At 68.3% G+C, this 56109-nt stretch carries 53 protein-coding genes and 1 riboswitch (1 of these 54 only partly in view); of the genes, 25 read left to right on the top strand and 28 right to left on the bottom strand.

Features of this window, described 5'->3' with window-relative positions; translation table 11 throughout:
- Window positions 1-1221, top strand: the 3' portion of a protein-coding gene (locus tag J2X01_RS13650) for an MFS transporter (RefSeq protein ID WP_310058228.1). 186 nt of this gene lie to the left of the window's left edge; 1221 of the gene's 1407 nt are visible here — the last part of the coding sequence; its start codon lies beyond the left edge, outside the window; its stop codon occupies window positions 1219-1221.
- Window positions 1222-1265: 44 nt separating this feature from the next.
- Here the strand turns inward: J2X01_RS13650 and J2X01_RS13645 are convergent, their stop codons facing one another.
- Window positions 1266-1931, bottom strand: a complete 666-nt coding sequence (locus J2X01_RS13645; protein ID WP_310058225.1) for an SAM-dependent methyltransferase — start codon at window positions 1929-1931, stop codon at window positions 1266-1268.
- A 205-nt stretch (window positions 1932-2136) separates the two neighbouring features.
- Between J2X01_RS13645 and J2X01_RS13640 the strand changes: the two genes are divergently transcribed.
- Both J2X01_RS13640 and J2X01_RS13635 read left to right on the top strand, forming a co-directional pair.
- Window positions 2137-2520 (top strand): hypothetical protein, encoded by a 384-nt coding sequence (locus J2X01_RS13640; protein WP_310058222.1) that lies wholly within the window; start codon window positions 2137-2139, stop codon window positions 2518-2520.
- Between the two features lie 312 nt (window positions 2521-2832).
- Window positions 2833-4740, top strand: coding sequence for a DEAD/DEAH box helicase (locus J2X01_RS13635; protein ID WP_310058219.1), 1908 nt, complete (start codon window positions 2833-2835; stop codon window positions 4738-4740).
- Between the two features lie 88 nt (window positions 4741-4828).
- Here the strand turns inward: J2X01_RS13635 and J2X01_RS13630 are convergent, their stop codons facing one another.
- The 6 genes from J2X01_RS13630 to J2X01_RS13605 form a co-directional block, all read right to left on the bottom strand.
- Window positions 4829-5479 (bottom strand): MBL fold metallo-hydrolase, encoded by a 651-nt coding sequence (locus tag J2X01_RS13630; protein ID WP_310058217.1) that lies wholly within the window; start codon window positions 5477-5479, stop codon window positions 4829-4831.
- A gap of 10 nt (window positions 5480-5489) precedes the next feature.
- The gene (locus J2X01_RS13625) at window positions 5490-6512 is read right to left on the bottom strand and encodes an aldo/keto reductase (protein WP_310058215.1); all 1023 of its coding nucleotides are present in this window, start codon (window positions 6510-6512) and stop codon (window positions 5490-5492) included.
- Window positions 6513-6644: 132 nt separating this feature from the next.
- Window positions 6645-7049, bottom strand: a complete 405-nt coding sequence (locus J2X01_RS13620; protein WP_310058476.1) for a DMT family transporter — start codon at window positions 7047-7049, stop codon at window positions 6645-6647.
- Window positions 7050-7051: 2 nt separating this feature from the next.
- Window positions 7052-7375 carry a DMT family transporter gene (locus J2X01_RS13615; RefSeq protein WP_310058212.1) on the bottom strand — a complete coding sequence of 108 codons (324 nt, stop codon included), beginning with the start codon at window positions 7373-7375 and terminating at the stop codon, window positions 7052-7054.
- Between the two features lie 9 nt (window positions 7376-7384).
- A riboswitch (guanidine-III (ykkC-III) riboswitch) is annotated at window positions 7385-7449 on the bottom strand.
- A gap of 85 nt (window positions 7450-7534) precedes the next feature.
- Window positions 7535-8248: a cache domain-containing protein gene (locus J2X01_RS13610; protein WP_310058210.1), complete on the bottom strand. Its 714-nt coding sequence runs from the start codon at window positions 8246-8248 to the stop codon at window positions 7535-7537.
- A gap of 37 nt (window positions 8249-8285) precedes the next feature.
- Window positions 8286-9026 carry a FadR/GntR family transcriptional regulator gene (locus J2X01_RS13605; protein WP_310058208.1) on the bottom strand — a complete coding sequence of 247 codons (741 nt, stop codon included), beginning with the start codon at window positions 9024-9026 and terminating at the stop codon, window positions 8286-8288.
- Window positions 9027-9247: 221 nt separating this feature from the next.
- On the opposite strand from J2X01_RS13605, the gene J2X01_RS13600 reads away from it, so the two are divergent.
- Genes J2X01_RS13600 through J2X01_RS13585 form a run of 4 tightly spaced genes read left to right on the top strand, consistent with a single transcriptional unit; the run spans window position 9248 to window position 13337 of the window.
- Entirely contained in the window at window positions 9248-10321 is a 1074-nt protein-coding gene (locus J2X01_RS13600) for an ABC transporter ATP-binding protein (protein ID WP_310058205.1), read from the top strand.
- Between the two features lie 56 nt (window positions 10322-10377).
- Window positions 10378-11565: an ABC transporter substrate-binding protein gene (locus J2X01_RS13595; protein ID WP_310058204.1), complete on the top strand. Its 1188-nt coding sequence runs from the start codon at window positions 10378-10380 to the stop codon at window positions 11563-11565.
- 1 nt (window position 11566) lies between these two features.
- Entirely contained in the window at window positions 11567-12496 is a 930-nt protein-coding gene (locus J2X01_RS13590; RefSeq protein WP_310058201.1) for an ABC transporter permease, read from the top strand.
- Window positions 12497-12509: 13 nt separating this feature from the next.
- A complete protein-coding gene (locus tag J2X01_RS13585) occupies window positions 12510-13337 on the top strand; it encodes an ABC transporter permease (RefSeq protein WP_310058199.1) in 828 nt (275 codons plus the stop codon).
- Here the strand turns inward: J2X01_RS13585 and J2X01_RS13580 are convergent.
- Window positions 13334-13951 (bottom strand): HutD/Ves family protein, encoded by a 618-nt coding sequence (locus tag J2X01_RS13580; protein WP_310058196.1) that lies wholly within the window; start codon window positions 13949-13951, stop codon window positions 13334-13336. The genes J2X01_RS13585 and J2X01_RS13580 overlap by 4 nt on opposite strands.
- 142 nt (window positions 13952-14093) lie before the next feature.
- Here J2X01_RS13580 and J2X01_RS13575 point away from each other — a divergent pair, with 142 nt between their 5' ends.
- The 3 genes from J2X01_RS13575 to J2X01_RS13565 all read left to right on the top strand — a co-directional run bounded on the left by J2X01_RS13575 (window position 14094) and on the right by J2X01_RS13565 (window position 16473).
- The gene (locus J2X01_RS13575; protein WP_310058193.1) at window positions 14094-14705 is read left to right on the top strand and encodes a phosphoribosylanthranilate isomerase; all 612 of its coding nucleotides are present in this window, start codon (window positions 14094-14096) and stop codon (window positions 14703-14705) included.
- A gap of 46 nt (window positions 14706-14751) precedes the next feature.
- Entirely contained in the window at window positions 14752-15777 is a 1026-nt protein-coding gene (locus J2X01_RS13570; RefSeq protein ID WP_310058190.1) for an LLM class flavin-dependent oxidoreductase, read from the top strand.
- Between the two features lie 150 nt (window positions 15778-15927).
- Window positions 15928-16473, top strand: coding sequence for a YceI family protein (locus J2X01_RS13565; protein WP_310058186.1), 546 nt, complete (start codon window positions 15928-15930; stop codon window positions 16471-16473).
- A gap of 19 nt (window positions 16474-16492) precedes the next feature.
- Here the strand turns inward: J2X01_RS13565 and J2X01_RS13560 are convergent, their stop codons facing one another.
- Complete coding sequence (locus J2X01_RS13560) at window positions 16493-16888, bottom strand: hypothetical protein (RefSeq protein ID WP_310058183.1); 396 nt, start codon at window positions 16886-16888, stop codon at window positions 16493-16495.
- A gap of 220 nt (window positions 16889-17108) precedes the next feature.
- On the opposite strand from J2X01_RS13560, the gene J2X01_RS13555 reads away from it, so the two are divergent.
- On the top strand, window positions 17109-17522 hold the full coding sequence (locus J2X01_RS13555) for a YccF domain-containing protein (protein ID WP_310058180.1): 414 nt from the start codon (window positions 17109-17111) through the stop codon (window positions 17520-17522).
- Window positions 17523-17547: 25 nt separating this feature from the next.
- Window positions 17548-18060 carry an SRPBCC family protein gene (locus J2X01_RS13550; protein ID WP_310058178.1) on the top strand — a complete coding sequence of 171 codons (513 nt, stop codon included), beginning with the start codon at window positions 17548-17550 and terminating at the stop codon, window positions 18058-18060.
- Window positions 18061-18081: 21 nt separating this feature from the next.
- On the opposite strand, the gene J2X01_RS13545 is transcribed toward J2X01_RS13550, so the two are convergent.
- The 3 genes from J2X01_RS13545 to J2X01_RS13535 all read right to left on the bottom strand — a co-directional run bounded on the left by J2X01_RS13545 (window position 18082) and on the right by J2X01_RS13535 (window position 21616).
- Complete coding sequence (locus J2X01_RS13545) at window positions 18082-18951, bottom strand: DUF4031 domain-containing protein (protein WP_310058176.1); 870 nt, start codon at window positions 18949-18951, stop codon at window positions 18082-18084.
- 51 nt (window positions 18952-19002) lie between these two features.
- A complete protein-coding gene (locus tag J2X01_RS13540) occupies window positions 19003-20193 on the bottom strand; it encodes an AI-2E family transporter (RefSeq protein WP_310058173.1) in 1191 nt (396 codons plus the stop codon).
- An 88-nt stretch (window positions 20194-20281) separates the two neighbouring features.
- On the bottom strand, window positions 20282-21616 hold the full coding sequence (locus J2X01_RS13535; protein WP_310058169.1) for an FAD-binding oxidoreductase: 1335 nt from the start codon (window positions 21614-21616) through the stop codon (window positions 20282-20284).
- Window positions 21617-21798: 182 nt separating this feature from the next.
- Here J2X01_RS13535 and J2X01_RS13530 point away from each other — a divergent pair, with 182 nt between their 5' ends.
- From J2X01_RS13530 to J2X01_RS13515, 4 genes are read left to right on the top strand one after another with little or no spacing between them, the layout of a single operon-like run.
- On the top strand, window positions 21799-22209 hold the full coding sequence (locus J2X01_RS13530; RefSeq protein WP_310058166.1) for a TOBE domain-containing protein: 411 nt from the start codon (window positions 21799-21801) through the stop codon (window positions 22207-22209).
- Window positions 22206-23018 (top strand): molybdate ABC transporter substrate-binding protein, encoded by an 813-nt coding sequence (modA, locus tag J2X01_RS13525; RefSeq protein ID WP_310058162.1) that lies wholly within the window; start codon window positions 22206-22208, stop codon window positions 23016-23018. Before J2X01_RS13530 ends, modA begins: the two co-directional genes overlap by 4 nt.
- A gap of 6 nt (window positions 23019-23024) precedes the next feature.
- Window positions 23025-23870 carry an ABC transporter permease gene (locus tag J2X01_RS13520; RefSeq protein WP_310058159.1) on the top strand — a complete coding sequence of 282 codons (846 nt, stop codon included), beginning with the start codon at window positions 23025-23027 and terminating at the stop codon, window positions 23868-23870.
- Window positions 23870-24919 carry a sulfate/molybdate ABC transporter ATP-binding protein gene (locus J2X01_RS13515; RefSeq protein ID WP_310058155.1) on the top strand — a complete coding sequence of 350 codons (1050 nt, stop codon included), beginning with the start codon at window positions 23870-23872 and terminating at the stop codon, window positions 24917-24919. Before J2X01_RS13520 ends, J2X01_RS13515 begins: the two co-directional genes overlap by 1 nt.
- Before the next feature lie 19 nt (window positions 24920-24938).
- Here the strand turns inward: J2X01_RS13515 and J2X01_RS13510 are convergent, their stop codons facing one another.
- Window positions 24939-25430, bottom strand: coding sequence for a carboxymuconolactone decarboxylase family protein (locus J2X01_RS13510; protein WP_310058152.1), 492 nt, complete (start codon window positions 25428-25430; stop codon window positions 24939-24941).
- Window positions 25431-26254: 824 nt separating this feature from the next.
- On the opposite strand from J2X01_RS13510, the gene clpB reads away from it, so the two are divergent.
- Window positions 26255-28912 carry an ATP-dependent chaperone ClpB gene (gene clpB / locus J2X01_RS13505; RefSeq protein WP_310058149.1) on the top strand — a complete coding sequence of 886 codons (2658 nt, stop codon included), beginning with the start codon at window positions 26255-26257 and terminating at the stop codon, window positions 28910-28912.
- A gap of 97 nt (window positions 28913-29009) precedes the next feature.
- On the opposite strand, the gene J2X01_RS13500 is transcribed toward clpB, so the two are convergent.
- Window positions 29010-29870, bottom strand: coding sequence for a septum formation family protein (locus J2X01_RS13500; RefSeq protein WP_310058146.1), 861 nt, complete (start codon window positions 29868-29870; stop codon window positions 29010-29012).
- Window positions 29871-30159: 289 nt separating this feature from the next.
- Here J2X01_RS13500 and J2X01_RS13495 point away from each other — a divergent pair, with 289 nt between their 5' ends.
- Together J2X01_RS13495 and J2X01_RS13490 are read left to right on the top strand one after the other, a co-directional pair.
- Entirely contained in the window at window positions 30160-30393 is a 234-nt protein-coding gene (locus tag J2X01_RS13495) for a DUF3073 domain-containing protein (protein ID WP_310058473.1), read from the top strand.
- A 221-nt stretch (window positions 30394-30614) separates the two neighbouring features.
- Window positions 30615-31397, top strand: a complete 783-nt coding sequence (locus J2X01_RS13490; RefSeq protein WP_310058144.1) for a VOC family protein — start codon at window positions 30615-30617, stop codon at window positions 31395-31397.
- Window positions 31398-31479: 82 nt separating this feature from the next.
- Here the strand turns inward: J2X01_RS13490 and purM are convergent, their stop codons facing one another.
- The 3 genes from purM to J2X01_RS13475 all read right to left on the bottom strand — a co-directional run bounded on the left by purM (window position 31480) and on the right by J2X01_RS13475 (window position 34741).
- Entirely contained in the window at window positions 31480-32652 is a 1173-nt protein-coding gene (gene purM / locus J2X01_RS13485) for a phosphoribosylformylglycinamidine cyclo-ligase (protein ID WP_310058142.1), read from the bottom strand.
- The gene (gene purF, locus J2X01_RS13480; protein ID WP_310058140.1) at window positions 32649-34331 is read right to left on the bottom strand and encodes an amidophosphoribosyltransferase; all 1683 of its coding nucleotides are present in this window, start codon (window positions 34329-34331) and stop codon (window positions 32649-32651) included. Before purF ends, purM begins: the two co-directional genes overlap by 4 nt.
- Before the next feature lie 65 nt (window positions 34332-34396).
- Entirely contained in the window at window positions 34397-34741 is a 345-nt protein-coding gene (locus J2X01_RS13475) for a hypothetical protein (protein WP_310058138.1), read from the bottom strand.
- Between the two features lie 95 nt (window positions 34742-34836).
- Here J2X01_RS13475 and J2X01_RS13470 point away from each other — a divergent pair, with 95 nt between their 5' ends.
- The gene (locus J2X01_RS13470) at window positions 34837-35685 is read left to right on the top strand and encodes a class I SAM-dependent methyltransferase (protein WP_310058136.1); all 849 of its coding nucleotides are present in this window, start codon (window positions 34837-34839) and stop codon (window positions 35683-35685) included.
- Window positions 35686-35783: 98 nt separating this feature from the next.
- Here the strand turns inward: J2X01_RS13470 and bcp are convergent, their stop codons facing one another.
- From bcp to pucL, 8 genes are all read right to left on the bottom strand, one after another.
- Complete coding sequence (gene bcp, locus J2X01_RS13465) at window positions 35784-36263, bottom strand: thioredoxin-dependent thiol peroxidase (RefSeq protein WP_310058135.1); 480 nt, start codon at window positions 36261-36263, stop codon at window positions 35784-35786.
- A gap of 151 nt (window positions 36264-36414) precedes the next feature.
- The gene (gene allB, locus J2X01_RS13460) at window positions 36415-37758 is read right to left on the bottom strand and encodes an allantoinase AllB (protein ID WP_310058133.1); all 1344 of its coding nucleotides are present in this window, start codon (window positions 37756-37758) and stop codon (window positions 36415-36417) included.
- 53 nt (window positions 37759-37811) lie between these two features.
- Window positions 37812-38609 carry a hydroxypyruvate isomerase family protein gene (locus J2X01_RS13455; protein WP_310058130.1) on the bottom strand — a complete coding sequence of 266 codons (798 nt, stop codon included), beginning with the start codon at window positions 38607-38609 and terminating at the stop codon, window positions 37812-37814.
- A gap of 38 nt (window positions 38610-38647) precedes the next feature.
- A complete protein-coding gene (locus J2X01_RS13450) occupies window positions 38648-38809 on the bottom strand; it encodes a hypothetical protein (protein ID WP_310058127.1) in 162 nt (53 codons plus the stop codon).
- 49 nt (window positions 38810-38858) lie between these two features.
- Entirely contained in the window at window positions 38859-39674 is an 816-nt protein-coding gene (locus tag J2X01_RS13445) for a bifunctional allantoicase/(S)-ureidoglycine aminohydrolase (protein ID WP_310058124.1), read from the bottom strand.
- A gap of 23 nt (window positions 39675-39697) precedes the next feature.
- Complete coding sequence (locus J2X01_RS13440; protein ID WP_310058122.1) at window positions 39698-40984, bottom strand: DUF6986 family protein; 1287 nt, start codon at window positions 40982-40984, stop codon at window positions 39698-39700.
- Window positions 40985-40987: 3 nt separating this feature from the next.
- Window positions 40988-42586 carry a malate synthase A gene (aceB, locus tag J2X01_RS13435; RefSeq protein WP_310058119.1) on the bottom strand — a complete coding sequence of 533 codons (1599 nt, stop codon included), beginning with the start codon at window positions 42584-42586 and terminating at the stop codon, window positions 40988-40990.
- 186 nt (window positions 42587-42772) lie between these two features.
- Window positions 42773-43681, bottom strand: coding sequence for a factor-independent urate hydroxylase (pucL, locus tag J2X01_RS13430; protein WP_310058116.1), 909 nt, complete (start codon window positions 43679-43681; stop codon window positions 42773-42775).
- Window positions 43682-44144: 463 nt separating this feature from the next.
- Between pucL and J2X01_RS13425 the strand changes: the two genes are divergently transcribed.
- Both J2X01_RS13425 and J2X01_RS13420 read left to right on the top strand, forming a co-directional pair.
- The gene (locus tag J2X01_RS13425; RefSeq protein ID WP_310058471.1) at window positions 44145-45128 is read left to right on the top strand and encodes an FAD binding domain-containing protein; all 984 of its coding nucleotides are present in this window, start codon (window positions 44145-44147) and stop codon (window positions 45126-45128) included.
- A 2-nt stretch (window positions 45129-45130) separates the two neighbouring features.
- Complete coding sequence (locus tag J2X01_RS13420; protein ID WP_310058111.1) at window positions 45131-47989, top strand: molybdopterin-dependent oxidoreductase; 2859 nt, start codon at window positions 45131-45133, stop codon at window positions 47987-47989.
- Window positions 47990-48674: 685 nt separating this feature from the next.
- On the opposite strand, the gene J2X01_RS13415 is transcribed toward J2X01_RS13420, so the two are convergent.
- Window positions 48675-49502: an N-carbamoylsarcosine amidohydrolase gene (locus J2X01_RS13415; protein WP_310058108.1), complete on the bottom strand. Its 828-nt coding sequence runs from the start codon at window positions 49500-49502 to the stop codon at window positions 48675-48677.
- 380 nt (window positions 49503-49882) lie between these two features.
- Here J2X01_RS13415 and J2X01_RS13410 point away from each other — a divergent pair, with 380 nt between their 5' ends.
- The 3 genes from J2X01_RS13410 to J2X01_RS13400 all read left to right on the top strand — a co-directional run bounded on the left by J2X01_RS13410 (window position 49883) and on the right by J2X01_RS13400 (window position 53394).
- Entirely contained in the window at window positions 49883-51262 is a 1380-nt protein-coding gene (locus J2X01_RS13410) for an MFS transporter (RefSeq protein ID WP_310058105.1), read from the top strand.
- A gap of 256 nt (window positions 51263-51518) precedes the next feature.
- Window positions 51519-52487: an asparaginase gene (locus tag J2X01_RS13405; protein ID WP_310058103.1), complete on the top strand. Its 969-nt coding sequence runs from the start codon at window positions 51519-51521 to the stop codon at window positions 52485-52487.
- A gap of 28 nt (window positions 52488-52515) precedes the next feature.
- Window positions 52516-53394 carry a polysaccharide deacetylase family protein gene (locus J2X01_RS13400; RefSeq protein ID WP_310058098.1) on the top strand — a complete coding sequence of 293 codons (879 nt, stop codon included), beginning with the start codon at window positions 52516-52518 and terminating at the stop codon, window positions 53392-53394.
- A 119-nt stretch (window positions 53395-53513) separates the two neighbouring features.
- Here the strand turns inward: J2X01_RS13400 and J2X01_RS13395 are convergent, their stop codons facing one another.
- On the bottom strand, window positions 53514-55673 hold the full coding sequence (locus J2X01_RS13395; protein WP_310058095.1) for an amylo-alpha-1,6-glucosidase: 2160 nt from the start codon (window positions 55671-55673) through the stop codon (window positions 53514-53516).
- Window positions 55674-55917: 244 nt separating this feature from the next.
- Window positions 55918-56109 (bottom strand): formyltransferase family protein (locus J2X01_RS13390; RefSeq protein WP_374724974.1); only part of this gene is annotated, 192 nt, incomplete at its 5' end.

The following is a 56109-nucleotide window of genomic DNA, read 5'->3' as shown; positions in this document are numbered from 1 at the left end:
GCCGGCCCGCTCGCCACTGGCGTAATCGGGATGGTGGCCGCCGGCAACTGGTCCGACCGGCGCGGCCCGGTCGGGCCTCTTTACGCCTCCGTCGCCATGTTCGTGCTGGGCCTTCTGATCGCCGGGACGGCAGCGGTCATGCCTGCCCTCGTGGCCGGCCGGCTGGTCCAGGGCCTGGGCGGCGGCGCCATGACGGTGGCGCTGTATGTGGTGATTGCCAGGGTCTATCCGCCGGAGCTGCACCCGAAGATCTTCGCCGCTTTTTCCGCAGCCTGGGTGATCCCCTCGCTGGTCGGTCCCTTCGCCGCCGGCCTGGTCGCTCAGTGGCTCAGCTGGCACTGGGTGTTCCTCGGCGTGGTGGGGCTCGTGGTTCCGGCGCTGCTGATGATTGTGCCGGCACTGCGCGGGTTGCACGGCACCCAGGGCGGTGTCCCGGCCGGCGCGGCACCGGAGGGCATGTCCACTCCCGGTCCGCGGAAGTCCTCGGGCTCCGGCCGGCTGGCCTGGGCCGCCCTGGCGGCGCTCGCCGTGCTCGGCCTGAACCTCTCCGCCGGACTTCCGGTGGCCGGCGGGATCGTGGCCGTGGCAGCCGTCGTCGTCGCCCTCATCGCCGTCCGCCCGCTGGTGCCGCGGGGAACCCTGACCGCCCGCCGCGGACTCCCCAGCGTTATCCTCACCCGCGGCCTGGCATCTGCCGCGTTCTTCGGCGCCGAGGTGTACCTGCCGTACCTGCTGGTGGAGCGCTACGATTTCTCACCCACGCTCGCGGGCCTGACCTTGACCGGCGGGGCCGTCGCGTGGGCGGCAGGTTCCGCGGTCCAGGGCCGGCTCGGGCCGCGGCTGGATCACCGCCGCGCTGTCCGGATCGGGGCGGCCCTCGTGCTCGGCGCCGTCGTCCTGGTCCTGGTGACCACGGTCCTCAGCTGGCCGGCCGCCGTCGTGATCATCGCCTGGGTGTTCGCCGGAGCCGGCATGGGGCTGATGTATGCGCGTTTGAGCGTGATGACCCTGGCTCTGTCCAGCAGGGAAAATGAGGGTTTCAACAGTTCGGCAATGTCCATTTCCGACTCGCTCGGCGGGGCCCTTTCGCTCGCCACGACGGGCATCATTTTTGCCGCGTTCCCGACGTCGGCGGCGTCCTTCAGCGGGGTCTTCGCACTGACAGCGTTGATCGGCGTCGCCGCGGTGGCCGTCGCCCCGCGGGTCGCCGGGCGCCGGTAGGTCCTGCCACCCCGCCCCGAACCGCTACCGGCGAGGTCGGCGCATCAGTGGGCCGTGAGGCGGGTGGCGCGCAGCACGGCGTCGGTCAGGGCGGCAGCCTCGCCGTCGGGACCGGTGACACTGCGGTGCCGGGTGTCGACGACGTCGAGCCGCCACTCGGGTGCCTCGATCCCCAGCTCGCGGGTCAGCTGCTCGGCCGTGTAGAACTTCTCCGGCGCGTGATCGTGGTGTTGCCCCCACGGCGGCAGCCCGTCGGGGTGGTGGCCCACGATCAGCAGTGTTCCTCCGGTCCGCACCGCTGCGGCGGCCAGCTGCAGGGCCTGCTGCCAAGGCATCACGGTGGAATGCAGGAACTGCGCCGTGACCAGATCGAAGAGCTCGCCGGGCACCCAGGTGGCAAGATCCTGCCGCACCCAATTGATGTTCCCGCTTTGCCCGCGCTCCTGTGCATGCGCATTGGCCCGTTCCAGCGCGACCGCGGACACGTCGAGGGCGGTGACCGTCCAGCCGCGGCTGGCGAGCCAGATGGCATCCGCACCCTCGCCGCAGCCCAGGTCAAGGGCCGTTCCGGGATGAAGGGCCGCGGCCTCGGCGATCAGCTGGGGATTCGGCTCCCCGCTCCAGATCCTGGCCCGGCCGCGGTACTTCTCGTCCCAGACCTGGGCCGCGCTGACGCTGCTGTTGTGTTCGGTGTGCTCGTGCTCCGTCATCTTTGTCCTTGGGGTCGGAATGTCGTGGGGTATTCCACATCATGGCAGGGGACGGCCCTGGCCGCACCAGCGAATCGGGCCGGTCCCGAAAATCGACATGCGAAGATCACCGCACGGAAACGCTCCCGAAACCTCGGTAGTGAAGGCTGGTGCCGGGAACCGGAATGACACTGGGGTGAATCCGAATCTGAGAAGGGGGCAGGCCATGGCTGCGGAAGATGCGCTGCAGGTTCAATCGTGTGGGGAGCTGTCGGTGGGGGACGAGATTGAAGCGTGGCATAACGGACGACTTTTCCACCGGGGCGAAGTAATCCGGACAGTGCCGGCCACGGACCTGTTCTGGATCCTGGATGAGCGGACCGGCACCCGCCGACTGATCGACGCCGAAGCGCTGGTTATCCGGCGCGTCGCGGTGCCGGCGGGCAAGACCGGTCCGGTGGCTGCAGCGGGGCCGGCCGCCAGATACGGTTCGGTGGCAGGTTCGGTGGCCGGAGATGGGGCGTCTGGGCTGCCGGCGGAGGAGTCCCCAGTGCCTGGGCTACCGGCGTCGCACGTCCCGCTGTTCCAGGCGCCCAGCCTTGCGTCCTGAGCGCTGAAAACGGCACTGGCCTCGCCGGATGATAGACTGATGGAACTTGATGTGCAGTGATGCCCACTGATGTTCCGGTTCATCAACCGGTTCCCCTGATGGATTCCTTTCGGATTCCGCCCTCAGGGAGTGGGATTTTTTCATGTGAGAGGCACATCCTGCGTCGATGAACGCGTTCTATTTGGTCCTGGCCGCCGTCTTAACTTACGGCTGGCCGGTTGATCACCTGACTTTTCTTCGGCGAACCCCTGGGCCAACCGGCGCCGGGGGCCGATATCCGCATGGATACCGCCTGAAAGACCTTTGAAACATATGACTACTTTTGCTGCCCTCGGCACGCCCAAGGCCCTCGCCGACACGCTTACCGCCCAGGGGATCGTGGAACCGTTCCCCATCCAGGTCAAGACCCTGCCGGACACCCTGGCCGGCCGCGACGTCCTGGGCCGCGGCCGCACCGGCTCCGGCAAGACCATCGCCTTCGCCATCCCGCTTGTGGCACGACTCGCTGAGCGGGAAGCCAAGCACTTCCGCAAGCCCGGCCGCCCGATGGGCCTGGTCCTCGCGCCGACCCGTGAACTGGCCACCCAGCTGAACGCGACCATCGAGCCGATGGCCAAGGCCATGGGCCTGAACACGACCGTCATTTACGGCGGCATTTCCCAGGCCCGCCAGGAAAAGGCACTGCGCGCCGGCGTCGACATCGTCATCGCCTGCCCGGGCCGCCTGGAGGACCTGATCCGCCAGCGCGTCCTGACCCTCGAAGGGGTCGAGGTCACCGTACTGGACGAGGCCGACCACATGGCCGACCTCGGCTTCCTCCCCGTGGTCAAGAAGCTGATGGACATGACCCCCAGCCAGGGCCAGCGCATGCTGTTCTCCGCCACGCTGGACAACGGCGTGGACAAGATCGTCCAGCGTTACCTGTCGAACCCGCTGACCCACGCCGTGGATGAGTCACAGGCCGCGGTGACCACGATGGAACACCACGTGCTCGTCGTCAATGACCAGACCGTCAAGAAGCAGCTGATCGTCGAGCTCGCCTCGGGTGCCGGCCGCCGGGTGCTCTTCCTGCGCACCAAGCACCACGCCCGCAAGCTGGCGAAGACCCTGACCGACGCCGGCATCCCCGCCGTCGACCTGCACGGCAACCTCTCGCAGAACGCCCGTGACCGCAACCTGGCCGAGTTCGCCTCCGGTGAGGTCCGCGTCCTGGTCGCCACCGACGTCGCCGCCCGCGGCGTCCACGTCGACGACGTCGAGCTCGTCATCCACGTGGATCCGCCCACAGAGCACAAGGCCTACCTGCACCGCTCGGGCCGCACCGCCCGCGCCGGTTCCGACGGCACCGTGGTCACGCTGACCCTGCCGGAGCAGCAGTCCGACGTCAAGAAGCTCATGAAGGCTGCCGGCGTCGAGGTTAACTTCGAGCGCGTCACCGCCAACTCGCCGCTCGTGGCCGAACTGGTCGGCGAAATGGCCGACAAGATCGATCCGCGCACCCGTGCTGCACTGCTGGCGGCCAAGTCCAACCAGGGCGGCGGCAGCTCCACCGGCGCCAACGCCGAGCGCAAGCGGGCCCGCCGCACCACCCAGGCTGCACCCACCGCGGGTGGCCGTGGCGGTCGTGGCGGACGCGGACGCGTCGGGGCCGAGGCGCCCCGCACCGACCTGCCCCGCGCCGAGCGCCGTGCTGTGGCCTACGAAGGCCAGGCCGCTGCGCGCAACGCCGCAGAGCGCGTTATCGAACGGAACGAGGACCGGATGGATGCCGAACGCGCCGAGCGCCGCAGCGTCCGCAGCCGTTCAACCTCGTATGGCACGCACCGCAACGATGTTCCGGCTGCAGGTGGCCGCGCCGCGGCCGGCCGTGGTTCCGACGGCCGCGCAGCAGAAGGGCGCAGCGACGCCCGGGGCGCTTCGGCTCCCCGTAGCGGCGCACCCCGCAGTGGCGCACCCCGCACCGGCGGCGCACCCCGCACGGGTGGCGCAACCGGTGGCCAGCGCGGTGGACGCCCGGCAACGGGCCAGCGTGCAGCTGCCGGCGCCAAGACCGGAAACGCCGGTGGCAATGCGGCTGTTTGGTCCTCGAATACCGGCGGCACCTCGGGCGGCTCCTACGCAGGTGGCGGCAACGGCCGCTCCGGCGAAGGCCGTCCGGCACGCAGCGGCGGCCCCCGCCGCGCGTCCGCCCCGGCGTCGAACGAACGCCGCAGCCGCTAACCCCGCTTAACCACCATCGAGTGCTCCGTAACTGCCGTTTAGAGGGTTCATAGCGGCAGTTACGGAGCACTCGATGGTGTTTCCGGCCCTACCAGCCGCGGGCGCGCCACTCCGCCAGGTGCGGACGTTCCGCGCCCAGGGTGGTCGGGTTCCCGTGGCCCGGGTGCACTACGGTGTCATCCGGATACACAGCGAACAGCCGCTCGCTCACGTCGCTGATCAGCTGGGCAAACCGCGCCGGATCCTTCTGGGTGTTGCCCACGCCGCCGGGAAACAGCGAGTCGCCGGAGAAGATGTGCGCCGGGCCTTCCGGGTCCTGGTACACCAGCGCGATCGAGCCCGGGGTGTGGCCGCGCAGGTGCACGGCCGTCACGTCGAAGCCGTCGAAGTTGCCGACGTCGCCCTGGTTCAGCAGCACATCCACCGGCACCGGCAGCTCCGGGGCGTCATCTGTCCCGGCCGCCGTCTTCACTCCGGTGGCCGCCACCAGGCCCGGCAGCGCCCGGACATGGTCCCAGTGCTGGTGGGTGGTGGCAACCAGCGCCAGCTTCGGCGTCGCGGAGGTATCCGCGGTGGCGTCGGCCAGCAGCCCCTGGATGGCGGCCAGATCATCGGCCGCATCGATCAGGAGCTGCGCGCCGGAAGCCTTGGCCGTGAGCAGATACACGTTGTTGTCCATCTCGCTGACCGAAATCCGGCGGATGGTGATGTCACGTAACGAGTGAATAAGCGAGTCCATGGGCATCAGTCTACGGAGGCGATTGTTCGCGGCCCTCGGACACCCAGTTGGGGTCCGAGGAACGGGAGCCGACGACGGCGTCCGCGGAGGCGTCGAGTTTCTCGAGTTGCGCCGCGGTGAAGTCGAGCGTCAAGGCGCCCAGGTTCTCGTCGATCCGGTCTGCCCTGCGCGTGCCGGGGATGGGGACCACCGGCAGTCCCAGCTTGCGGGCCTGCGCGAGCAGCCAGGCGAGGGCGACCTGGGCAGGAGTTGCAGCCTGCCCGGAAGCGGCAAGTTCAGCCGCGACTGCCTGCACCGCGGCCACCACACCCTGGTTGGCGTCCATCGCCGCCTCGGCGAAGCGGGGGATGTTGCGGCGGAAGTCGCTGCTGCCCAGCGTCGAAGCGTCCACGGTGCCGGTGAGGAATCCCCGGCCCAGCGGTGAGTAGGGCACAAAACCTACCCCAAGCTCGGCTGCCGCAGGAACGATGTTGCGTTCCACATCGCGGCTCCAGATGGACCACTCACTCTGGACCGCGGCGATCGGGTGGATGCTGCTGGCTTCCCGCAACTCCCCGGCCGTCACCTCAGACAGGCCGAGATGCCGCACTTTGCCGGCCTGCACGAGCCCCGCCATGGCCTCCACGGTTTCCACTATCGGAACGCGGAGGTCACGGCGGTGCATGTAGTACAGGTCGATGGAGTCGGTGCCGAGGCGCTGCAGGCTGCGGTCCACGGCCTGCCGGACATAGGCGGCGTCGCCCCGGATGTCGGAGTAGCCGGTGGCCGGCGTGCCCACCAGACCAAACTTGGTGGCCAGTTGCACCTCGCCGCGGCGGTCCTTGAGGAGCTTGGCGATCAGCTCCTCGTTGCTGCCCCCGCCGTAGATGTCCGCCGTGTCGATGAAGCTGACGCCGGCATCCACGGCGTGGTGCAGGGTGCGCAGGGCATCGGCCGGATCCACCTCCCCGTACACCGGGGTCAGGGCCATGCCGCCGAACCCCAGGGGGCTGACGGTCAGACCGTCGCCGAGCCGGACTTTCGCTGCCTTCATGGGGCCTCCCTTAGTTGTTTCTACCGCCAACCCCGGTCCGCGCCGGTGTATTCCGACGCTCCCGCCCGGTTGCTTCCGGCGAACGGGCCGCAGCCACGGCGTGTCGCCGCGGACAACCCCGCCGGGCGCGGACTAACTGGGCGGGAGCGCCGGGGAAACCTCAGACTTCGGAACCGGCAGCAGCTTCAGACCGGCCGCGCAGCCGACGATCCCCGCGATGAACAGCAATTTGAGCGGGCTGGCGGGCTCGACGCCGGTCGCCATCGCCCAGCCGACGGTCAGCGCGGCGCCGATCCCCACCCAGACGGCGTAGGCCGTGCCGAGCGGGATGCTTTTCACGGCCACGCCGAGCCCCGCCATGCTCAGGGTCGCGGTCAGCGCGAACACGAGGGTGGGCAGCGGGCGGGTGAAGCCGTCGGACAGCCCCAGGGCCGTGGCCCAGACCGCCTCCAGCACGGCGGAGGCGAGCAGGATGAGCCATGCGAGGGTTGCCGTGCGCGTTCTGCCGACTGACTTCGGTGTGCGGTTCGAGGCCATGGTCACGCCACCAGCTTCAGGCCGGCCACGCAGGCGACGATTCCGCCGAGCAGCAGGATCCGTGCAGCGGTCGCCGGTTCAACCCTGGTGCTCATGGCGTAGGCGGAGGTCAGCACGACGCCGACGCCGACCCAGACGGCGTAGGCGGTTCCGGTCGGGATGGACTGCATGGCGACCGCGAGGCCTCCGGTGCTGGCCAGCACGGAGATGAGGAAGACGGTGGCCGGCGCAATCCGGCGGCGGCCGGTGGCCTGCGCGGTCCGGTGCAGGGCGGCAGCCCAGACGGCCTCCAGGGACCCGGAAAGGATAAGAATTAACCACGACATGACAGCTCCTGTGGCCAGTCTTGTCGCGTGCCGGGTACTGAACCGTCGTCCGGAGGCCCCTGAGGAGGCGGCCTTCATTCCAAGCCTAGCAACGCCCCGGCGGAGAGGCGAACTCCCGGCTCGCTGGCCCGGTCCAGCACTCGATGGGACGGCGCCGGGTCAGAGCGCCGTGGCGCCGCTCCAGATCCGGAACTTCCGGCCCACGGGGTAGACCCGGCAGCCCTCCTCGGCGGCGGCGAGGTCTCCCGCGGCGATGTCCGGGGCGGCCGAGACAATGGCGCGGCCGTCCGCGTTCACCAGCGTGGCCCGTTCGCCGATCCGGCGGAGGCCGGGCAGGGCCCCGCGCTCCAGACGCTGCACGGTGACGTCCATCCCCACAATGCCGGCCACGGGGCCGTCCGGCCGGCAGAAGACCGGGTGCGTGAAGGTCAAAACGTATTCGTCGGTGCACAGGAAATCCACGTACGGGCCGGTCACATGGGCATGTCCGGTTTCCACCGGGACGCGGAACCACTCGGACCTGACGTAGCGGCTGATGGAGTTGGGGCTGAAGTTGGCGAGGGCATCCACATGCTCCAGCTCCTCGCCCTGCCACCACGCGATGTAGCTGCGTTCCGGCCCCAGCAGCCCGGCGTTGGCCAGGAATCCGGCGCCGGCAACATAGCCATCGGGCGTCCGGACCAGTTCTTCGACCACCGGCCGGATGAGCTTGTCCACGGTGCTGCCCGTGACCTTGACGGAGAGGGCCGCGAGGGCGGCGCCCGTCGATGCCGCCCACGCAGCGAGCCTGTCCTCGATGCCGGTGATGACGGCGTCGAGTTCCGCGGCGGCGTGCAGGGTGAGCGTGTCCGCGGCGTCGGTGGTTTCAGACATCGGAATTTCTGCCTTAGCTGGATGGAACCGGGAACGGTCAATAACGTTTGGACTGCTCGGTCAGCAGCCAGTCCGTGGTGGCGGCCACCAGGGCCTTCACTGCGGCCTCCGCGGCGGCCGGCTGGTGGGCCTCGACGGCGGCCGCAACCTCCTCGAGGAGGCCGATGGTCGTCCTGCGGTAGCCGGAATCGGCGCACGGCAGCAGGGTGAGCGTGCCGAGGTCGGCCTGCAGCCGGATCAGCTCCCGGGCGAGCCGGGCCGAACGGGCGATGGCGGCCACCTCGAGCAGGAACTCGGAGAGGGCCAGCCGCCAGTGCAGCGGATCCTCCTCGGCCGCGGGGATGAAGGAACGCAGGGTGGCCACGTCCGCGGCGTCGGACCTCCGGGCCGCGACGCTGGCGCACGCGGCCGCTATGGCCTGGTAGTGAAGTCCCAGGTCACTGATCTGGAGCCGGGTCAGTTCCCGCAACTGGTCCAGGGCGCGTTCCCGGGAGGGAAGCACGCCGTCGGCGATGAAGCTCCCGCCGCTGCGGCCCCGGGCCGTGCGGATGATGCCCGAGGTCCGGAGCTGCGACAGCGCCTCGCGGGCAGTCACCGCGGAGACGCCCAGGGCTGCGGCCAATTCCGTTTCATTGGGCAGCCGTTGTCCACTGGTGAGCAACCCGGTTTCCACCGCCTGCTCGATCCGGCCGCACACCTCGTCCACCAGGCCCCGGGACCTAATCGGGGTGAACACGGCCGCCAGGCTCCGGGACGCGCCCTGCGGTGTCAGCAGCATCCGGGCCTCCCTGTCTGTTTCTGGCTTCGATTCGCTGGCATCCGGGAGTGCGCAGCGGCTGCCTGCGGAGGAGTTGATGCCATCCTAAACCGGGCTTTCGCGGGGGTCTATACACAAAACCTATGGAGTAATAGTATTTGGCCCAGCAGCCCGATGTGGCTTGGGTCACATCCAGTTGCGCCGCAGCTACGACGAACCGGCAACGGAGTTAGGCGCACCCCATGACCGAAACGCTCGCCGCCGGCCGGCAGGCCGGAACGGACGCGGTTCCGGCGATCCGCCTGCGGAAACTCACCAAGGTCTTCGGGGACACCGTCGCCGTCAACGCCGTGGACCTGGACATCCGCCAAGGCGAATTCTTCTCCATGCTCGGCCCGTCCGGATCCGGCAAGACCACGGTCCTGCGCCTGATCGCGGGCTTCGAACTGCCCACCTCGGGCCGTGTCGAACTCGAGGGCAGGGACGTCACCGGGCTGGCCCCTTTTGAACGTGACCTCAACACCGTCTTCCAGGACTACGCCCTGTTCCCGCACATGTCCCTCGTGGACAATGTCGCCTACGGCCTGCGCGTGCGGGGAATGCCCCGGAAGGAGCGGCAGGAAAGGGCCCGCGAAGCGCTGGAACGGGTGCAGCTGGGGAAGTTTCTCGGCCGGAAGCCCGCCCAGCTCTCCGGCGGCCAGCGCCAGCGGGTGGCCCTGGCCCGGGCCCTGGTGGTGCGGCCGAAAGTCCTGCTGCTGGATGAACCACTCGGCGCCCTGGACCTGAAGCTCCGGCAGCAGATGCAGGTTGAACTCAAGGAGCTGCAACGCTCGCTCGGGATCACCTTCATCTTCGTCACCCATGACCAGGAGGAGGCCCTGACCATGAGTGACCGGATCGGTGTCTTCAACAACGGCAGCCTGGAACAGATCGGCACGGCGCACGAGATCTACGAATGTCCCGGTGGCGCGTTCGTGGCGAACTTCGTCGGCACCTCCAATATTTTCGACGCCGCCCACGCCCAGCAGCTCTACGGCCGCGCGGAGCAGGTCTGCATCCGGCCGGAACGGCTGCGCCTGTCCTGGACGGCGGCACCGGAAGCGCGCCCCGGCGTCACCTCCCGGCCCGGCACCGTCACCGCCCTGGTCTACGTGGGGCACGCCACCCAGGTGGGGGTGCAGCTCGACGACGGACCCGCCGTCGTCGTGCTGGCCCCGGAGACGCTGCCCGGCGGCGACGCGGAACTGCTGGACCGGCGCGTCACCGTGAGCTGGGACGACGCCGCCGCCGTCTGGCTGCCGTCGCACGGATCCTGAAACCCCTGCGGTCCAGAGCGGTGTCCGATTCACCCCCGCAACGAAAGGTAAGGATCATGGCATCAAGGAATAGGGCCGCCCTCGTAGTCGGGATGGCCGCGGCAGCAGCGCTCGCCTTGGCGGGATGCGGCACCACCGGCGGGGGATCCGCCACCCCGTCCGCGCAGCCGGTCAAGACTGAGATCGGCCCCGGCGAAGGGCAGCTCTCCATCCTCGGTTGGCCGGGTTACGTCGAGGACGGCAGCAACGACCCCGCCGTCGACTGGGTGACGCCCTTCGAGGCTGAAACCGGGTGCAAGGTGAGCTTCAAGCCCTTCGGCACCTCGGACGAAGCCGTGACCCTGATGCGAACTGGCCAGTACGACGTCGTCTCGGCCTCCGGTGACGCTTCCCTGCGGCTGATTGCCGGCAACAACGTGGAGCCCGTCAACACCGGCCTGTTGAAGAACTACCCCGACGTGTACCCGTTCCTGAAAGACAAGGCCTGGAACACGGTGGACGGCAAGAACTACGGGATGCCGCATGGCTGGGGCGCCAACCTGCTGATGTACTCCGTGGATACCGTCACCCCGGCACCCACCTCCTGGCGCGCAGTGTTCGACGACGCCGCCCGGCACAGCGGAAAGGTCACGGCCTACGACTCGCCGATCTACATCGCGGACGCCGCCGTGTACCTGATGGCCCACAAGCCGGAGCTCGGCATCAAGAACCCCTACGCGCTGGACAAGGACCAGCTCGCCGCCGCGGTGGACCTGCTGAAGCAGCAGCGCCAGCACATCGGCGAGTACTGGAGCGACGTCGTTAAAGAGGTCCAGGCCTTCGCCAGCGGCAGCACCGTGGTCGGCACCACATGGCAGGTCGGCGCCAACATCGCCGCTGCGAACGGGACCAATGTGCAGACCCTGCTCCCCGAAGAGGGCGCCACCGGCTGGTCGGACACCTGGATGATCGGTTCGGAGTCCAAGAACAAGAACTGCGCCTATTTGTGGCTCGACTACATCGCCAGTCCCAAGGCCAACGCGGCGGTGGCGGAGTACTTCGGTGAATCGCCGGCCAACCCCAAGGCCTGCGACCTGACCACGGACAAGGCGCACTGCGAGACCTACCACTCCGGTGACGAGGCCTACGCGGAGCGGATCTGGTACTGGACCACCCCGGTGGCAAAATGCCTGGACGGCCGCACGGACGTCAAGTGCACGGATTACTCGGAGTGGACGAAGGCCTGGACGGAGATCAAGGGCTAACATGACGCTCCAGACGCAGCACCCGGTCCCCGGGGCCCCGCCGGCAGCTTCTTCGGTGCCACCGCCCAGGGCCAACAAGGTCTCGGCGCTGCTGCACCGCTCGCCGAACCTTCGGTTGGCGGGGCTGGTGACCGCCCCCGCCGGCTGGCTGGTGCTCGTCTACATCGCCGCCCTGGCGGCGCTGCTGATCACCGCGTTCTGGACCGTGGACACCTTCACCGGGAAGGTCTCCACGGACTGGACCACCGAAAACGTGGTGACGGTCCTGACCGATCCGGTCTACCAGCGGATCACCCTGCGGACGCTGTGGATCGCCATCGCCGTGACCCTGATCGACCTCGTCCTTGCGCTGCCCATGGCGTTCTTCATCGCCAAGGTGGCCAGCCCCCGCTGGCAGAAGCTGCTGGTGGTGGCCGTCCTGATGCCGCTGTGGGCGAGCTATCTGGTCAAGGCGTACGCGTGGCGGAACGTGCTCGCCGACGGCGGGCTGCTGGAATGGCTGGGCGCGCCGGTCGGGCTCGAGTCCCCGGGGTACGGCGAAACGGCCGTGATCCTGACGCTGTCTTACATCTGGCTGCCGTTCATGATCCTGCCGGTCTACGCCGGTTTCGACCGGGTGCCCGATTCACTGCTGGAGGCCTCGGCGGACCTGGGCGCGAAACCGCTGACCACCGTCCGCCTGGTCATGTTCCCGCTGCTGGTCCCCTCCATCATTGCCGGGACGATCCTCACGTTCTCGCTCTCGCTGGGGGACTACATCACGGCCCAGATTGTCGGCGGGACCACCCAGATGCTGGGCACAGTGGTCTACGCGAATGTCGGTGCCGCGAACAACCTGCCGTTCGCTGCGGCGGTCTCGCTGGTCCCGATCGCGATCATCACGCTCTATCTCTTCATAGTCCGGCGCTCCGGCGCCCTCAACAGCCTGTGAAACCCGGAACGCCATGAGACTCTCCCGAAGCGCCAAAGTCCTCCTCGGCATCGTTACCACCCTGGTTTTCCTGTTCATCTACACGCCGCTGCTGCTGGTTGTGGTGAACTCCTTCAACGCTGACCGGACCTTTGGCTGGCCGCCGCGGGGACTGACCCTGGAGTGGTGGGGGCGCGCCCTCGATTCCGCCGGAGTCCGCGAAGCCTTGGTCTCCTCGCTCTGGGTGGCGGCTGCCTCCACCGTCATTTCGCTGGTGCTGGGGACGCTCCTGGCGCTGGCCCTGCTGCGCTACAAATTCTTCGGCCGGGACGTCATCAGCCTGCTCGTGATCCTGCCGATCGCGCTGCCCGGAATCGTCACCGGCATCGCCTTGAACAACATGTTCACCACGATCCTTGGTGTCTCGCTGAGCCTGTGGACCGTCGTGATCGCGCACGCCACGTTCTGTATGGTGACCGTGTTCAACAACGTGATTGCACGGCTGCGCCGGATGAGCGGCGGACTGGAGGAGGCGTCCGCAGATCTGGGCGCCGGTGTGTTCACAACGTTCCGGCTGGTCACGTTCCCGCAGCTCCGCTCCGCCCTGCTGGCCGGCGGGCTGCTGGCCTTCGCGCTGAGCTTCGACGAGATCATCGTGACCACGTTCACCATCGGTGCCGGCGATACCACCCTGCCGATCTGGATCCTGCAGAACCTCTTCCGGCCCAACCAGGCGCCGGTGGTCAACGTCGTGGCCGTCGTCCTGATTGTCGTCTCGATCGTGCCGATCTGGCTCGCGCAGCGGCTCTCGGAGGATTCGGTGGGCATCGGCGCCACCCGCGTGAAGGCTACGAAGGGCTAATCCGCGACCCGGTCGATCGATACGACCGCGAGGAAACCGCGGCCCAGGATTTCCGGGGTGTCGGTGTCGGAACCAATGACGGCGTCATAGCGGCCGAGCGTCGTCGGCGCGGCGGCCGCCGTCTCGGACGTGCCGGCCGCGGTGCCGGGAGCGGCGGTCGCCTGGCCCTGCAGCAGGATCCCCAGCTGGCCGCCGAACACAGGGTGCGCCCGCTTCTTCGAGAGTTCGATGATGGAGGTGTAGCCCTTGAAGGCGCCGCTGCGGGTGATGACGTTCAGGTCGCGGATGTCGCCCGTCGGCAGCGCCCCGGCCGCCGCGGCGTCGCCGGAGAACCGGAACGGACGGTACTTCTCGAGCGGGCGCTCCGCCCCGTCGACGCTCAGCAGCAGCAGTTCGCCCTCGACCACCGTGAGCACGCGGTCCATGCCGGGGAAGGCCGAGAAGTCGCCGGCCTTGGAGATTTCGGCGATGCTCACCCGCCAGTCCCAGCCGGATGCCTGCCCCGAGCCGTCCGGCGCGGGAACAGCAGTGGGCTGGCTGGCCAGTTCGCGGGTCACCCCGCCGCCGTTGCGCCAGGGTTGGGCTTTCAGCTCGGCATAGCGGATGATCTGCATCCCTCCACCCTATCCGCCGGGACCGCCGGCGGATTCGGGACCGCACGGCGCCGGCGGGGACCGTAACCTCGGGGCACGGCGCGCCACCGGGCCACTGTCCTTGCTAACGTCAGGAACAGACAAAAACTGCAGAAGGAGCCGGATGTTCGTCAAGGTATGCGGGCTCAGCACCCCGGAGTCGGTCCGGACCGCGGCGGAGGCCGGGGCGGACGCCGTCGGCTTCGTCCTGACCCGGAGCCCCCGCGAAGTGACCCCCGCGCAGGCCCGGGACCTCCTGGCCCACGTCCCGGCGGGCATCCCCGCCGTCGGCGTTTTCCGGCACGAAGCCGCGGGGGACGCCGTCGCCCTGGCCCGCGAAGCGGGGCTGAAGTGGATCCAGCTCCACGGCGACCGCACGCCGGCAGATGTGCGCACCGTGCACGACGCCGGGCTCAAACTCATCCGGGCCGTCACCATGTCCGGCGCGCCCGAAGCGTTCGCGGACTGGGGTGAGGACCTGCTCCTGATCGACGCCGCCGTCCCCGGCTCCGGCGAGGCCTGGGACTACGCCTCGGTCCGCGCCAAGGGGCTGGCCGGGCGCCATTGGCTGCTGGCCGGCGGGCTGGCCCCCGCCAACGTCGCCGGCGCCGCCTCGCAGGCGGGCGCCTGGGGTGTGGACGTCTCCTCCGGCGTCGAGTCCTCCCGAGGGGTCAAGGATCTGGCCAAAATCCGGGACTTCGTGGCGGCGGCCAAGTCCCCGGCCGCAAAGCCCTGAACGCGGCGGCAGGAATGCCGCCGGACCGCGCCGCGTTGGGCCTGACATGAAGCGCATCGGATTTTTGTCCTTCGGGCATTGGGGCCCCGGCGAGGGCTCCCGCACCCGGACGGCCCGCGACGCCCTGCTGCAGGGCATCGAACTGGCCGTCGCCGCCGAGGAACTGGGCGTCGACGGTGCGTACTTCCGTGTGCACCATTTCGCCCGGCAGCAGGCCTCCCCGTTCCCCCTGCTGGCCGCCGTCGCCGCCCGGACCAGCCGGATCGAAATGGGAACCGGCGTGATCGACATGCGCTACGAGAACCCCCTGTACATGGCCGAGGAGGCCGCCGCGACCGACCTGATCAGCGGCGGACGGCTGCAGCTCGGGATCAGCCGCGGCTCACCCGAACCTGCCCGCGACGGGGCCGCCGCCTTCGGCCATGTGCCGGCCGACGGCGAGACCGCCGCGGACATGGCCCGGCGGCACACCGCAGTGTTCCGCCGCGCCATCTCGGGGGCCGGCATGGCGGAGGCAGAGCCGCGTTACGCGGGCGGCGGATCCGGGCTGCTGCCCGTGCAGCCGCATTCGGCGGGCCTCGGCCAACGGATCTGGTGGGGCGCAGGCTCGCGGGCCAGCGCCGTCTGGACGGCGGAACAGGGCATGAATCTGATGAGCTCCACGCTGCTCACCGAGGACACCGGGGTGCCCTTCGACCAGCTGCAGGCCGAGCAGATCGCCAGGTACCGCCAGGCCTGGGCCGGCGCCGGCCATCAACACGAGCCCCGTGTCTCGGTCAGCCGCAGCGTCCTGCCGATCGTCGACGACGAGGACCAGCGGTACTTCGGCCTCAGCGCCCTGCGGGAAAAACGCGACCAGGTCGGCGTGATCGACGGGCTCGTGGCCCGTTTCGGCCGGAGCTACGTCGGCGCACCCGACGCCATAGCCGCAGAGCTGGCCGCCGACGCCGCCGTGCTGACCGCAGACACGCTGCTGCTGACCGTCCCCAACCAGCTCGGCGTTGATTTCAACGCCAAGCTGCTGGGCACCGTGGTCCGGCACATCGCTCCGGCGATCGGCTGGGCACCCTAAGCACCGGCCGTAACCGGGCGTAAGGGGCACTGCCGGTGCGGCGGCGCGGAAGGCTAGCCGCGCCGCCGCACCGTGGCTAGCATGGCTTGTTGGGGGAGTACCCCGATGACCCGGCGGGCGCGGCCCGCCACCCGTGCGAAGGAGACCGTTGTGACTCTGCCCGAAGGTTTGACCCCCGGCGTCTGGACGCTGGACATGTCCCACACCGAAGTCGGCTTCAGCGTCCGCCATGCCGGCATCAGCAAGGTCCGCGGCCGCTTTAACGAGGCAGCGGCGGAGGCCCGGGTCGGTGACTCCCTCGCGGACTCCAGCCTGCACGCCAGCGTCAAGACCGCCAGCTTCGACTCGGGCGATGCGAACCGCGACGCCCACGTCCGCGGCGCCGACTTCTTCGATGTTGAAAAGTACCCGGACATGACCTTCCGTGCCACCGGAATCAGGGGCGACGGCGAGGATTACGTGCTGACCGGAGACCTCACCATCCGCGATATCACCAAGCCGGTGGATCTGGAAGTCGAGTTCACCGGCGTCGCTGTGGACCCGTTCGGCGCCACCCGCGCCGGGTTCAGTGCGGAGACGGACATCAGCCGTAAGGAATTCGGCCTGACCTGGAACGCCGCCCTCGAAGCCGGCGGCCTGCTGGTCAGCGACAAGGTCAAGATCAATGTCGAGGCCGCCCTGGTGAAACAGGCCTAGCAAGCGGGCCTGCCGGCGCTTAGAAGAGCAACAGGGCAAAGCCGCCGACCGTGGACAGGATCCCCACCCCGGTGAGGATCCAGCCCAGGGTCCAGGCCGCGTTGTCATGCCGCGGCGGTTTGAGCCCCCAGCGGGAGGGGTGGCAAACATCGTAGAAGAGGTCTACGTCGGACCCGACCACCAGGCCGTGCGACTCGGCTGCCGGCAGCAGCGAGCGGTGGTCCTCGTCGTGGTGGTCCGTCCAGCGGTATCCCATGAAGCCGCCGGCGCTGATCACCGTGCCGGTGGTCCCAGTCCACGTGCACCGGTGCCGCCGGGCATTCCCGCCCCACACGAGCAGCGGCAGGCCCAGGACAAAACCCACCCACGTCATGACTTCGAGAATGGGGCCCAGAAGATCCCCGATGGTTGTCATCTGCGCGTTCCGGGCGGCGGTGTCAGCGTGTGACGCGTGAGCAACGGGCGAGGGCAACGATCGGGGCAAGCTTCAGGAGTCCAGGCATGATCCCAGTATTATGCCCTTCCGGGCGTTCGCAAAGCTGCCCGCCCTCCGGCCGCGTCACCGGACGCATTTCAGGAAATGTTCAGGGTGAACCCCTAGGCCGGATGGTCGTCCGTCGGGGGAGAATAGAGCCATGAAGACCTTGCTCAACATTATCTGGCTGCTCTTTGGCGGGCTCTGGCTCGCCCTCGGTTACTTCGCGGCCGGGATCATCTGCTGCCTGCTGGTCGTCACCATTCCGTGGGGCCTCGCCTCGTTCCGGATCGCGAACTACGCGCTCTGGCCGTTCGGGCGCACCGTCGTGGACCGCCCGGGAGGCACGGGGGTGTTTTCCCTGCTCGGCAACGTCATCTGGCTGCTGGTCGCCGGCATCTGGATCGCGATCGGCCACGTGGTCACCGCCTTCGCCATGGCCATCACCATCATCGGAATCCCGCTGGCGATCGCCAACCTCAAGCTCATTCCGGTCTCGCTCATGCCGCTGGGCAAACAGATCGTCCCGAGCGACAGGCCCTTTGTGACGACCTACAGCAAGGGCTACCACTAGCCCGTTTTTGATGAGGAGTACCGCAATGTCCGAACATGTCACCGCTGTTCCGGCAACCTCCGGCCAAGGCGAAGCCCCCGCTGCCGGCGAAGACCTCGTGCTGGTCATCACGCGCGAATTCCCGGCGCCCATCGCCCGCGTCTGGGCCGCCCTGACCGACGCGGAGCAGGCCCCGGAGTGGTGGGGGCCGCGCGGTTTCCACACTCCCCGCGAGAGCATCGATGCCGACCTGGAGATCGGCGGGCTCTACCGGGCCTGCATGGTCCGGGACAGTACCGGCGAGGAGCACTGGTGGAGCGGCGTCCACACGGACGTCGAGCCGCCCAATCTCCTGGTCTTCACCCACGCCTGGGACAAGCCCGACGGAACCCGCGGCTTTGAGACAGAGGTGACCTTCCAGCTGGAGGAGATCGACGGCGGCACCCGGATGACGTTTTTCCAGGGCCCATTCGACACCATCGACAACCGCGACGGCCACGGCGTCGGCTGGCGCGAGTCCTTCGACCGCCTCGCCGAACACCTCCGCCGCACCCCCTGACCCCGCGTTGCGGTCAACCGCCTACCCGAGCTCGTCCCTGAGGTTCCGCTGCGCCGCCTCCAGCCACAGGGCCCGGCCCCGCGCCGTGTGGAAGAGCGGATCCAGCTGCAACAGCTGGCGGACGACGGCGGCGCGTCCGGCGGCGAAGTCGTCGTCGCCGATGTGCGCGAAGTCCTGCCGGACGGCGGCCAGATACCGGGCATAGGCTGCCGGCTCGCCTCCCAGTACGGAGAGATCGGCGTCGCTGAGCAGGGCGGCGGCGTCGTCGCCGGCCTCCGGCTGGTGATCGGCCGTCATCCGCACCAGGCGCGCCACCTCATCCACCTCGGACAAGGGAAGGCCGGCTTGGGCCAGCCGGTCCTCAGCGAGGCGGGCCGACTCCTCCTCGTCCTGGCCCGCGATGCCGCGGTAGACGGCGTCGTGGAACCATGCGGCCAGCAGCACGGTGCGGGGCGGAGCGGCGGGCTCGGTCAGGAGGTCCAGGGCCTCCAGGACCGCGAGGAGGTGGGTGCGGCCGTGGTACTTCCGGTGCTCCTCGCCCCAGCGGTCCAGCAGGTCCAGGAACAGGGCATCATGGCCCGGGAGAACCTCGTTCCAGCGCGTCAGCAGCGGGAGCTTAAGTGAGCTGCTCCGCCGTCGGGCAGGGATCCGCAGGCCGCTGGCGATCAGTTTGCGGACCAGGATCCGCCCCTCCACCGGAACGGCCCCGGCCGCCACGAGGGCGCGGTACCGGTCTTGGGCGACGTCGTAATGGTCGCCGTCGAACGCCCGGTCCGGGATGCCGGCCGCCGCCGCGAAGGTGTGCAGCTCCTCCAGCGAGGTGTCCGAGATCAGGTGCGAGAAGTGCGTTCCATGCGCCGGCCAGAGCGGGGGATCGAGGTAGATGGCCATGGGGGAAGTCTAATCCGGCCGCGGGGCGCGGGCCGCAGCGGGCGCGGGGGCTCAGCCCTGGCTGGCGTCAGTGGCCGCGGTGTCGGACTGTTCCTCCGCCTGCGTCCGCGCAGGCTTCGGCTTGGAGCGTACCCCTTCGCCCTTTTCATTTTGCCGGGTCTCATGCTCGGCCTCCGCGATGGCCTGGGGAGTGACGTCCGCTGAATTCCAGGCCTTGATGGCGGCCCAGCCCACGGCAACGAGGGGCACGGCAAGGATCGCGCCGATGATGCCGGCGAGGATGGTGCCGGCCGTGAGGGCCAGCAGGATAACGAGGGCGTGGACGTTGAGCGCCTGGCCCATGACAACGGGCTGCAGGAAGTTTCCCTCGAGCTGGTTCACCACGATCACCACGATGACGACGATCAGGGCCGCGAGCGGACCGTTGGCGACCAGTGCGACGAGCGCAGCGAGGACTCCTGCCAAAGTGGCGCCGATCAGCGGGATGAACGCTCCGATGAAGGTCAGCGCGGCCAGCGGCAGGGCGAGCGGCACGCCCATGATCACCAGTGCCAGGCCGATGAAGAACGCGTCCACGAGGGCCACAATCGAGGTTCCGCGTACATAGCCGCCGAGTACGGTGAGGCTCCGTTCCCCCGCCCGGCGCGCCCTGACCAGGTTCCCGCCCTTGAACGCCCGCAGCATGAAGGCCCAGATGCTCTCGCCGTCCTTCAGGAAGAAGAACAGGATCACCGCCATAAGCAAGGCGCCGGTGATGAAATTGCCGGCCGCGCTGAGCCCGGAGATGGCACCCGCGCCGACGGTGCTGCTGGTGGCGAAGTCGATGACGGCGTCGCGAGCCTGCTGGATCTGCTGGTCATCGACCGGGATGGGGCCCGTGCGGATGAAGGCGTAGACCCGGTCGAAGCCCTCGGTGGCCTTGCTGGCCAGTTCATCGGCCTGGCTCATCACGGCAAAGACGATGCCGGTGATCACGGCGCCGAACGCGAGCAGGAGCACCACAAACGACAGGCTGGTGGCGGCCGTGCTGGGCCAGCCGCGGCGGCGCAGCCAGTGCACGAACGGTGCGATCGCGGCAGCGAGGATCAGGGCCAGCAGGCCGGGAATCACCAGGAGCTTCACTTGGATCAGGCCGTAGACCACCACCACGGACAGGACCAGTAGCAGGAGGACCTGCGCGGTCCTGATGCTGGCGCGGCCCAGGCTGTCGCTCCAGGGTGTTGACTGTTCCGGACTGCCCATGCTGGTTTGTCTCCCACTGTCGGGTGGTCACATTACTTACCAACCGTCTCACAGCCGGGGGATGCAAGCACGGGGACAGGCCCGCGGATCAGGACTCGGCGGGCCGGATGTTCTGGTTGCCCCGGAAAGTGTTCTCCGGGTCGAACTCCCGTTTCACCTGGCTCAGCCGCGCGTAGTTTTCGTCCCCGAAGGCCGCACGGACCCGGTCCTGGCCCTCGTCGCCGATAAAGTTCAGCCACACCCCGCCATTGGCGTAGGGCGCGATGTCCTGGCGGAACCTCTTGACCCAGGCCTTGGCATCCTGGCCGCCTTGCGGTGAATCACCCAGGCCGAAGGGGTGGGTCACCCAGCTGGCGTTCCTGTTCAGCAGCGGTGTTGCCGTCGCGGCCGGGCCGCCCACCGCCCCGCCCCAGTGGGCAATCAGCTGCTGGGAACTCGGCCCCGGCAGGTTGCGTGCGGAATCGATGATGATGTCCAGGGCGGCATCGGAGAGTTCATCGTGGTAATCCGCGCTCCAGTAGTTGTACTTGCCCGGCGGGTCGTCGAGCGAGCACTGGAAGTCGGCGTAGCCGATGTCCTCCACGAGGTCCACAGTCGGGCCCAGTTCCCGGTAGGGCTTGGCGTGTGCTGCGCCTTCCGCAGCGTCCCCGGCGTAAGCGTAGACGACGCCAACCGCCATCTTGTTGACCATCTCCGGAGGCATCAAGGGTTCGGGCGGGACCGTCAGATAGAGGATGGTCGCGCATTCCTCGTTGGGCGCCGCGAGTGCCAGCTCGCGGTAACCCCGGCTGATCTCGGGAGCCGCGTCACCCGGCCACAGCAACAGTCCCGCATGAACCTTCGGCCCGAGCCGGTGCAGCCCGAACGTGAAGGATGTGGCGACGCCGAAGTTCCCGCCGCCGCCGTGCAGGGCCCAGAACAGCTCGGGGTTCTCCGCCGCGCTCGCGGTTATTTGTTCCCCGGCGGCGGTCACCAAGTCCACGGAGATGAGGTCGTCGCAGGCGAAGCCGAAGGCCCGCTCGAGCCAGCCGGAGCCGCCGCCGAGCGTGAAGCCGGCCAGGCCCGTGGTGGAGACGCGGCCGCCGGTGAGGGCGAGGCCATATTCCTGGGTGGCCCGGTCAAACTCCCCGCACGTCAGACCGGCCCCGGCGGTGACGGTGCGGGCGTCCGGGTCCACACTGACTGACTTCATCGGCCGCACATCGACTACCAGGCCGCCGTCGTTCATTGACATGCCGGCCACCGAGTGACCGCCGGCGCGGACGGCGACGGCCAGGCTGCGGTCCCTGGCGTACTGCAGGGCCTCGGCGACTTCCGCCGGGGTGCTGCAGGGTGCGATCACCGCAGGTCGGCGGTCGATCATGGCGTTGAACAGAGTTCTGGACTCGTCGTAGCCGGGGTCAACAGGTGTAATCCACTTCACGGCGGTGCTCCTAGGCGACCGCGGCTCCACCCCCCCGCGGAAATCTTAAGTCCGACGGCCGCACCCCGGCTAGAGGACCCGGGTGCAGGAACGCCGGCAACCACACCCCCGGGGATTCCAGGCTTCCGGATCTACGGATGCAATACCCTCTCAACTCCGCAAATGCGGGCTAGTGTTGCCATATGCCTAATATTCGCGTTTCCGAGGCGGCCCGTCTCCTGGGGGTCAGCGATGACACCATCCGGCGCTGGACCGAGAACGGAAGCCTGAGCCCGCTGAGGGACGACGCCGGCCGGCTCGCCGTCGACGGGCTGGAACTCGCCCGGCTCGCCCGGGAACAGTCCCAGCTTCCCGATGACCCGGCCAAGGCGGGCAGCTCCGCCCGCAACCGCTTCGTCGGCCTCGTCACCGCCATTACCGCCGACACCGTCATGGCCCAGGTGGAACTGCAGTGCGGGCCGTTCCGCGTGGTGTCCCTGATGAGCAGCGAGGCCGTGCGGGAGCTCGGGCTGGAGCTCGGCTCGGTCGCGACCGCCGTCGTCAAGGCGACCACGGTGATCATCGAAACCCCCAAAGGCAAGGGCGTCATATGAGAATCCCAGGCCGGCGCATCCCGGCGTTCCTCCTGGCAGGCGTGGTGGCCGCCGGCCTCACCGGCTGCGCCCCGGGCGCTCCCGGCTCGCCGGGCAGCTCAAGTTCCCCCGCTGCCGGCGCCGCGGAGCAACTTTCGGGGACCATTACGGTCTTCGCCGCTGCTTCGCTCAAGGCCAGCTTCACCAAGCTGGCCGAGCAGTTCGAGGCCCGGAACCCGGGTGCCAGGATCATGTTCAGCTTCGCCGGGTCCTCCGACCTCGCCACCCAGATCAGCCAGGGCGCACCGGCCGACGTGTTTGCCTCTGCCGACACGAAGAACATGGCCAAGGTCGCCGACGACTCGCTCGTGGAAGGTTCGCCCCAAAACTTCGCCAGCAACGTGCTGACCATCGCAGTGCCCCCGGCGAACCCCGCATCCATCGCAGCCTTCGCGGATCTCGCCAGGCCGGGAGTGAAGGTTGTCATTTGCGCGCCTCAGGTTCCCTGCGGCGCGGCCACGAAGACGGTCGAAAAGGAAACCGGCATCGCACTGCAGCCGGTGAGTGAGGAATCATCCGTGACCGATGTCCTGGGCAAGGTCGTCGCGGGCGAGGCTGACGCCGGGCTGGTCTACGTCACGGACGTCAGGACTGCCGGCGGCAAGGTGACGGAAGTTCCGTTCGCCGAGTCCTCGAAGGCCGTGAACATTTACCCCATCGCCACGCTGCGGACCAGCAGGAACAAGGACCTCGCGGCCGCCTTTATGGCAGAGGTCCTCGGTCCCGAGGGCCGGAAAATCCTCGGCGACGCCGGCTTCGGCACCACCTAGGACCGCATGACACACCGAAGACACAGTGCCTATCACGGGATTCCGCGTTGGGTCACAGGCATGGCGGCGGTCGGGGCGCTGTTGGTGCTGCTGCCGATCGTGGCCATGGTGGGCAGGGTCAACTGGCCGCAGTTCATCCCGCTGGTCACCTCAGAATCGTCCCTCACCGCCCTGGGGCTGAGCCTCCGCACCGCCGCCGCGAGCACGCTGCTGTGTGTGCTGTTCGGAGTGCCGCTGGCACTGGTGCTGGCCCGCGGCGACTTCCCCGGCCAGCGGCTGCTGCGTTCCTTCGTCCTGTTGCCGCTGGTGCTGCCCCCGGTCGTGGGCGGCATCGCACTGCTCTATGCCTTCGGCCGGCAGGGCCTGCTGGGCCGGACCCTCGAAGTCGCCGGCATCCAGATCGCGTTCTCGACGACGGCGGTGGTGCTCGCCCAGACCTTCGTGGCCCTGCCGTTCCTCGTGGTCAGCCTCGAAGGCGCCCTGCGGTCGGCCGGCAGCCGGTACGAGGCGATAGCCGCAACCCTCGGCGCGCGGCCCGGTACGGTGCTGCGCCGGGTCACCCTTCCGCTGGTCCTGCCCGGGCTCGCCGCCGGAGCCGTGCTCTCCTTCGCCAGGAGCCTGGGCGAATTCGGCGCCACCCTCACCTTCGCCGGGAGCCTGCAGGGAGTCACCCGCACGCTGCCGCTGGAAATCTACCTGCAGCGCGAGACCGACGCCGATGCCGCCGTCGCGCTGTCCCTGCTGCTGGTTGTGGTGGCGGTCATCGTCGTCGGACTCGCCTACCGGGGTCCCGCGCCGGCGGGCAGCGCCACCAGGACGTCCGACAGTGGCACGCCCGAGCGGGTGGCGTAATGACGTTCACGTTCGACGCCGCCCTCGCCGACCGCCGCTTCGACGTGTCGCTAAGCCTGGCGCCCGGCGAGACGGTCGCCGTGCTCGGCCCGAACGGGGCCGGAAAGTCCACCCTGCTCGCCGTGATCTCCGGGCTGCTCCGGCCGGACAGCGGCCGCTCCGAAGTGAACGGCCGGATCCTGTTCGAGCTCGCCGCCGGCGTGCATACCTGGACCGCGCCGCACCGCCGCGGAACCGCCCTGCTGGCCCAGGACCCGCTGCTGTTTCCACACCTGAGCGCGCTCGAAAACGTCGCCTTCGGACCCCGGAGCGTGGGGGTGCCCAAACGCCAGGCCCGTGAGACCGCCCGGCACTGGCTGGCCGAGGTCGACGCCGCCGGCCTCGCCGACCGGCGGCCGGGGGAGCTCTCCGGCGGGCAGGCGCAGCGCGTGGCGGCCGCGCGTGCCCTGGCCGTGAATCCGGAGGTCCTGTTGCTGGACGAGCCCCTGTCCGCCCTGGACATCCATGCGGCTCCGCTGCTGCGGCGGCTGCTCAAGCGCGTCCTGGCCGGGCGGAGTGCCATCATCGTCACGCACGACGTGCTGGACGCCTACATGCTCGCGGACCGGGTGATCGTGATGGAGGAGGGCCGGATCACCGAGGCCGGACCGACCCGTGACGTCCTCCGGCGGCCCCGCAGCCGGTTCGCCGCCGGGCTGGCCGGGCTGAACCTGGTCTCGGGGACGGCGACGTCGGCCGGGATCCGCTCCGCCGAGGGGCTCGAGTTCGCCGGCCAGCACGACGCGCCGCTTGTCGCCGGACAGGCCGGTGTGGCCGCCTTCGCGCCGGCGGCGGTGTCAGTGTTCCTGAGCGAGGCGCACGGCAGTCCGCGGAACTCGTTCCGCGTCACGGTCACGGACCTGGAACCGCACGGGGACCAGATCCGGGTTCGTGCCGGCGACCTGTCCGCGGACGTAACCCCGGCTGCCTCCGCCGATCTTGGCCTGGCTCCCGGCCTCGAGGTCTACTTCGTGGTCAAGGCGGCTGCGGTGTCGATCTACCCGGCGTGACGCGTGGGGACCAGTCCGGCTAGCCGCGGTCCTTGCGGACCGGGTGCTGGCTGACGATCGAAACCCGGTTGAAAGCGTTCATGGTGATGACGAGCCAGCTGATGGCGGAGAACTCCGCGTCCGTGAGGTGCCTCCTGGCCGCCGCGCCCTCGTGCTCGCGGGCGCCGGCGTCCGAGATGTTGGTGATGGCCTCGGCCAAGGTCAGGGCGGCGCGCTCCTTTTCGGTGAAGAGGTCGGTGTCCCGCCAGGCCGGGAGGACGGCCAGGCGCTGGGCGGATTCACCGTTCTTCACGGCGTCGCCCACGTGCAGGTCGAGGCAATAGGCGCAGCCGTTGATCTGCGAGATCCGGACATTCAGCAGCTCGATCAAGGTCCGGTCCAGGCCGGCATCTTCCGCGGCCTCCTTGGATTTCAGGCCCAGCCCGTTGAGGGCCCGCCAGGCGGCCGGGTGCTCCTTGTCCAGGAAAACGGATCGGGTCGTGGGGTGCTGCGCTGCCGCTGTCTCGTTCATGTTCAAAGACTACCCACGGGAAACATCCCAAAAGGAACGTGACAGATTTGTCATATGTGTGACATAGTGCATGAACAGCGCAATTCCTGCAGGAGCGGTTCCCCGACCCGCTCTCCGGAGCCTGTCCGCCGACATCGGACCGGCCCCATCATTCGACGGTCGGTTCCTTGGGGGGACCGACCGTCGAATGGGTTTAACGGGACATGTCCAGCCTTGGGCCGCGCTCTGTGGGGACATGTCCAGCCTTGGGCCGCGCTCTGTGGGGACATGTCCAGCCTTGGGCCGCGCTCCATGGGGACATGTCCAGCCCTGGGCTTGGGCAGTGGACATATGGGGACTATGTCCAGCGGTACCCATGCGCGGAGGGCATTTCCCGCGGGATGCACCATAGCCCCCGGGGGGGCATGTTCGGTCCTGGACTTGGGCGGTGGACATATGGGGACTATGTCCAGGGGTGCGCACAAGCGGAGGGCATGTCCCGTCCCGCCTGCCCCGTGTCCACGGCCAGGAGGTCTGCTGCGGGACGTGCCAGGCGCACCGGGGACATGTCCAGTGCTGCGGTCCGCGTCTTGAGGGCGTGTCCCGTCCTGGTCTTGGGCAGCGGACATATGGGGACTATGTCCAGGGGTGCCCGCACGCGGAGGGCATGTCCCGCTCCGCAGGCCCCGCCCGCAGGTCCCCGCGGGATGCCCCGGGTGTCCGGGGGACTCCGGCCCTAGACAGCCGTTTCGCTGTCGGCAAACATGGAGCCAAAGGGACCCGATGCAAAGTTGAGCGGAGTACACTCAACTTTAATACCAGCATGTTCCCGAAAGGAGCTCCCTTTGGACGCCAAATTCACCACTAAGAGCCAGGAGGCTCTTGCCGCAGCCGCCATGAACGCCTCTACGGCGGGCAACCCCCAGCTCGAGCCGGCCCACCTGCTCAAGGCGCTCATGGACCAGCGCGAGGGTGTCGCCGTCGCGCTTCTGCGCGCCACCGGGGCGGACCCGGATTCCGTCAGCGTCCAGGCCAGCACCGCCATCAAGGCCCTTCCGGCCACCTCCGGCACGTCGGTGCAGCAGCCACAGCTGTCCCGTACCGCCCTGCAGTCGATCAAGAACGCCCAGAACGAGGCTGAGCGGCTCGGCGACAGCTTCGTCTCCACCGAACACCTGCTGCTGGGGCTCGCGTCCGGCAGCGACGCCGTCGGGAAGCTGATGCGCGATTCCGGCGCCTCCCATGAGGCCCTGCTCGCAGCCCTCCCGGGCGTCCGTGGTGACCGCAAGGTGGACAATGCGGATCCGGAGAACTCCTTCCAGGCGCTGGAGAAGTACGGCACCGACCTCACCGCGATTGCCCGCTCCGGCAAGCTGGACCCGGTGATTGGCCGCGATGCCGAGATCCGCCGCATCATCCAGGTGCTGAGCCGCCGGACCAAGAACAATCCCGTCATCATCGGCGAACCCGGCGTCGGCAAGACCGCCGTCGTCGAAGGACTTGCCCAGCGGATCGTCGCCAATGACGTACCCGAAAGCCTGCGCGGCAAGACCCTGATCGCCCTGGACCTTGCCTCCATGGTGGCCGGCGCCAAATACCGCGGCGAATTCGAGGAGCGGCTTAAAGCGGTCCTGGCGGAAATCAAGAGCTCCGAAGGCCAGATTGTGACGTTCATCGACGAACTCCACACCGTGGTCGGGGCCGGCGCGACCGGAGACAGCTCCATGGACGCCGGCAATATGCTCAAGCCCATGCTGGCCCGCGGCGAGCTGCGGCTGATCGGTGCGACCACGCTGGATGAGTACCGCGAAAACATCGAAAAGGACCCGGCCCTGGAACGCCGGTTCCAGCAGGTCTTTGTCGGGGAGCCGAGCGTGGAAGACACCATCGGCATTCTGCGCGGCCTGAAGGAACGCTACGAGGCGCACCACAAGGTCTCCATCTCCGACTCCGCCCTGGTCGCCGCCGCCACGCTCTCCAACCGCTACATCTCCGGCAGGCAACTGCCGGACAAAGCGATCGACCTCGTGGACGAGGCCGCGTCCCGGCTGCGGATGGAAATCGATTCCGCTCCCGAGGAGATCGACCAGCTGCGCCGCCAGGTGGATCGCCTGACCATGGAGGAGCTGGCCCTGGTTGGCGAGACCGATCCGGCGTCGGTGGAACGCCTGGCGGCCCTGCGCGCGGACATGGCGGATAAGAAGGAGGAGCTCGCGGGGCTCAACGCCCGCTGGGAGGCCGAGAAGGCGGGCCTGAACCGGGCGGGTGACCTCCGGGCCAAGCTGGATGAGCTGCGTTCCAAGGAGGAAAAGGCCGAACGGGAAGGCGATCTGGAAACGGCCTCCCGGTTGCTCTACGGCGAAATCCCCGCCCTGGAGCGGGAACTGAACGCCGCCGCCGAGGCAGAAGCGGCCGTGCCGGACAAATCCAGGCAGATGGTGGCCGACCAGGTCACCGCCGATGACATCGCCGAGGTCATCTCCGCCTGGACCGGCATCCCCGCTGGCCGGATGCTGCAGGGCGAGAGCCAGAAGCTGCTGGAGATGGAGCACGTGCTGGGTGAGCGGCTGATCGGCCAGACCAAGGCTGTCACCGCGGTCTCCGACGCGGTCCGCCGCGCCAGGGCCGGAATCAGCGACCCCAACCGGCCCACCGGCTCCTTCCTGTTCCTGGGCCCCACCGGCGTTGGCAAGACCGAGCTTGCGAAGTCCCTGGCCGACTTCCTCTTCGACGACGAACGCGCCATGGTGCGGATCGATATGTCCGAATATTCGGAGAAGCACTCGGTGGCCCGCCTCGTCGGCGCCCCTCCCGGCTACGTGGGCTATGAGGAGGGCGGGCAGCTCACCGAGGCCGTCCGCCGCCGCCCGTACTCCGTGCTGCTGCTCGACGAGGTCGAGAAGGCCCATCCCGAGGTGTTTGACATCCTCCTGCAGGTGCTCGACGACGGCCGCCTCACCGACGGCCAGGGCCGCACCGTGGACTTCCGCAACGTGATCCTGGTGCTGACCTCCAACCTGGGCAGCCAGTTCCTGGTCGACCCGATCCTGGACGCCAACGCCAAGCGTGAAGCCGTGATGGCCACCGTGCACGCCTCCTTCAAGCCCGAATTTCTGAACCGGCTCGATGAAGTGGTTTTGTTCGACCCGCTGAGCGTCGAGGAGCTGTCGCGGATCGTCGAGCTGCAGGTCAAGGAACTGGGCGAACGCCTGAAGGGCCGCCGGCTCAACCTCGAAGTGACCGAGGGTGCCCGCGCCTGGCTCGCGGTGACCGGCTTCGACCCGGCCTACGGCGCCCGGCCGCTGCGCCGGCTCGTGCAGCGCGAAATCGGCGACCGGCTGGCCAAGGCCATCCTGGCCGGCGAAATCATCGACGGCGACACCGTGCTCGTGGACACCGCCCCGGACTTCACGGAGCTCACCATGGGCGGCGCCACGGCGTCGGACCGGCCCGACGGCGGCGCCTCCACCGGCAGCGGGCTGTCCGTCAGCCGCAAGGGCTAAGGTACGCCGGCCCCAAACAGCAACTGCCGGCCGGACAAGTGTCCGGCCGGCAGTTGCGTGCGGGGCCGAAACCTGGCGTGGACCCGCGGTCGGTCTTCTACGGAACCAGCGATTCCATGATGACGTTCCCGGTGTCCGCGGTGACGTAGCAGTCCACGCGGCGGTCGCCGTTGTTCCAGCTCGCGGGGCTCGGGTAGGCGTTGCGCTGCTTCAGCTCGTAGCTGGAGGCGGAGGCGGCCAGCTTCGCGTTGCGACAGGTCTCGCGGCCTTTGTCCTTCAGCGCGGTCAGGCCGGGATAGGAGGCCGATTCCTGATAATGGTGGACGGCGATCAGCTGCGCGGAGTGCCCTGCAGCGCAGGCCACGATCGTGGACTGCGGCGCCTCCGGGTCGAAATCCTGGAAGCAGTCGCCGAGCTGGAACTCCAGCGGGCCGACGCCTTCCAGCGGCAGCGTGCTCCGGCTCGGGGGCGCTGCCGGTGTCGTGGCGGCAGCGGGGGAGGCCTCCGCGACGGCCTTGTTGGTGCCGCCGCCCAACGAGGTCAACCACCAGATCAGCAGACCCATAACGACGACGGCGACGACCGCGGCGCCGATCCGTGCGGGAGCCTGGCGGCGTACGAGGCCGCCCAGCTGCGAGGCCTTTCCGGAAGCGGCCTTGGTGGCCCGCGCCAAAACGGCACCTGCGGCGCCCGTGGCCTGGGCGCCTCGGGGCTCGCGCGGGCCGGGCTGCCCGGCGAGGGGCCGGCCCGCCGGCGAGCCGGACGGCCGGACGGGCGGTGTGATCGGGGTCGCGGAGGGGACAACCGGAGTCGCCGACGTCGGCGGCGTCGAAGGTTTCGGGGGCACGGCAGACGGCTCAGCCGGCGGGACTGCCGGGGCGGACTGGTCGCCGGGCCCGCCGGCCGGGGGAATCCCGGACCCGCTGATTCCGCCGGGCGTCGCGTTCTCTTCGGTCACTGAGACTTCACCACTTCCGTGCATTTTTCCGCGGCTGGGCGCCCGACGGAGGGACCCGTTTCCGGAAGTCCACTACGGAACTCTATCTAAGTTGCCGGGTGGGCCGCACGCCGATTGGGCGCAGTCCGGAGCAGGGGCACATGCGACACTGCCCACAGCGGCCGTCGCGGGGAGCAGTTACCGCTGAAAGCATGTAATCTAGGTGTACGACAAATTGACCAAACATTCCGGGGCCTCACTAACGCCAATGGTGACCACCTCCGGTCCGAGTACAAAAGGGGGTCACGCCATGGGGCGCGGCCGTCAAAAGGCAAAAGCTACCAAGCAGGCTCGGGATATTAAGTACTACTCCCCGAACACTGACTATTCTGCGCTTCAGCGTGAGCTCAAGAGCTCTGAGGTTCGTGCACCGAGCCGTTTCACGGGCGAGCCGGTTGAGCCAGACTATTCGGCTTATGTGGATAAGTACGCGGACGATGTGGAAGAGGACGACGACGAGGTTGATTCCCGTCGGATAGGTTAGTCGACACTTCTTCCCGGCATGCTCTTCCGCTAGCGGATTGCCGACCACATGAATTCAGGCCCGCCGGCCACTCCCAGTACGGGGGTGGACGGCGGGTTTTCTGCTGCCTGCGGATCCCCGGGCGGCAAACCGTCCGCAGTTGTCCCAGCAGGGCCCTCAGGCTAGGTTGAACCTGCCGGCACCACCGGCCCCGCACCACTTTTTGTTCCGGAGGGATTGCCATGACCATGCACACGGGGTTCACCGAAGGAGAGGTCTGCTGGACGGACCTTCAGACCAGTGACGTCGAAGCGGCCAAGGCCTTCTACGCCGCCATTTTCGGCTGGCGCTACGAGAACCTGCCCACCCCGGACGGACGCAGCTACGCGCAGGCATTCCTCGGCGAGGACCTGGTCACCGTGATCGCGCCGCAGAACCCGCAGCAGGCGGCCGCCGGGGCGCCCGGGCAGTGGAACGCGTACTTCGCCACCGCCGACGCCGGACGGCTCGCTGACAGCATGGTCGACGCCGGCGGCACGCTGGAATTCGGCCCCGAGGACGTGGGCGGCACAGGAGTGATGGTCTTCTTCGCCCCGCCCGGAGGGGGCACCACCGGCGCTTGGCAGGCCGGAAGCCACTTCGGTACTGCCCGCAGCGGGGAACCCGGCTCCCTGGCGTGGGCCGAACTGCTGACGCCCGAGCCGCAGCCCGCCGTCGGATTCTTCCAGCAGCTTTTCGGTCACAGCGTGACCGAATACCCGCAGGACGACGGCGGCAAGTACACCACGCTGATGGTAAACGACGCGGAAGTGGCCGGGATCGCTGCGGTCCCCGCGGAGGCCGAGGGCACGCTCAAGCCGGGATGGCAGGTGTACTTCGGGGTGTCCAGCGTCGCCGACGCGGTCGCGGCGGCGGTGGCCGCCGGCGGCACGGTGCTGATTGAACCGGACGAGGCCGAGGAAGCCGGCACCATCGCCACTCTTGAGGATCCGCAGGGCGGCGTGTTCAGCGTCCTGGAGGTTTAAACACAGATCGAGTGCTCCGTAACCGCCGTTTTGAGGGGGCTAAACGGCAGTTACGGAGCACTCGATGAGGGTCAGGTGGGGGTCAGGCGTAGGCGTTGACCAGCCGGACGGCGCCGCCGTCGACACCCTTGGCGCCCTGGACGTAGTCCGGGCCGGTCTTCACGATCGAGTCCGAGTTTTCCTCCACAGTGCCCATCACCCACGCCGGCAGCCCGCGCTCGTTGAGGCGGTTCACTGCGGCGTCCGCAGCCTTGGGGGAGACGATCGCAACCATGCCCACACCAAGGTTCAGGGTGCGCTCCAGGTCGGCCAGCGGGACGTTGCCCAGCTCGGCGACGAGCCGGAAGATGGCCGGGAGCTGCCAGGTGGCACGGTCCACGGTGGCCAGCAGGCCCTGCGGCAGGACGCGGGCCAGGTTGGCGGCGAGCCCGCCGCCCGTTACGTGGCTGAAGCCGTGCACCGCCTGGCCGGCGGCGGAGCCGTTCACCGGGAAGGTGCGGGCCAGGTCCAGGCAGTCGGCGGCGTAGACGCGGGTGGGCTCCAGGAGCTCCTCGCCCAGTGTGCGGCTGAATTCCGAGACGTGGCGGTCCAGGGCCCAGCCGGCGTGGTTGATGACGCGGCGGACCAGGGAGTAGCCGTTGGAATGCAGCCCGGAGGAGGCCATGCCGATCACCACGTCGCCGGCGCGGACGCGGTCCGGGCCCAGCAGGTCGGCGGCTTCGACAACACCGGTGGCGGCACCGGCGACGTCGTACTCGTGCTCGCCCAGCAGGCCGGGGTGCTCGGCCGTTTCGCCGCCCACCAGGGCTGTGCCGGCCACCGAGCAGGCGGCCGCGATGCCCCGGACGATGTCTGCGATCCGCTCCGGGACCACCTTGCCGCAGGCGATGTAGTCGGTCATGTACAGCGGCTCGGCGCCCACCACCACGATGTCATCGACCACCATGCCGACCAGGTCGAAACCGATGGTGTCGTGGATGTCCATGGCCTGCGCGATGGCGACCTTGGTGCCGACGCCGTCGGTGGAGGTGGCGAGCAGCGGGCGCTTGTAGGTCAGCAGCTTCGAGACGTCATACAGGCCGGCGAAGCCGCCGACGCCGCCAATTACCGAGGCGTTGTGGGTGGCCTTGACGGCGTCCTTCATCAGTTCGACGGCGCGGTCGCCCGCTTCGACGTCGACGCCGGCGGAAGCGTAGGTGATGCCGACGGTGTTCTGGGCGGCGTTCATGTCAGCGGCCGGGGAGGCGGAAGTCATACGGGCTCTTTCTTGTCGGCAGCAATGGTGCGATCAATGCGATCGGCATCGGTGAGCAGTTCTTCGAATTCGGCGTCCGGGCCCGGGTCGCAGCCGGTGGCTCCGGCCTTCTCGGCCGGGTCATCATCCCGGGTGGTGCCGGGATCGACGTCGGAGGCGGCCGGGACGGCTGCCGGCGGGGCGGGGGAGCTGACAGCTGTGGGGAGACCGCCAAGATCGGTGCGTTCGAGCAGGTTCTTGCCGAGCTTGTCCGCGGCGGGAAGCTCGATCGGGTACTTGCCGGTGAAGCAGGCGGTGCACAGGCGTTCGCGCGGCTGCCGGGTGGCGTCGATCATGCCGTCTTCGGAGATGTAGGCGAGCGAGTCGGCGCCGATGGCCTGGGTGATTTCGTCGATCGTGGCGCCGTTGGCGATCAGCTCGGCCCGGGAGGCGAAGTCGATGCCGTAGAAGCACGGCCACTTGACCGGCGGGGAGGAAATCTTGATGTGGACGCTTGCGGCGCCCGCTTCCCGGAGCATCCGCACGATGGCGCGCTGGGTGTTGCCGCGGACGATCGAGTCGTCAACGACCACCACACGCTTGCCGCGGATGACGGATTCGAGGGCGTTGAGCTTGAGCCGGATGCCGAGCTGGCGCAGCGTCTGCGAGGGCTGGATGAACGTCCGGCCCACGTAGGAGTTCTTGACGAAACCGTGGGCGAACGGGATGCCGGATTCCTCCGCGTAGCCCACCGCCGCGGGGGTGCCGGATTCCGGGACCGGGATGACGATGTCCGCTTCCTGGGTGTTTTCGCGGGCCAGCTGGCGGCCCATTTCCACCCGGGACTCGTACACGGAGCGGCCGGCGATGGAGGCGTCCGGGCGGGCGAGGTAGACGTACTCGAAGACGCAGCCTGCGGGCGTCGCCTCGGCGAAGCGCTGTGAGCGGACGCCGTCCTCGTCGATCGCGATGAACTCGCCGGGCTCGATTTCGCGGATGAAGCTCGCGCCGACGGTGGCGAGGGCGGACTGCTCGGAGGCAACGACCCAGCCGCGCTCCAGCCGGCCGAGGCAGAGCGGGCGGATTCCGTACGTGTCGCGGGCCGCGTAGAGGGTGCCTTCATCCATAAAGACAAAGCAGAAGCCGCCCTTGATCTTGGGCAGCAGTTCCATGGCCGTCTCTTCGAGCGACTTGCCCTCTTCGCCCTCCAGCAGGGCGGTGACGAGGGCGGTGTCGGAGGTGTTGCCCTGCTTCATTTCGCCGCTGAGCTGGCCGCCGTTGCGGTCCTCGATCATGGCTTTGAGCTCGGCGGTGTTGGTGAGGTTGCCGTTGTGGGCGAGCGCCACGGTGCCGGTCGCAGTCGCGCCCAGGGTGGGCTGCGCGTTGGCCCAGTGGCTGGCGCCAGTGGTCGAGTAACGGCAGTGGCCGACGGCCAGGTGCCCGGTCAGGGTGTTGAGCGTTGTCTCGTCGAAGACCTGGGATACGAGCCCCATGTCCTTGTAGACGTTGATCCGCTTGCCGTCGCTGGTGGCTATACCAGCAGACTCCTGACCGCGGTGCTGCAGTGCATACAGCCCGTAATAGGTGAGTTTTGCAACCTCTTCGCCGGGAGCCCAGACCCCAAAGACGCCACATGCGTCCTGAGGGCCTTTTTCGCCAGAGAGAAGGTCATGAGAAAGTTTTCCATCGCCGCGTGCCACTGGTCGATTATCTCACGTTGTGCGCTAGGACTTTCCCGGCGGCCGGTTTGTGACCTGCGGCCGGCTCAGGCGCCCTGCTCATCCTCGGGGTCAAGAGCGGAATCCGGGACGGATTCGACGACGGCGCGCTTGGCCCGGCGCACGCTGAGACGGTCCAGGATGAGCGCCGCGAGGCCACCCAGAATGACGCCGCCCGCACCGCACAGGATCATAAAGAAGCCGAACACGGCGCTGGCATCGTAGCTTTCGTCACCCGGGAGGCCGTAGGCGAGGAAGGCAGCCACGCCGAAGCCCAGGAGCCCGCCCAGGACGAGGAACGGCACGTACTTCGGCGCCCGGCGCACACTGACCTGGCGCCGTTCGGGGACGTGCTGCTCGCCTGCGGTGCCGGAGTTTTCGGGGGTAGACATGCCGTTAAGCCTACTGCCCCGGCAACCATTGCTACCGCCGCGTCGGCGGGGGCACACTAGGGGGTGGGGAGGGCACGGAACGGCCTAGGAGCGCCATGTCAGCCTCAGCAGAGTGGATCAGGGACCAGCAGCGCAGCACCTGGGATGAGTTCTCCACAGGCTGGCGGAAATGGGACGCGGAAGTGCTCGGCTGGCATGCCCCCTTTGGCGATGCAGTGATCGAGGAGGCGAGGCTCCGCCCGGATGCCGCAGTCCTCGACGTCGCCGCCGGAACCGGCGAACCTGGTCTCACCGCGGCCGCCCTCGTCCCGCACGGCAGCGTCGCCCTGCTGGATATTTCTGAGGGGATGTTGCGTGTGGCGTCCGAGAAGGCGGCGGCCCGCGGGCTGGCGAATGTGCACACCGCCGTCGGCGATGCCGCCAAGCTGCCCTTCGGCGACAGTACCTTCGACGCGGTCTTGTGTCGCTTCGGATTCATGTACTTCCCCAGGGTGTCGCCCGCAGTGGAGGAAATGGCGCGCGTGGCCAAGCCGGGCGCGCGGATCAGCGCCGCTGTCTGGGGCCGGGCCGCCGAGAACCCGTGGGCCACCCTGATCCTCGGGACGATTGCGCGCCATACCGAGCTGCCGGTGCCCAGGACGGGCGCACCCGGGCTGTTCCGCTGCGCCGCGCAGGGGTTCATGGCCCGGGTCTTCAAGGAGGCCGGACTGGTGGACGTCAGCGAGCGGAAGGTCAGCACGGACCTGGTTCACGCGACCCCGGAGCTCTACTGGGAGTTCATGACCGAGATTGCCACCACGGTCGGTGTCGGCCTCGCGCGGGCGGACCGGGAATCCCAAGAGCTGATCCGCTCCGACGTCTTCGAGCTGCTGGGCCGCTACGAACACGACGGCGCCATCCGGCTCCGGTCCACCGCCACCATCGTGGCAGGGACGCGGGCGTAGGCCAGCGCGGCGGTTTCGGACAGGCGCGGCAGTTTCGGACACGCGCGGCGTGGATCCGGGGTGCGCGCGTCCGAAAGCGCCGCGGAATCGCAGTGTGCCTAGACGCCCAGCTCTTCCTTCAGCGCGGCGACGTGTCCCTCCGCCTTGACCTGGTACTGGGCCAGCCTGACGTTGCCCTCCGGGTCCACCACGACCGTCGAGCGGACGAGTCCCTCGGTGATCTCGCCCCGGACGAGTTTCTCGCCCCAGGCGCCGTAGGCCAGGGCGACGGCGTGGTCCTCGTCGGCGAGCAGCGGGAAGGTCAGCGCGAAGTCGCCGCTGAACCGGGCCAGTGCCTCGGACCCGTCGGGGGAGATGCCCAGTACGTCATAGCCGGAACCCTGCAGGGAGGCCAGGCTGTCGCGGAAATCGCAGGCTTCGGTGGTGCAGCCCGGAGTGGCGGCCTGCGGGTAGAAGTACACAATGACGTTCTTGCCGCGGTAGTCGGCCAGTGAAACTTTGTGTCCTGCGGCGTCCGGGAGCGTGAATTCCGGGGCGGGGGTTCCGGGCTGGAGCTTGATGGTCGGGTGCTGGCTCATGGGGGATCCTTGGGTGTTCGTTGGAGTTAGGGATACAGCGGTCTTCCGTTGCACAACCACTGGGTTGGGTGCTGTATTCCGCCAGCCCGCGGACTTTGGCGGCGCCCGTGCAGATCCGCCACCGGGGGACATGCGCCGTTTGCCGGGGCCGTCAGGTTCCGCCGCGGCGCAGCAGTCTTCCGCGGGGAGTCCTGCCGTCGATCTCCTGTCCGCGCAGGAAGGTTCTGCGGACCACGCCGGAGAGTGCCTTGCCGTCGTAGGGGGTGATGGGATTCTTGTGCTTGAGCCGGGTTACGTCCACGACGAAGGTCCCGTCGGGGGCAAAGATGCAGAAATCGGCGTCGTATCCCGGAGCGAGCTGGCCTTTGTTGGTCAACCGGGCGAGTGCGGCGGGCTTCCGGGACAGCCAGGACACGACCTGTTCCAGCGGAATGCCGCGGTGCCGGGCTTCCGTCCAGATCAGGGACAGGCCCAGCTGGAGTGAGGAAACCCCGCCCCAGGCCACGGCAAAGTCGCCGTTTTCCAGGTCCTTGAGGTCCAGGGTGCTGGGCGAGTGGTCGGAGACGATGCAGTCGATGGTGCCATCCTGGAGGCCCTTCCAGAGCAGTTCCCGGTTGGAGGCCTCGCGGATCGGTGGGCAGCACTTGAAGGCGGTGGCGCCGTCGGGGATTTCCTCGGCCGTGAGGGTGAGGTAATGCGGGCAGGTCTCCACGGTGAGCCGGACGCCGTCGCGCTTTGCGCTGGCGATCAGGGGCAGGGCGTCCGATGATGACAAGTGCAGAATGTGGGCGCGGGCCCCGGTCCGGCGGGCGCGTTCGATCACCTCGGCGATGGCCTCGTTCTCGGCGCCGCGTGGCCGGGACGCCAGGAATTTGGCGTACTCGGGCCCGCCCGCGTGCGGCGCACGGTCGATCGTGCGGGAGTCCTCGGCATGGACGATCATGAGCGCATCGAAGGACTTGAGTTCGGCCAGGTCCGCTTCCAGCTCCCCGGCGTCCAGTTGGGGGAACTCGTCGACGCCGGAGGGCAGCAGGAAACACTTAAAGCCGAAGACGCCCTCGTCGTGCAGCGGGCGGAGGTCCGTCTTGTTGCCGGGGACGGCTCCGCCCCAGAACCCGACGTCAACGAACGCCTGGTCCTCGGCGGCGGCGCGTTTGAGTTTGAGGCCGTCCACCGTGGTGGTGGGCGGGATGCTGTTGAGCGGCATGTCGATGATGGTGGTCACGCCGCCGGCCGCCGCGGCCCGGGTTGCGGAGGCAAAGCCCTCCCAGTCGGTGCGGCCCGGCTCGTTGACGTGGACGTGGGTGTCCACGAGCCCGGGAAGCAGGCATTCGTCGTCCGCGAGTTCAATGACGTCGGCGCCGTGCAGGCCGCTGCCGAGCGGCTCGATGGCAGCGATTTTTCCTAGGCGCACTCCCACTTCGCGCGGCGCAGTCCCGGCCGCCGCCAGGACGCGCTGGCCCCGGATGACGAGGTCGAAGGATTCCTCGGACATTCAGTCTCTCCTGACTCACTGCCGCGGTTCTGTTTTGGCGCCGCCGTCGTAAATCAGGACGCGCGCTGGTGGAGGGCCCAGTCGAAGGCGGTTTCCGCGGGTTCTTTATATTCGAGGGCGATGTAGCCCGCGTAGCCGAGTTGGCGGCTGCGCGCGATCCACTCGCCGAGGGGCAGTTCACCGGTTCCGGGAGCGCCGCGGCCGGGGTTGTCGGCGATCTGGATGTGGCCGAAGTCGGGGGCGTGCTTTTCGGTGACAGCGGCCACGTCCTCGCCGTTGACCGCGAGGTGATAGAAATCGGCGAGGAGCTTGATGTTCCCCGCGCCCGTTGCCCCGGTCACCCGGGAGATGACCCGGAGGGCGTCCCCGGCGGTGCGGAGCGGGTAGTGCGGCGCGCCGCTGAGCGGTTCGAGCAGGACGGTGCCGCCAATGCGGGCCACGCCGGCCGCCGCGGCCGCGAGGTTGATGACCGCCAGTTCGTCCTGCGATTCGGGGGTGTGCCCGTCCTGCCGGTTGCCGTAGAGGGCGTTGAAGAATGCGCAGCCGAGCCGTCCGCCGATGCCGGCCACGACGTCGATGTTGTCCTTGAACTCGGAGCTGCGCTCCGGCCAGGACACCAGGCCCCGGTCCCCGGCCGGCATGTCTCCGGCACTGAAGTTGAGGGCGGTGAGCTGGACGCCCGCGTCGGTGACCGCGCGCTCGAACCGGGTGAGTTCGGCGTCTCCCGGGACTGACGACGCGAACGGCCACCAGAACTCGACGGCGTCGAAGCCGGCGGCCTTTGCCGCGGCGGGCCGCTGAAGGAGGGGCAGTTCGGTCAGCAGGATGGAGCAGTTCACGGAATATGTCATGTGGGTTCTTTCCGGTGCGGGCAGGGCCTGATCCACGGCTACCCCTTCGTGGGGTCCTTCCGGGCCGCCAGGCCCACCAGTGCCCCGACGCCAATGCCGATCAGGAGGCCTGTGAACGGCTTGTCCGCCGTGGCAACCCCGATGGCCAGGCCGATGGCGGCGCCGAGGAGCATTCCGATCCACAGGGACTCGTACTTCACAACCTCAGGCTAGCAAGCATCACCAAGCACCCGGGGGACCCGGCCGTGCTCAGGTGAGGCGGATCTGGCGGTTGACGTCCTTGTAGAGCAGGTAGCGGAAGGGGCCGGGCCCGCCGGCGTAGCAGGCCTGCGGGCAGAAGGCGCGGAGCCACATGAAGTCGCCGGCCTCGACCTCCACCCAGTCGTCGTTGAGCCGGTAGACGGCTTTGCCCTCCAGGACGAAGAGCCCGTGTTCCATCACATGGGTTTCGGCGAACGGGATGGACCCGCCGGGCTGGAACGTGACGATGTTGACGTGCATGTCGTGGGCCAGATCGTCCGGGTCCACGAAGCGCGAGGTCGCCCAGACGCCGTTGGTGTCCGGCATCGGTTGCGGCTCGACGTCCTGGTCCCGGGTCACGAAAGACTTCGCCGTGAAGCCCTCCAGCGGCTCATAGGCCTTGCGGATCCACTGGAAACTCGCAGCCCCCTCGGCAGCATCGTTGGAGACCCTCCAGCCAGAGCCCGCAGCGAGGTAGGCGTAGCTGCCGGCCTCCAGATGGTGGACCTCGCCGTCGAGCGTCAGCGTCAGCTCACCCTGGGTGAGGAAGATGACGCCTTCGACGCCGGTCTCCGCCTCGGGTTTGAGGCTGCCGCCGCCCGGCGCGACTTCCACGATCAGCTGCGAGAACGTCGTCGAGAATCCGGCGATGGGCCGGGCGATGATCCAGGCCCGGGTTCTGGTCCAGCCGGGCAGGTTGGACGTGACGATGTCGCGCAGCACGCCTTTGGGGATGACTGTGTAGGCCGCTTTGACCACCGCGCGGTCGGTGAGGAGCTGGGTCTGCGGCGGCAGGCCGCCTTCGGGTGAGAAGTAGTTGCTCATGCGTGCGCTCCTGGGTGAACGGGTCAGTGGTTGGAGGAGCCGGCCGGTTGTGCCAGCCGGGGGTGGGCCAGGACGGTCAGCTGGGGCAGGCCAAGGCCGGTCAGTTCGCGGACTTCCCCGGCGCCGGCGGCACCGCACTGGAGGCCGCGCAGCACGAAGGCCGCCAGGGCCCTGGCAGTGGCAGGTTCATCCAGAACGCCGCCGGCCGTGCGCTCCACGTAGTGGCGAAGCCGCGCGGCGGCAGCCGGAAGGCCCTGCCGGTAGAACGCATAGGTGGCGGAGAAGCGGCTCGGCAGCTGGGCGGGGTGCAGGTCCCAGCCCTGGTAGTAGCCGCGTTCCAGCGAGCGGCGGACCAGACGGCCATGGAGCCGCCAGGCGTCCAGCACCCCCTCGCCGACGGGCAGAACGTTGCTGGACCCGTCGGAGAGCCGCATTCCGGTGCCCGCGACGGCAAGCTGCATCACGTTCTTGGCGTAGTCCGCCACCGGGTGTTCCATCGACTGGTATTCCGCCGAGATCTGCAGCGATGCCGAGTAGTCGTAGGTCCCGTAATGCAGGGCGCTGATCCGGCCCGGGACGGCGTGCGGAAGCTGCGCCACCGGCGACGTGCCGTCCGGGCCCAGAATCAGCTGCGGCGTTTCCACCTGCACCTCAAACCGCAGACGGCCTGCGGGCAGCGAGTGCAGGTCCTCCAGCCGGGACACGGCGTACGCCATCGCCTGCACCTGCGCCACGGTGCTGACCTTGGGCAGCGTGAGGACCAGTCCTGCCGGCAGCTCCCCGGCGGCGGCCAGGCCGGAGACGAACAGATCCAGCGTGCGCAGCCCGCGGGCACGGGTGGGCGCCTCAAAGCACTTGAACCGGATCCCGATGAACGGCGGGGCGCTGCCGTCCGCTACCGCGGCAGCGACGGCGGCCGCAGCCGCGACGGCGTCGGCGTCTTCGACGTCGTCACCCCGGTCCCCGTAGCCGTCCTCGAAGTCCAGCCGGAGATCCTCGATCGGCTCGCTGCCGAGCTTCGCCGACACGCGGGATGCGACAGCGGCGGCCAGAGCGGGGTCCTGGCCGAGCAGGGCGCCCAGCCGTTCCAGGCCGCCGTGGTCGTCGGCGGCAGCCAGCGCCCGGGCGCCCCAGTCGGCCGCGAAGCCCGGAGTGAAGTGGTCTGCGGGGACGTAGACCGTGTGCACGGGCTGGCGGGTGCCGTCGTCGCCCGGATAGTTCCGCTCCAGCAGCCGGTCCGTCGCCGCCAGCTGGGCATCGATCCTGCTCAGGTCGGCGCCCGTGAGGGAACCGGACGGAGGCAGGTCCACGGCTCAGCCCACCAGTTCGTAGGCCGGAGCGGTGAGGAAGTCCGTGTAGTCCTCGGAGAGGCACAGCTCGCCGATCAGCCTGCTGGCGGGAAGGTAGTGCTTCGCGAAAGCCTCCTCGCCCACCTCGCCGCGGAGCTTCGCGGTTTCCTCGGCCAGGATCCCGGAGACGAGCTCGCGGGTCACGGTCCGGCCGGTGTCGGCGAGGACCACCTGGTTGCGGATCTGCTGCCAGACCTGGGACCGCGAGATTTCCGCCGTCGCGGCGTCCTCCATCAGGTTGTGGATGGCGACGGCGCCGCTGCCCGAGATCCACACGGCGGTGTAGGCGACGGCGACATAGAGGTTCAGCCGCAGCCCCGCCTCGGTGACCGTGCCCCCCGCGGAGGCGATGTCCAGGAGCTGGTCCGCGGTGACCGTAACCTCCGGGCGCTGCCGGTCCAGCTGGTTCGGCCGCTCGCCCAGGACCGCATCGAAGACGTCTTGGCAGACCGGCACCAGGTCCGGGTGGGCCACCCAGGAACCGTCAAAGCCGTCGTTCGCCTCGCGGGTCTTGTCCGCGCGCACCTTCTCGAAGGCCTGGGCCGTCACCTCGGGTTCGCGGCGGTTCGGAATGACCGCCGCCATGCCGCCCATGGCAAAGGCGCCGCGGTGGTGGCAGGTCTTGACCAGCAGTTCGGTGTAGGCCCGCATGAACGGAGCCGTCATGGCCACGGTGGCGCGGTCCGGCAGGACAAAGCGCGGGCCCGCGTCGCGGAAATACTTGATGATGCTGAACAGGTAGTCCCAGCGCCCGGCGTTCAGGCCGGAGGCGTGGTCGCGGAGCTCGTAGAGGATCTCGTCCATTTCGAACGCGGCCGGGATGGTCTCGATCAGGACGGTGGCACGGATGGTGCCTTGCGGGATGCCGAGGTAGTCCTGCGCGAAGGCGAAGACCTGGTTCCAGAGTCGGGCCTCGAGGTGGCTCTCCATTTTGGGCAGGTAGTAATACGGGCCCTGGCCGTTCTCCACCAGTTGCTTGGCAGTGTGGAAGAAGTGCAGGCCGAAGTCCACCAGCGCGCCCACAGTGTGCTCGCCGCCGATCAGCAGATGGCGCTCGCTCATGTGCCAGCCGCGCGGGCGTGCGACGACGACGGCGAGCGGGGCATCGGTGCGGAGCCGGTACTCCTTCCCTTCCGGGGAGGTGTAGGCCAGGGTGCCCGCCGCGGCGTCGCGGAGGTTCAGGATCGACTCAATCACGTTGGACCAAGTGGGGGTACTGGCGTCCTCCAAGTCGGCGAGCCAGACCTTCGCCCCGGAGTTCAGCGCATTGATCGCCATTTTGGCCGGTGCGGCCGGGCCCGTCATTTCCACCCGTCGGTCCTGCAGTGCCGCCGGGGCGGGCGCGACCGTCCAGTTGCCCGCGCGGATGTCGCGGGTCTCCGGCAGGAAATCCAGCCGGCCGGTGCGGGCCACTTCCTCGCGTTTGACCGCGCGGGCCTTGAGCAGGTCCCCGCGGGTGGCGGCGAAACGCTGGTGCAGCTCCTCGATGAAGGCCAGGGCCTCGGGAGTGAGGATCTCCTCCGCACGGTCAACAGGGCTGTGGGCTGAAATGGTGAGAGCCATTGTGTCCTTTCCTAGACTGCGAATCAGGCGGCGAACCAGGTTCCGAACCCGGTTCCGAACCCGGCGTGACGCCGTGACCGGAACGCTTTCCTGCGGGCGTTGGCCATGGCGAACACAATAGCCTCCCCGGCCATGGATTCCGGCAAACGAATTGAGCTTCCTCCGGAGCGGCGCGGAGTCAGTTTCCTAGCAGAAGCCCGCGATGCCGGACCAGGCGGCCTCGGCCGGTTCCGCGTCCTCGCGCTGGACTGTCGCCTCGATCAGGCCGTAAGGGCGGTCAGCGGCGAAGAACACCTCGTTGGGGTTGTCGAGGCCAAACGGCGAGAGGTCCACCAGGAAGTGGTGCTTGTTGGGCATCGAAAATTTGATTTCGTCGATCTCGCTGTGTGCTTCCAGGACCTTGGCGCCCATGTCGAACAGGGTCTGCTGCAGGGCGTGCGAGTACTTTTCGGTGAAGGCCTCCAACAGGAGGGCCTTGACGTCGCCGTAGCTCCTGTTGAAATCGAGGGAACTGAAGTCCGTGCCGGTTGTGAAGCGCCAGCGGGCGGAAACGTCGGTGGCGAGGATCCGGTCGGTGGTTTCCGGCAGGGTGGTGTATTTGTCCCGCGGGTACCCGGCGAAGCCGGACTCCGTGGATTTGAGGACGGTGAGGTCCTTGAGCCCGGAGATGAGGTGCCGGTCTGCGCCGTCGCGGACCAGCACCGCCGTCCGGACTTCCTGGCCGCTGCGTACGAAGGAATGGTCGTGGGCCGCGCCATGGGCCTGGATGCGGTCCCAGCGGTAGGAGTCGGCCTCCCAGCGGCCGCCGGACACCCAGTCGAAGCTTGACACGAAGTGCTCGCCCAGGCGGAGCAGGAATGCCTCCGGTGAGCCGATGCCCTCCCGGGCGAAGGCGTAGATCGTGTTCTTCTGTGTATCCGTCGCCACCAGGTGGCTGTTGTCGCCTGCAAGGTGGGCCGCGGCAAAGTCGCCGCGGAGCTGCGAGGTGACGTTGAGGTCTTCGATTTCGTGGCGCGCCGTGTCGCGGGTGATTTTCACGACGCGGACTTCGGCCTTACCGTACTGGTTCTGTCCGAGGACGATCTTGCTGTTCATGGTGCAGTTCCCAACTTCCGGTATGTGGAATCAAAATCCCACATAGAAATTTCCTGCGCATTTCACGTTCGTTGCATTCTCCGCCGGCCCACAAAAAGAGCCGGCGCCAATTGACGTCAGCTCATTACAACCCTGCCTGCTGCTCCCAGGGTACGTGACCGGGGCCACGAATTATGCTCAAGGCTACACCGGCCGCGATCCGTGCACTCAGGTGGCTGGCCTGCGTTTTTCGCGGCGTTTTCGGACTGGCGCGGCGGGGATCCGGGCCGCGGAAGTCCGAAAGTGCAGCGGATTCCGGCGCACCGGGGCTGGGGCGGTGCTTTCCCCTGCGGGGGTGAGGGGCGAGAATATGCTCACGACCGCAGCCGCCACAGGACAACCACCACTGACCAGCACCACCAAGCTCCGCACCACACCGACCCGCCGCACTCCGCACCACACTCCGGCAGCACCAGGAGGCACCATGGACATGAACACCATCGAGGCCGTGGTCCGCACCGCGGACCCGGCCGACTGGCAGCCCGGGGACGCCTGGCTGGCTGGCGGTACCGTACTGTTCTCCTACGGCAGCTATGCCTTTGGCGCGGAACCGCTCAGGCGGCTGCTGGACCTCGGCTCCACCGACTGGCCGGCCGTCACCGTGTCCGAAGCCGGAATTGAGCTCGCGGCCACCTGCACCGTCGCCGAGCTGTATACGCTGCCCGCCAGCGAATCAGGCCGGACGCGCGCGGCCCTGTGGCCTGCGCTGGAGCTGATCGGGCCGTGCTGCGACTCGTTCGTGGCGTCGTTCAAGGTCTGGAACATGTCAACCGTGGGAGGCAACCTCTGCACGTCCCTGCCGGCCGGCCCGATGATCTCGCTGTGCGCGGCCCTGGACGGCGAAGCCACGGTGCTCGGTCCGGGCGGCGCCCGCCGAACCGTCGCGGTGGTCGACTTCGTCACCGGGGACGGGCGCAACTGCCTGGCACCCGGCGAGCTGCTCCGCAGTATCCACCTGCCGGCGTCCGCCCTGGCCGCGCGGGTGGCGTTCCGCCGGCTGTCGCTGAGCAACCTCGGCAGGTCCGGAGTGCTGCTGATCGGACGGCTCGACGCCGATGGCGGCCTGGTCCTCACCGTCACCGCCGCCACCAAGCGCCCCGTGCAGCTGCATCTCGGCAATACCGGCGGCGCCGGCACCAGCACCGGCACCGGAACCCGCACCGGCACCGGAACCGGCGCGGCTGCCGAACTGTCCGCCGCTCTCGACACCGCCATCCCGGACGGGCTCTATCACGATGACATCCACGGACTCCCCGCCTGGCGCAAGGACATGACCTACCGGCTTGCCGAGGAGATCCGCGCGGAACTGGCGGCCCCTGCGGGCACTGCACAGGCACGCGTGTCCGGTGACTTCTGGCCTCCGCAGCGCACGCCACCGCCGGGTCCGCCGCCGCAGGAAGGGGCCTGAACATGGTCATCGGGATTAACGGCACCGCTGCCCAGGCCGAACCGAGGCCGGGGCAGTGCCTGCGGACGTTCCTGCGGGAGCAGGGCAACTTCGGCGTGAAAAAGGGGTGCGACGCCGGCGACTGCGGCGCCTGCACCGTCCACGTGGACGGCGTGCCCGTGCACAGCTGCATCTACCCCGCGTTCCGCGCCGACGGCCGGGCCGTCACCACCGTGGAGGGCCTGGCCAGCACCGAACCCGGAACCGGCGCCGGCACCGAACCCGGCGCCGGCCTGCATCCGATGCAGCAGCAGTTCCTGGAACGGCAGGGCTTCCAGTGCGGGTTCTGCACCGCCGGCATGGTGATGACGGCGGCCACTTTCGACGATGAGCAGATGGCCAACCTGCCGCGGAACCTCAAGGGGAACCTGTGCCGCTGTACCGGCTACCGGGCCATTGCGGACGCCGTCTGCGGTGAGGCCGCGCACGGCGAATCCAGGCACCCGGACCCCGGCGGGCCGGGCTCCGGGATCGCCGGTGAGGGCCAGCCCGAGCCGCGGCCCGGCCAGCTCGGCGACGACGTTCCGGCGCCCGCCAGCCGGGCGGTGGTCACCGGCGCGGCACGCTACACGCTGGATGTCCCGGCGTCGGAGCTTCCAGGGCTGCTGCACGTGAAGCTCCTGCGCTCCCCGCATGCCTACGCCCGCGTGCTGTCCATCGACGCCACGGCCGCCCTGCGGATTCCCGGCGTGGAGGCGGTTTTCACCCACGAGGACTCACCCGCGCAGCTGTTCTCCACCGCCCAGCACGAGCTCTTCACGGACGATCCGGACGACACCCGCGTGCTGGACGACGTCGTCCGGTTCACCGGGCAGCGGATCGCCGCCGTCGTCGCCGACACTGTCGCCGCGGCGGAGGCCGGCGTCCGGGCGCTGAAAGTGGAGTATCAGGTGCTGGATGCCGTGTTCACCCCGCAGGACGCGATGCGGCCCGGGGCGCCGGCGATCCACGGGGACAAGGACGCCCGCACGGCCCGCATCGGCCGCCCGGAGCAGAATGTGGTGGCCGAGCTGCACTCCGAACTCGGCGACGTCGCGGCGGCCTTCGCCACCGCGGACTTCATCCACGAGCAGACCTACCGCACCCAGCGGATGCAGCACACGGCGCTGGAGACGCACGCTGCCATCGCCTCGATCGACGACGGCGGCCGGCTCCAGGTTCGCACCTCCAGCCAGGTGCCCTTCCTGGTCCGGCGGACCCTGGGCCGGGTCTTCGGGCTGCCGGAGGACCGGATCCGGGTGGTGGCGGGACGGGTGGGCGGCGGCTTCGGCGGCAAGCAGGAAGTCCTTACCGAGGACATCGTGGCGCTCGCCGCGCTGAAACTGCGGCGCCCGGTGCAGCTCGAATTCACCCGCACCGAGCAGTTCACGGCGTCCACCGTGCGGCACCCGTTCACCATCCACCTCAAGGCCGCCGCCAGCAAGGAGGGCAAACTGACGGCCCTGCAGCTGGAGGTGCTGACCAACGCGGGCGCCTACGGCAACCATTCCGTGGGCGTGATGTTCCACGGCTGCGGCGAATCCCTGGGCGTGTACAACTGCGCCAACAAGAAGGTGGACGCACATGCGGTGTATACCAACACGGTGCCCTCCGGGGCCTTCCGCGGCTACGGGCTGAGCCAGATGATCTTCGCCATCGAGTCCGCCGTCGACGAACTCGCCACCGGAATCGGCATGGACCCGTTGGAGTTCCGCCGCCGCAACATGGTCCGCGAGGGCGACGACATGCTCTCCACACACCCCGATCCGGAAGAGGACGTGCTCTACGGCAGCTACGGGCTGGACCAGTGCACGCGGCTGGTGGAGGACGCTCTGGCGCGCGGCCGGGAACGCGACCACGACGCCGGGCGGGAGGACCTCGGCCCGGACTGGGTTGTCGGGGAGGGAACGGCGCTGTCCATGATCGATACCGTCCCGCCGCGGGGCCACTTCGCGCACTCCAGGCTCCGGCTCCTGCCGGACGGCAGCTACCAGGCGGACGTCGGGACCGCGGAATTCGGCAGCGGCACCACCACGGTGCACGCCCAGCTCGCCGCCACCGCGCTGTCCACCAGCGCGGACAGGATCACGGTTAGGCAGTCGGACACCGACCTGGTGGACCACGATTCCGGCGCGTTCGGCTCGGCCGGGACCGTGGTGGCCGGGAAGGCCACGCTCGCCGCGGCCGAGGAACTCGCGGTGCGGATCCGCGCCTTCGCCGCCGGAATCCGTCAGGTCCAGGCCTCCGGCTGCGTTCTGGCGGACGACGCCGTCATCTGCGAGGGAACGCGGATCCCGCTCGCGGAACTGTTCGACGCCGCTGCAGCGGCCGGCGTCGAACTTTCCAGCGAGGGGCGCTGGGGCGGGACGCCGCGGTCGGTGGCGTTCAACGTCCACGGTTTCCGGGTGGCCGTGAACACCGGCACGGGGGAGCTGCGGATCCTGCAGAGCGTCCAGGCGGCCGACGCCGGCGTGGTGGTCAACCCGAGGCAGTGCCGCGGGCAGATCGAAGGCGGCATCGCGCAGGCGCTGGGCGCCGCGCTGTATGAGGAGGTCCGGGTGGACGACGCCGGACGGGTCACCACGGACGTCCTCCGGCAGTACCACATCCCGTCCTTCGCGGATGTGCCGCGCAGCGAGGTGTACTTCGCCGACACCAGCGACAAACTGGGCCCGCTGGGCGCGAAGTCCATGAGTGAGAGCCCGTTCAATCCGGTGGCACCCGCGCTGGCCAACGCCATCCGCAACGCCACCGGCGTCCGGTTCGCGGAGCTGCCGATCGCCCGGGACAAGATCTACCTGGCCCTGAAGCAAGCCTGCCTCGGCCACCACCCCTCGCACTGAACCCGCGTTCTGGTCGGCGAGGAGCGGGGTCGAGGCGGCGGTCCCGGCGGACGTGATCCGATGGGACCGCCACAGACCTCTTGCAGTTACCCGTGGAGACCTTCCGGGATCCTGTCGCGCAACGCTGCGCGGGTGGCCGCTGACCGACCGCGTGCCAACGCCGCAGCGTAAGGGAGCATCACCACAACCGTGGCGGCGACGAAGGGCCCAGGTGGCGTGCATCGTTGGCTCCAACTCCGGAAGACCTACGGCCGAGTGGTCGGTCCTCTGCTGAATGTTCTTCGCTCCGACGATCGCTGGGGGCACCCGAGTGAGGTCCAGTGTGGCATTGCACTGGAAGCGCTCGGATACCTCATCGACATTGAGAAGAATGCCGGGGCGAACCTCAACAACGCAAGCAGACGAACTTCAAGCCAGGGCTGCGCGTGATCCTCGCGGATATGAAGGTCAAGCCATTCTCGGACGTCGAGGGCTGGATTGATCGCGCTGACGAAGCCTCCTCACGGCATTGGGTGGTGGATCGGCATAGCGGGATCCTTGGCGACTGCTGTGTTCCAGAAACGCACTCATCACCGCAGCCCAGGCCGACCCGACGACAGCCGGCACCCGCTGAGGGGTGCCGGCTGTCGTCGGGTCGGGTTGGGGGGTGCCGGGCCGCGGGGCTCCGAGAGTGTGGTGCGGCTCCCTATTTGGACGGCGAAACAGGCGCGTAGCCGCGGTTTTGCCCAGGCCCGGCATACCAGGCCGGATCCGCGGGGGTCGCCACCTCGGGCTGGGGATCCGAGAGGGTCTTCGGGACCGTGCCCTCGAACTGCGGGAGGGCGTTCAGGTACGCCACCACCGAATCCGTGGACTCCACGTCACCGAACTTGTTGTCGATGTCGTAGAGGTTCCACTGCACGACGCCCGGGACGCGGTCGCCGATGGTCTCCCGGGGGATGATCGGGCGGAAGCCCTTCGCGATCGCGTCCTCGACGGTGTGGCGCACGCACCCGGCCGCGGTCGCTCCGGTCACGATCAGGGTGTCGATGCGGTTGGAGGTCAGGAAGAGCTCGAGGTTCGTCCCCGGGAACGCCGAGGCGCGATTCTTCTCGATCACGACCTCGCCTTCCGCGGGCGCAATGCGGTCGTCGATCTGCGCCCAGTAGGAATCCGCCGGAAGGGTCTCCGTGGGGATCTTCGAGTACCACAGGCCCATGTCGTTCGTCCCGGAGGTGGCGTCGCGGTTGCGGTACACGTTCGTGGTGTAGAAGACCGGGACGCCCTTGGCGCGCGCGGCCTCGTTGATCCGCTGGACGTTCGGGATGATCGTCTCCATGCCCGGGCAGCTGAACGGGTGGCCCGGACGGGTCCAAGCGTTCGCGAGGTCGATGTGGATGACGGCGGGGCGGTTGCCGTAGCCGATCCGACGCTTGAAGCCTCGCTCGTTGTAGATGCCCGTGCCTGCTTCGAACGCCTCCTCCAGCACTGCTGCAAGACGGGCTTCGATGTCGTTGGACGTCTCTGTTGTCATGGTTCTCTCCACTCTCTCGGCTATTGTGTTTCTAAGCTAGCAACGAGGTTGCTGTATTGGATACTCTAGCGCACGGACCGGCACAGCACCAGAGGTGCCCGGAGTCTGCATCTCCACCGGATCAACTTCTCGAAAGGGCGAGCATCGGCGAGTGCGTCACTCCGGCAGCCCGGCGAGGGTCCGGTGCTGCAGGATCACCTTGAGCCTCCTCGTGCGACAGGAAGAATTACGACAAAATCCTTGACGCGTTGCTATGAGAGGAAATACGTTGTTGTGTGATCAACGGTGATCTGGATCATGTGTGCTCAGCACTGCCCTAGTGGGCTGGGCTGGAAGTGAAGCACCACGCGGTCTCGGCGCCACCCCTGAACGGAGACAACATGGAACTCGACCTTGCAGACAATTCACTGGAGAAGGTGAGCCCGGAGCGCCTGCGAAAGGTGGTACGCGCCTCTTTCGCCGGGACCGTGGTGGAGTGGTTCGACTTTGCCATCTACGGCTACATGGCAACCCACATTGCCGCTACCTTCTTCTCGTCCACGGATCCGGTCACGGGTCTGCTGGAGACGTTCGCCGTGTTCGCTGTAGCGTTCGCGCTGCGGCCCTTGGGCGGGATCTTCTTCGGACGCCTGGGCGATCGCCTTGGACGCAAAAAGATCCTGGTACTGACTGTCCTGCTCATGTCCGGATCCACGGCCGCAATCGGGCTCATCCCAAGCCACGAAACGATCGGTATATGGGCCGCCGTCCTACTGGTGCTTGCCCGGTGTTTGCAGGGCTTTTCCGCCGGCGGCGAATACGCGGGCGCCACCATCTACGTCGTCGAACACAGCCCCGACAAGCACAGGGCCCGCTACTCGTCCGCCATGTCCGCGGCGACGTTCTCCTCGTTCGCCCTCGCCGCTGGACTCGGCGCGCTGCTCAGCTTCTTCCTGCCGGCCGCGGCCATGGGTGATTGGGGCTGGCGCATCCTCTTCCTGCTGTCCGTGCCGATGGGCCTGATCGCCTTCTACATCCGCGCCAAGCTCCACGAGTCCCCCGAGTTCCAGGCGATGATCGATGATTCCGCCTCCCGGCCCGCCCCGTCCTTGGGGACCGTCTTCCGCACCCAGTGGCGCGCGATGCTGCGCCTGGGCGGGTTCGTGATGCTCACGGCCCTCTCCTTCTACATCTACTCCACGTACATGTCGACCTTCCTGATCAAGGTGGTTGGCCTGCCCCAGCACCTCGCGCTGTTCTCGAGTTTGATCTCGCTGACCCTCGCGACGGCGCTGGCCCCCGTCATGGGCCGTGTCTCGGATCGCATAGGGCGCCGCCGCACCATGCAGACCGCCGCCGGTCTCCTGGCGATCCTCACCATTCCGGCGTACATGATCGCCGAACAGGGAACGTTCGCAACCGCCGTTGCCAGCCAACTGCTCATAGGACTGGGGGCCGTGACCGCTAATGTGGTGACCTCGGTCCTGATGTCGGAAATGTTCTCGACCGACGTGCGCTTCGCGGCATCGGGCACCTGTTACAACATCACCTACGCGGTGTTCGGCGGTACCGCACCCTTCCTGGCAACGTGGCTTGTCGCGGGAACCGGATACTCGCTCGCCCCCGCCATCTACGTCGCAGTGATAGCCGTCGCATCATTCCTCGTCGCCACCTACCTCATACCTGAGACCGGAGGACGGCCTCTGCGCCGCTACCACGACGACCCCGTGGCCGCCGAGCCCGCGCGCGCCGTGGCCCCGCACGCGGCGCCCAGGGTCTGATGACCTGCCCGCTGCTCGAGCCCGGTGGGTCCGAACAGCTCACATCAGCGGAAATTTCACGGTTTTGGCTGCGCCGACGCTGAAGTCCCCGCCGTCTCAGGGATTGGAGCCCGACTGGATCTTCAGTTAGCCAGCGGGACATGGCGGCAGACCTCTTGCTTTCATTGGCGTGATGTGAATTACATTGGACAAGCGGTTGCATCTCTGCAGAGATGGTCCGCTCCTTCGGACCCGCCCGCTCGAAAGGAAGTGCACAGTGGCGCACATCCAGCTTTTGGGCACGGGTGGCACTATCGCATCGCGCAGTCACGGCACCCGGGGAGCTGTGGCTATCGACACCTCGGCCGCCCTGGTCCCGACACAGTATGGTGACGTCACGGTCCACGCACGCGACGTAATGACCACTGGCAGCTACCGGCTAGACCTTGCCGACCTGCGCCGGATTGCCGAAGCGGTCGGCCAGGCCCTCGCCGATCCGGGAACCGACGGAGTGGTGGTCACCCACGGCACGGATACCTTGGAGGAGACGGCATTCCTGCTCGACCTCGTGCATGCCTCCCCCAAGCCCGTGGTGGTCACCGGCGCCCAGCACACTGCCGACAGCCCGGAGGCGGACGGTCCGCGCAACGTCGCGGAGGCGGTGCGCGCAGCGGCCGACGAGCATTTGCGCGGGGCCGGAGCGCTGATCTGCTTCAACGGAACGGTCCGTTCCGCCCGCGGTGCCCGCAAGGTGCATACCACCGCGAGCAGCCCCTTCGGCGGCGGCACCGCGGTGGCCCACATGGCTGGTGACCGGCTCGTGGTCACGGCCACGCCCCGCCGCTACCCGCCGCTGCCGACGCCGCCGGCCGCGTTCGATGGCACCCGCGTGGAAATCGTCACCGCGTACCCCGGCGCGTCGCCGGACCTGCTGGACCACGCCGTAGAGCTCGGAAGTCGCGCTGTCGTGTTGGCCGGTACAGGGGTAGGCAACGCGGGACCGGGATTCGCTGAGGCCACGAAACGGGCAACGGAGAATGGCTGCGTCGTCGTGCTCAGCACCCGGGCGCCGTGGGGACCCGTGGTCCCGACCTACGGCAACGGCGGCGGCATCGATCTGGTGGCAGCCGGCGCCATCCCCTCGGGGGACCTCAACCCCTTCCAGGCGCGCATCCTCGCCGCCGTCCTGCTCTCCTACGACACCGCGCCGGAAGAATTCCCGGAAACATTCGAAACCTACCGCTAAAACACCCACTGCGAGCAGAGGAGACATTATGCCCAAGAAAATCTACGTCTCGGTCGGCATAGACGTCGATGCCGTCGGCGGCTGGCTGGGCTCCTACGGCGGGGAGGACTCCCCGGGCGATATTTCCCGGGGCCTGTTCGCCGGCGAAGTCGGCGTGCCACGACTGCTTCAGCTCGCCCAGCGCCGGGAGATGCCCGTGACCTGGTTCTGGCCGGGACACTCAGTTGAGACGTTTCCGGAGCAGTTCGACGCCGTCGTGGCTGCGGGACACGAAATCGGGGTGCATGGTTACAGCCACGAGAATCCGATCGCCATGAGCCGCACGCAGGAAACCGAGGTCCTCGATTACTGCACCGACCTCATTGAGAAGCGTTCCGGGCGTAAGCCGGTGGGGTACGTGGCGCCATGGTGGGAGTTCTCCCCGGTGACCAACGAGATCCTGCTTGAGCGCGGGTTCCTCTATGACCATTCCCTGATGCACAACGACTTCACGCCCTACTATGTGCGCGTCGGGGATTCCTGGACCAAGATCGACTACGACGCCGGGTCCGCAAGGGAGTGGATGAAGCCGCTGGTGCGCGGCCAGGAGACGGATCTGATCGAGATCCCGGCCTCCTGGTACCTCGACGACCTGCCGCCGATGATGTTCATCAAGTCCAGCCCCAACAGCCACGGATTCGTGTCTCCACGGGACATCGAACAGCTCTGGCGCGACCAGTTCGACTGGGTATACCGCGAAATGGACTATGCCGTTTTCCCCATCACCATCCACCCCGATGTCTCGGGCAAGCCGCAGAACCTGCTCATGCTGGAACGGCTCTTCGACCACATCCAGTCCCATGCCGGCGTGGAGTTCGCCTTCATGGACGAGCTCGCCCGCGACTTCGCCCGGCGTAGCCCCCGTTAGGAAATCCTGACGGACCTGGCCCGCAGGAAAGAAACCGCCTTGCCCCTTGACCAGTCCGTACGGGTCCTGCGCAGCACAGAGAAGGAAATCGACCGGAAGGTAGCCTGCGGAGCTGCCGCTTATTGAGCCTTCGGGTGCCGGCTGGCCTGCTCCACGAGTTCGGTCATCCACGGCCGGTGCCCGCGGTGGAACACCATTCCTTCGGGCAGCCCCTGGACTGCCGGGACGGAATTGGCGATATCGATGGTGATCCTGCCGCCGGCCAGGGGCGCATTGGTGATGTGCAGGTCGCCGTAGGATTCCGGGAGTGCGGGGTCCATCCAGAGGCTGCCGCGGGACACATGGGTGTCGTAGCGCATCAGGCTCGTTACCAGCAGGATCGGTGCGGTCGCCGCCCAGGCCTGCGGCGAGCACGCTGTCGGATAGGGCACGGGCTCTGCGAACTGGTCCCGGCTGAAGCCGCAGAAGAGCTCCGGCAGCCGGCCTCCGGAGTATTCGGCCGCTTCCAGCAGGGCTGTGGAGATCCGCTGCGCCTCTTCTACGAAGCCGTAGCGCAGCAGGCCGGTCGCGATGATCGCATTGTCGTGGGGCCAGACGGAGCCGTTGTGATAGCTGGCCGGGTTGTAGGCGCCCATGTCGGTCGCCAGGGTCCGGACACCCCAGCCACTGAACATCTCCGGGGACATTAGCCGTTCAGCTACCGCCGGGGCCTTGTCCTCGTCCATGAGGCCCAGCCAGAGGCAGTGGCCCATGTTGGAAGCGCACGCGTCCACCGGCCGTTTGTCGCGGTCCAGGGCGATGGCGTAGTACCCGTGCTCGGGCATCCAGAACTGTTCGTTGAACCGTTTCTTCAGCTGCGCCGCCCGGTCGGCGAGATTGTCCGCCAGGGCCGCGTCGCCGGCGTCGTACGCCATCCAGGCGCGTGCCATGTACGCGGCGTAGACGTAGGCCTGCACCTCGCACAGCGCAATGGGCGGTTCCGCCAGCGTCCCGTCCGCGAAGTTTATGCCGTCCCAGGAGTCCTTCCACCCTTGGTTGATCAGGCCCTGGTCGTTGAGCCGCTCATACTCGACGAATCCGTCGCCGTCCTTGTCTCCGTAGTCCCGGATCCAGTCCAGGGCACGGTCCGCGTGCGGCAGCAGCGCGGCGATGGTGTCTTTGGCGAATCCCCAACGGCTCACTGCCCCGAGCACGCTCACGAACAGCGGTGTCGCATCGACACTGCCGTAATAGGCGGACTTGCCGCCCAAGGCCAGACCGGTGGAGACATCGAGCCTGACCTCGTGCAGGATCTTGCCCGGCTCTTCCTCGCTCATCGGATCCACGACGGTCCCCTGGTGGTCCGCCAGCGTCTGCAGCGTCCCCAGTGCCAGGGAGGGATCCACCGGCAGTGCCATTTCCGAGGCCCACAGCGAGTCCCGGCCGAACAGTGTCATGAACCAGGGCGCCCCGGCGGCAACCACGACCCGCTCCGGATGCTCCGGGTCCTCGATGCGGAGGGCGCCCAGATCGTCGTAGCTGCGCCGCAGCGTCCGTTCAATCGACCGGTTACCCATCTGCAGCACAGGAATCTTCGCCACCCACTCCCTGTGGCGGCGGTCCCGGGGAGATAAACCATCCCCCTCAGAGCGGCCGAAGGACGCTTCGGGGCTGGCTCCCTCGACGCCGGGCGCTACGGTCAGGACGGTGTTCCACTGTCCGTGCGGCGGGACGGACACCCGGTAGGTGAGGCCCTCCGGCGAAATGTTTGCTCCGGGGGCCTGGATCACGACGTCCTTTCGGACCTCCTGCCAGACGGCCCGGATGGTCAGCGTATCGCTGTCCGGCAGGCGGGTTTCCTCCCAGCGCCGCTGGATCCGCGCCTCCTTCACCTCGAAAAGATCCGCAAAATCGGCCTCAATCCGCAGGGAGATCACGCATTCGGCGGGCCTAAGGGAGTAATTGCGGACGGTGATCTGCTCCTGGATGCCTGCCCCCACCTCGCGTAGCCGCTCCACGATCAGCGGGCTGTCCGCGTACCCGTCCAGGCGGGTGGCGCGCGCTGCAAACAGCGCCCGGTACGGCTCCTTCGTCTCCGCCGCCAACGGCTCCAGGGGATGGCCGTTAATGGTCAGCCTCCAGCCGGACAAGATCCTGGTATCCAGGACGAAAACACCGTGCGGATGTTCGGGATGGATGTCCCCGTTCGGCAAGGAGATGCAGAAAGAGGACCCCTCCACCAAAGTGACCGCTCCGGCCCCCAGCGGGCCGGCGGCCGTGTCGGCATTCCATCCAGCCATCCCGGCCCCTTTAAGAACCCTGTACCAGCATGCCTTCGCCCCTATGCACACGCTGCTGCACGTTGCCAATAAAATCTGCAATCGACGCTACTCTTGCTTACTCTCCGACGCCAGAGCCCGCGTTCGACCCTTCGAATAGTCCTCTGGGGAGGTACAGCAGGCCCGGACGTTGTTCGAGGCGCGGGCGGGCAGGAGCGCGTGCGGGCCGCCTCGCGGTTCGCCCGGGGTGGCGCCGGGCGTACAGTCAGCGCAGGACGACGGTCCTGTTCCCCTGCAGGAAGACGCGGCCTTCGCAGTGCCAGCGGACGGCGTTGGAGAGTGCTTTGCGTTCGGTGTCCCGTCCGGCGGCGACGAGCTCTTCCGGACCGAAGGTGTGGTCCACCTCCACGACCTGCTGGGCGATGATCGGGCCTTCGTCGAGTTCCGCGTTCACGTA

It is taken from the genome of Arthrobacter ginsengisoli (assembly GCF_031456935.1).
Taxonomy (GTDB): Bacteria; Actinomycetota; Actinomycetes; order Actinomycetales; family Micrococcaceae; genus Arthrobacter; species Arthrobacter ginsengisoli.
Note: the sequence above shows the minus strand (reverse complement) of the source record. Positions and strands in the feature narration are given on the sequence as shown.

Bases quoted from the DNA above. Each gene is read 5' to 3' on its own strand.
- J2X01_RS13645 (WP_310058225.1), bottom strand. From the start codon at position 1,931: ATGACGGAGCACGAGCACACCGAACACAACAGCAGCGTCAGCGCGGCC.
- J2X01_RS13640 (WP_310058222.1), top strand. From the start codon at position 2,137: ATGGCTGCGGAAGATGCGCTGCAGGTTCAATCGTGTGGGGAGCTGTCG.
- J2X01_RS13635 (WP_310058219.1), top strand. From the start codon at position 2,833: ATGACTACTTTTGCTGCCCTCGGCACGCCCAAGGCCCTCGCCGACACG.
- J2X01_RS13630 (WP_310058217.1), bottom strand. From the start codon at position 5,479: ATGGACTCGCTTATTCACTCGTTACGTGACATCACCATCCGCCGGATT.
- J2X01_RS13625 (WP_310058215.1), bottom strand. From the start codon at position 6,512: ATGAAGGCAGCGAAAGTCCGGCTCGGCGACGGTCTGACCGTCAGCCCC.
- J2X01_RS13620 (WP_310058476.1), bottom strand. From the start codon at position 7,049: ATGGCCTCGAACCGCACACCGAAGTCAGTCGGCAGAACGCGCACGGCA.
- J2X01_RS13615 (WP_310058212.1), bottom strand. From the start codon at position 7,375: ATGTCGTGGTTAATTCTTATCCTTTCCGGGTCCCTGGAGGCCGTCTGG.
- J2X01_RS13610 (WP_310058210.1), bottom strand. From the start codon at position 8,248: ATGTCTGAAACCACCGACGCCGCGGACACGCTCACCCTGCACGCCGCC.
- J2X01_RS13605 (WP_310058208.1), bottom strand. From the start codon at position 9,026: ATGCTGCTGACACCGCAGGGCGCGTCCCGGAGCCTGGCGGCCGTGTTC.
- J2X01_RS13600 (WP_310058205.1), top strand. From the start codon at position 9,248: ATGACCGAAACGCTCGCCGCCGGCCGGCAGGCCGGAACGGACGCGGTT.
- J2X01_RS13595 (WP_310058204.1), top strand. From the start codon at position 10,378: ATGGCATCAAGGAATAGGGCCGCCCTCGTAGTCGGGATGGCCGCGGCA.
- J2X01_RS13590 (WP_310058201.1), top strand. From the start codon at position 11,567: ATGACGCTCCAGACGCAGCACCCGGTCCCCGGGGCCCCGCCGGCAGCT.
- J2X01_RS13585 (WP_310058199.1), top strand. From the start codon at position 12,510: ATGAGACTCTCCCGAAGCGCCAAAGTCCTCCTCGGCATCGTTACCACC.
- J2X01_RS13580 (WP_310058196.1), bottom strand. From the start codon at position 13,951: ATGCAGATCATCCGCTATGCCGAGCTGAAAGCCCAACCCTGGCGCAAC.
- J2X01_RS13575 (WP_310058193.1), top strand. From the start codon at position 14,094: ATGTTCGTCAAGGTATGCGGGCTCAGCACCCCGGAGTCGGTCCGGACC.
- J2X01_RS13570 (WP_310058190.1), top strand. From the start codon at position 14,752: ATGAAGCGCATCGGATTTTTGTCCTTCGGGCATTGGGGCCCCGGCGAG.
- J2X01_RS13560 (WP_310058183.1), bottom strand. From the start codon at position 16,888: ATGACAACCATCGGGGATCTTCTGGGCCCCATTCTCGAAGTCATGACG.
- J2X01_RS13555 (WP_310058180.1), top strand. From the start codon at position 17,109: ATGAAGACCTTGCTCAACATTATCTGGCTGCTCTTTGGCGGGCTCTGG.
- J2X01_RS13550 (WP_310058178.1), top strand. From the start codon at position 17,548: ATGTCCGAACATGTCACCGCTGTTCCGGCAACCTCCGGCCAAGGCGAA.
- J2X01_RS13545 (WP_310058176.1), bottom strand. From the start codon at position 18,951: ATGGCCATCTACCTCGATCCCCCGCTCTGGCCGGCGCATGGAACGCAC.
- J2X01_RS13540 (WP_310058173.1), bottom strand. From the start codon at position 20,193: ATGGGCAGTCCGGAACAGTCAACACCCTGGAGCGACAGCCTGGGCCGC.
- J2X01_RS13530 (WP_310058166.1), top strand. From the start codon at position 21,799: ATGCCTAATATTCGCGTTTCCGAGGCGGCCCGTCTCCTGGGGGTCAGC.
- modA (WP_310058162.1), top strand. From the start codon at position 22,206: ATGAGAATCCCAGGCCGGCGCATCCCGGCGTTCCTCCTGGCAGGCGTG.
- J2X01_RS13520 (WP_310058159.1), top strand. From the start codon at position 23,025: ATGACACACCGAAGACACAGTGCCTATCACGGGATTCCGCGTTGGGTC.
- J2X01_RS13515 (WP_310058155.1), top strand. From the start codon at position 23,870: ATGACGTTCACGTTCGACGCCGCCCTCGCCGACCGCCGCTTCGACGTG.
- J2X01_RS13510 (WP_310058152.1), bottom strand. From the start codon at position 25,430: ATGAACGAGACAGCGGCAGCGCAGCACCCCACGACCCGATCCGTTTTC.
- J2X01_RS13495 (WP_310058473.1), top strand. From the start codon at position 30,160: ATGGGGCGCGGCCGTCAAAAGGCAAAAGCTACCAAGCAGGCTCGGGAT.
- J2X01_RS13490 (WP_310058144.1), top strand. From the start codon at position 30,615: ATGACCATGCACACGGGGTTCACCGAAGGAGAGGTCTGCTGGACGGAC.
- purM (WP_310058142.1), bottom strand. From the start codon at position 32,652: ATGACTTCCGCCTCCCCGGCCGCTGACATGAACGCCGCCCAGAACACC.
- J2X01_RS13475 (WP_310058138.1), bottom strand. From the start codon at position 34,741: ATGTCTACCCCCGAAAACTCCGGCACCGCAGGCGAGCAGCACGTCCCC.
- J2X01_RS13470 (WP_310058136.1), top strand. From the start codon at position 34,837: ATGTCAGCCTCAGCAGAGTGGATCAGGGACCAGCAGCGCAGCACCTGG.
- bcp (WP_310058135.1), bottom strand. From the start codon at position 36,263: ATGAGCCAGCACCCGACCATCAAGCTCCAGCCCGGAACCCCCGCCCCG.
- allB (WP_310058133.1), bottom strand. From the start codon at position 37,758: ATGTCCGAGGAATCCTTCGACCTCGTCATCCGGGGCCAGCGCGTCCTG.
- J2X01_RS13455 (WP_310058130.1), bottom strand. From the start codon at position 38,609: ATGACATATTCCGTGAACTGCTCCATCCTGCTGACCGAACTGCCCCTC.
- J2X01_RS13445 (WP_310058124.1), bottom strand. From the start codon at position 39,674: ATGAGCAACTACTTCTCACCCGAAGGCGGCCTGCCGCCGCAGACCCAG.
- aceB (WP_310058119.1), bottom strand. From the start codon at position 42,586: ATGGCTCTCACCATTTCAGCCCACAGCCCTGTTGACCGTGCGGAGGAG.
- pucL (WP_310058116.1), bottom strand. From the start codon at position 43,681: ATGAACAGCAAGATCGTCCTCGGACAGAACCAGTACGGTAAGGCCGAA.
- J2X01_RS13425 (WP_310058471.1), top strand. From the start codon at position 44,145: ATGGACATGAACACCATCGAGGCCGTGGTCCGCACCGCGGACCCGGCC.
- J2X01_RS13420 (WP_310058111.1), top strand. From the start codon at position 45,131: ATGGTCATCGGGATTAACGGCACCGCTGCCCAGGCCGAACCGAGGCCG.
- J2X01_RS13415 (WP_310058108.1), bottom strand. From the start codon at position 49,502: ATGACAACAGAGACGTCCAACGACATCGAAGCCCGTCTTGCAGCAGTG.
- J2X01_RS13410 (WP_310058105.1), top strand. From the start codon at position 49,883: ATGGAACTCGACCTTGCAGACAATTCACTGGAGAAGGTGAGCCCGGAG.
- J2X01_RS13400 (WP_310058098.1), top strand. From the start codon at position 52,516: ATGCCCAAGAAAATCTACGTCTCGGTCGGCATAGACGTCGATGCCGTC.
- J2X01_RS13395 (WP_310058095.1), bottom strand. From the start codon at position 55,673: ATGGCTGGATGGAATGCCGACACGGCCGCCGGCCCGCTGGGGGCCGGA.